53 protein-coding genes (1 of these 53 only partly in view) are annotated in these 57,671 nt (G+C 45.5%); 22 read left to right on the forward strand and 31 right to left on the reverse strand.

Features of this window, described 5'->3' with window-relative positions; translation table 11 throughout:
- The first annotated feature begins 133 nt into the window (after positions 1 to 133).
- Positions 134 to 1,459: an alpha-L-fucosidase gene (locus BLU98_RS12265; RefSeq protein WP_092724470.1), complete on the forward strand. Its 1,326-nt coding sequence runs from the start codon at positions 134 to 136 to the stop codon at positions 1,457 to 1,459.
- 13 nt (positions 1,460 to 1,472) lie between these two features.
- Here the strand turns inward: BLU98_RS12265 and BLU98_RS12270 are convergent, their stop codons facing one another.
- A complete protein-coding gene (locus BLU98_RS12270) occupies positions 1,473 to 1,922 on the reverse strand; it encodes a rhodanese-like domain-containing protein (protein ID WP_092724472.1) in 450 nt (149 codons plus the stop codon).
- Between the two features lie 51 nt (positions 1,923 to 1,973).
- Positions 1,974 to 4,136, reverse strand: a complete 2,163-nt coding sequence (locus BLU98_RS12275; protein WP_092724474.1) for a TonB-dependent receptor family protein — start codon at positions 4,134 to 4,136, stop codon at positions 1,974 to 1,976.
- Positions 4,137 to 4,288: 152 nt separating this feature from the next.
- Between BLU98_RS12275 and rhaT the strand changes: the two genes are divergently transcribed.
- From rhaT to BLU98_RS12300, 5 genes are read left to right on the forward strand one after another with little or no spacing between them, the layout of a single operon-like run.
- Positions 4,289 to 5,374 (forward strand): L-rhamnose/proton symporter RhaT, encoded by a 1,086-nt coding sequence (rhaT, locus tag BLU98_RS12280; RefSeq protein WP_257574955.1) that lies wholly within the window; start codon positions 4,289 to 4,291, stop codon positions 5,372 to 5,374.
- A gap of 6 nt (positions 5,375 to 5,380) precedes the next feature.
- Positions 5,381 to 7,486: a bifunctional aldolase/short-chain dehydrogenase gene (locus tag BLU98_RS12285; protein WP_257574956.1), complete on the forward strand. Its 2,106-nt coding sequence runs from the start codon at positions 5,381 to 5,383 to the stop codon at positions 7,484 to 7,486.
- 60 nt (positions 7,487 to 7,546) lie between these two features.
- Positions 7,547 to 8,821: a sugar isomerase gene (locus tag BLU98_RS12290; RefSeq protein ID WP_092724478.1), complete on the forward strand. Its 1,275-nt coding sequence runs from the start codon at positions 7,547 to 7,549 to the stop codon at positions 8,819 to 8,821.
- The gene (locus BLU98_RS12295) at positions 8,818 to 10,077 is read left to right on the forward strand and encodes an FGGY family carbohydrate kinase (protein ID WP_092724480.1); all 1,260 of its coding nucleotides are present in this window, start codon (positions 8,818 to 8,820) and stop codon (positions 10,075 to 10,077) included. Before BLU98_RS12290 ends, BLU98_RS12295 begins: the two co-directional genes overlap by 4 nt.
- 6 nt (positions 10,078 to 10,083) lie before the next feature.
- The gene (locus BLU98_RS12300; protein ID WP_092724482.1) at positions 10,084 to 12,849 is read left to right on the forward strand and encodes a glycoside hydrolase family 2 protein; all 2,766 of its coding nucleotides are present in this window, start codon (positions 10,084 to 10,086) and stop codon (positions 12,847 to 12,849) included.
- A gap of 6 nt (positions 12,850 to 12,855) precedes the next feature.
- Here BLU98_RS12300 and BLU98_RS12305 read toward each other — a convergent pair whose 3' ends face one another.
- The 9 genes from BLU98_RS12305 to BLU98_RS12345 form a co-directional block, all read right to left on the reverse strand.
- On the reverse strand, positions 12,856 to 13,650 hold the full coding sequence (locus BLU98_RS12305; protein WP_257574957.1) for a DUF4249 domain-containing protein: 795 nt from the start codon (positions 13,648 to 13,650) through the stop codon (positions 12,856 to 12,858).
- 7 nt (positions 13,651 to 13,657) lie between these two features.
- Positions 13,658 to 15,997 carry a TonB-dependent receptor gene (locus BLU98_RS12310; RefSeq protein WP_092724486.1) on the reverse strand — a complete coding sequence of 780 codons (2,340 nt, stop codon included), beginning with the start codon at positions 15,995 to 15,997 and terminating at the stop codon, positions 13,658 to 13,660.
- Positions 15,998 to 16,097: 100 nt separating this feature from the next.
- A complete protein-coding gene (locus tag BLU98_RS12315; RefSeq protein WP_092724587.1) occupies positions 16,098 to 16,511 on the reverse strand; it encodes an EVE domain-containing protein in 414 nt (137 codons plus the stop codon).
- A 19-nt stretch (positions 16,512 to 16,530) separates the two neighbouring features.
- Complete coding sequence (locus tag BLU98_RS12320) at positions 16,531 to 17,250, reverse strand: (Fe-S)-binding protein (RefSeq protein WP_092724488.1); 720 nt, start codon at positions 17,248 to 17,250, stop codon at positions 16,531 to 16,533.
- A gap of 4 nt (positions 17,251 to 17,254) precedes the next feature.
- Positions 17,255 to 17,734, reverse strand: a complete 480-nt coding sequence (ribH, locus tag BLU98_RS12325) for a 6,7-dimethyl-8-ribityllumazine synthase (protein WP_092724490.1) — start codon at positions 17,732 to 17,734, stop codon at positions 17,255 to 17,257.
- The gene (locus BLU98_RS12330) at positions 17,734 to 18,432 is read right to left on the reverse strand and encodes a tetratricopeptide repeat protein (RefSeq protein WP_092724492.1); all 699 of its coding nucleotides are present in this window, start codon (positions 18,430 to 18,432) and stop codon (positions 17,734 to 17,736) included. The genes ribH and BLU98_RS12330 overlap by 1 nt, the downstream gene beginning before the upstream one ends.
- 29 nt (positions 18,433 to 18,461) lie before the next feature.
- A complete protein-coding gene (gene pdhA, locus BLU98_RS12335) occupies positions 18,462 to 19,457 on the reverse strand; it encodes a pyruvate dehydrogenase (acetyl-transferring) E1 component subunit alpha (protein WP_092724494.1) in 996 nt (331 codons plus the stop codon).
- Positions 19,458 to 19,508: 51 nt separating this feature from the next.
- Entirely contained in the window at positions 19,509 to 21,140 is a 1,632-nt protein-coding gene (gene pruA, locus BLU98_RS12340) for an L-glutamate gamma-semialdehyde dehydrogenase (protein WP_092724496.1), read from the reverse strand.
- Between the two features lie 51 nt (positions 21,141 to 21,191).
- A complete protein-coding gene (locus BLU98_RS12345; protein WP_092724498.1) occupies positions 21,192 to 21,644 on the reverse strand; it encodes an LEA/WHy family protein in 453 nt (150 codons plus the stop codon).
- A 472-nt stretch (positions 21,645 to 22,116) separates the two neighbouring features.
- On the opposite strand from BLU98_RS12345, the gene BLU98_RS12350 reads away from it, so the two are divergent.
- Positions 22,117 to 22,530 (forward strand): hypothetical protein, encoded by a 414-nt coding sequence (locus tag BLU98_RS12350; RefSeq protein WP_092724500.1) that lies wholly within the window; start codon positions 22,117 to 22,119, stop codon positions 22,528 to 22,530.
- Here the strand turns inward: BLU98_RS12350 and BLU98_RS12355 are convergent.
- The 3 genes from BLU98_RS12355 to BLU98_RS17875 are packed head-to-tail and all read right to left on the reverse strand — an operon-like array spanning position 22,504 to position 24,111.
- Positions 22,504 to 22,971 (reverse strand): hypothetical protein, encoded by a 468-nt coding sequence (locus BLU98_RS12355; protein ID WP_092724502.1) that lies wholly within the window; start codon positions 22,969 to 22,971, stop codon positions 22,504 to 22,506. The two genes, BLU98_RS12350 and BLU98_RS12355, sit on opposite strands and share 27 nt — an antisense overlap.
- Complete coding sequence (locus BLU98_RS12360) at positions 22,968 to 23,912, reverse strand: IS1595 family transposase (RefSeq protein ID WP_092724505.1); 945 nt, start codon at positions 23,910 to 23,912, stop codon at positions 22,968 to 22,970. Before BLU98_RS12360 ends, BLU98_RS12355 begins: the two co-directional genes overlap by 4 nt.
- 43 nt (positions 23,913 to 23,955) lie before the next feature.
- Complete coding sequence (locus tag BLU98_RS17875; RefSeq protein ID WP_257574959.1) at positions 23,956 to 24,111, reverse strand: hypothetical protein; 156 nt, start codon at positions 24,109 to 24,111, stop codon at positions 23,956 to 23,958.
- A 226-nt stretch (positions 24,112 to 24,337) separates the two neighbouring features.
- Here BLU98_RS17875 and BLU98_RS12365 point away from each other — a divergent pair, with 226 nt between their 5' ends.
- Genes BLU98_RS12365 through BLU98_RS12375 form a run of 3 tightly spaced genes read left to right on the forward strand, consistent with a single transcriptional unit; the run spans position 24,338 to position 25,687 of the window.
- The gene (locus BLU98_RS12365; RefSeq protein WP_092724507.1) at positions 24,338 to 24,739 is read left to right on the forward strand and encodes a hypothetical protein; all 402 of its coding nucleotides are present in this window, start codon (positions 24,338 to 24,340) and stop codon (positions 24,737 to 24,739) included.
- Positions 24,717 to 25,187, forward strand: coding sequence for a helix-turn-helix domain-containing protein (locus tag BLU98_RS12370; protein WP_092724509.1), 471 nt, complete (start codon positions 24,717 to 24,719; stop codon positions 25,185 to 25,187). Before BLU98_RS12365 ends, BLU98_RS12370 begins: the two co-directional genes overlap by 23 nt.
- A 29-nt stretch (positions 25,188 to 25,216) precedes the next feature.
- Positions 25,217 to 25,687 (forward strand): hypothetical protein, encoded by a 471-nt coding sequence (locus BLU98_RS12375; protein ID WP_092724511.1) that lies wholly within the window; start codon positions 25,217 to 25,219, stop codon positions 25,685 to 25,687.
- Between the two features lie 306 nt (positions 25,688 to 25,993).
- Here BLU98_RS12375 and BLU98_RS12380 read toward each other — a convergent pair whose 3' ends face one another.
- Both BLU98_RS12380 and BLU98_RS12385 read right to left on the reverse strand, forming a co-directional pair.
- Positions 25,994 to 27,445 (reverse strand): DNA-methyltransferase, encoded by a 1,452-nt coding sequence (locus BLU98_RS12380; RefSeq protein WP_092724513.1) that lies wholly within the window; start codon positions 27,443 to 27,445, stop codon positions 25,994 to 25,996.
- A gap of 210 nt (positions 27,446 to 27,655) precedes the next feature.
- Entirely contained in the window at positions 27,656 to 27,985 is a 330-nt protein-coding gene (locus BLU98_RS12385; protein ID WP_092724515.1) for a hypothetical protein, read from the reverse strand.
- A gap of 438 nt (positions 27,986 to 28,423) precedes the next feature.
- Between BLU98_RS12385 and BLU98_RS12390 the strand changes: the two genes are divergently transcribed.
- From BLU98_RS12390 to BLU98_RS12400, 3 genes are all read left to right on the forward strand, one after another.
- Positions 28,424 to 29,098, forward strand: coding sequence for a WbqC family protein (locus BLU98_RS12390; protein ID WP_092724517.1), 675 nt, complete (start codon positions 28,424 to 28,426; stop codon positions 29,096 to 29,098).
- A 114-nt stretch (positions 29,099 to 29,212) separates the two neighbouring features.
- Positions 29,213 to 33,652: a PKD domain-containing protein gene (locus BLU98_RS12395; protein ID WP_092724519.1), complete on the forward strand. Its 4,440-nt coding sequence runs from the start codon at positions 29,213 to 29,215 to the stop codon at positions 33,650 to 33,652.
- Between the two features lie 5 nt (positions 33,653 to 33,657).
- Positions 33,658 to 34,686, forward strand: coding sequence for a PorP/SprF family type IX secretion system membrane protein (locus tag BLU98_RS12400; protein WP_092724521.1), 1,029 nt, complete (start codon positions 33,658 to 33,660; stop codon positions 34,684 to 34,686).
- Between the two features lie 3 nt (positions 34,687 to 34,689).
- Here the strand turns inward: BLU98_RS12400 and BLU98_RS12405 are convergent, their stop codons facing one another.
- From BLU98_RS12405 to BLU98_RS12420, 4 genes are all read right to left on the reverse strand, one after another.
- Positions 34,690 to 36,423: a M56 family metallopeptidase gene (locus BLU98_RS12405; protein WP_092724523.1), complete on the reverse strand. Its 1,734-nt coding sequence runs from the start codon at positions 36,421 to 36,423 to the stop codon at positions 34,690 to 34,692.
- Positions 36,424 to 36,428: 5 nt separating this feature from the next.
- Entirely contained in the window at positions 36,429 to 36,812 is a 384-nt protein-coding gene (locus tag BLU98_RS12410) for a BlaI/MecI/CopY family transcriptional regulator (protein WP_092724525.1), read from the reverse strand.
- A 295-nt stretch (positions 36,813 to 37,107) separates the two neighbouring features.
- Positions 37,108 to 39,318 carry a sodium-translocating pyrophosphatase gene (locus BLU98_RS12415; protein WP_092724527.1) on the reverse strand — a complete coding sequence of 737 codons (2,211 nt, stop codon included), beginning with the start codon at positions 39,316 to 39,318 and terminating at the stop codon, positions 37,108 to 37,110.
- Positions 39,319 to 39,380: 62 nt separating this feature from the next.
- The gene (locus tag BLU98_RS12420; RefSeq protein ID WP_092724529.1) at positions 39,381 to 40,619 is read right to left on the reverse strand and encodes a serine hydrolase domain-containing protein; all 1,239 of its coding nucleotides are present in this window, start codon (positions 40,617 to 40,619) and stop codon (positions 39,381 to 39,383) included.
- A 115-nt stretch (positions 40,620 to 40,734) separates the two neighbouring features.
- Between BLU98_RS12420 and serA the strand changes: the two genes are divergently transcribed.
- Positions 40,735 to 41,973: a phosphoglycerate dehydrogenase gene (serA, locus tag BLU98_RS12425; protein ID WP_092724589.1), complete on the forward strand. Its 1,239-nt coding sequence runs from the start codon at positions 40,735 to 40,737 to the stop codon at positions 41,971 to 41,973.
- Positions 41,974 to 42,052: 79 nt separating this feature from the next.
- Here serA and BLU98_RS12430 read toward each other — a convergent pair whose 3' ends face one another.
- The 4 genes from BLU98_RS12430 to BLU98_RS12445 all read right to left on the reverse strand — a co-directional run bounded on the left by BLU98_RS12430 (position 42,053) and on the right by BLU98_RS12445 (position 45,237).
- The gene (locus tag BLU98_RS12430) at positions 42,053 to 43,567 is read right to left on the reverse strand and encodes a bifunctional metallophosphatase/5'-nucleotidase (RefSeq protein ID WP_092724531.1); all 1,515 of its coding nucleotides are present in this window, start codon (positions 43,565 to 43,567) and stop codon (positions 42,053 to 42,055) included.
- Between the two features lie 34 nt (positions 43,568 to 43,601).
- The gene (locus BLU98_RS12435) at positions 43,602 to 44,120 is read right to left on the reverse strand and encodes a HEAT-like fold family protein (RefSeq protein ID WP_092724533.1); all 519 of its coding nucleotides are present in this window, start codon (positions 44,118 to 44,120) and stop codon (positions 43,602 to 43,604) included.
- A complete protein-coding gene (locus BLU98_RS12440) occupies positions 44,117 to 44,824 on the reverse strand; it encodes a copper homeostasis protein CutC (RefSeq protein ID WP_092724535.1) in 708 nt (235 codons plus the stop codon). The genes BLU98_RS12435 and BLU98_RS12440 overlap by 4 nt, the downstream gene beginning before the upstream one ends.
- A gap of 95 nt (positions 44,825 to 44,919) precedes the next feature.
- Positions 44,920 to 45,237: a peptidase associated/transthyretin-like domain-containing protein gene (locus BLU98_RS12445; RefSeq protein WP_092724537.1), complete on the reverse strand. Its 318-nt coding sequence runs from the start codon at positions 45,235 to 45,237 to the stop codon at positions 44,920 to 44,922.
- Between the two features lie 182 nt (positions 45,238 to 45,419).
- Here BLU98_RS12445 and BLU98_RS12450 point away from each other — a divergent pair, with 182 nt between their 5' ends.
- Positions 45,420 to 46,802, forward strand: coding sequence for a glycosyltransferase (locus BLU98_RS12450; RefSeq protein ID WP_092724539.1), 1,383 nt, complete (start codon positions 45,420 to 45,422; stop codon positions 46,800 to 46,802).
- Between the two features lie 35 nt (positions 46,803 to 46,837).
- Positions 46,838 to 47,623, forward strand: a complete 786-nt coding sequence (locus tag BLU98_RS12455; protein ID WP_257574961.1) for a universal stress protein — start codon at positions 46,838 to 46,840, stop codon at positions 47,621 to 47,623.
- A gap of 11 nt (positions 47,624 to 47,634) precedes the next feature.
- Here BLU98_RS12455 and BLU98_RS12460 read toward each other — a convergent pair whose 3' ends face one another.
- From BLU98_RS12460 to BLU98_RS12490, 7 genes are all read right to left on the reverse strand, one after another.
- Complete coding sequence (locus tag BLU98_RS12460; protein WP_092724541.1) at positions 47,635 to 48,654, reverse strand: isoaspartyl peptidase/L-asparaginase family protein; 1,020 nt, start codon at positions 48,652 to 48,654, stop codon at positions 47,635 to 47,637.
- Between the two features lie 14 nt (positions 48,655 to 48,668).
- Positions 48,669 to 48,974, reverse strand: coding sequence for a phosphoribosylpyrophosphate synthetase (locus BLU98_RS12465; protein ID WP_092724543.1), 306 nt, complete (start codon positions 48,972 to 48,974; stop codon positions 48,669 to 48,671).
- 27 nt (positions 48,975 to 49,001) lie between these two features.
- Positions 49,002 to 50,075: a phosphotransferase enzyme family protein gene (locus BLU98_RS12470; protein WP_092724545.1), complete on the reverse strand. Its 1,074-nt coding sequence runs from the start codon at positions 50,073 to 50,075 to the stop codon at positions 49,002 to 49,004.
- A gap of 85 nt (positions 50,076 to 50,160) precedes the next feature.
- Positions 50,161 to 51,180, reverse strand: a complete 1,020-nt coding sequence (locus tag BLU98_RS12475; RefSeq protein ID WP_092724547.1) for a LacI family DNA-binding transcriptional regulator — start codon at positions 51,178 to 51,180, stop codon at positions 50,161 to 50,163.
- Positions 51,181 to 51,248: 68 nt separating this feature from the next.
- A complete protein-coding gene (locus tag BLU98_RS12480) occupies positions 51,249 to 51,704 on the reverse strand; it encodes an RES family NAD+ phosphorylase (RefSeq protein WP_092724549.1) in 456 nt (151 codons plus the stop codon).
- Between the two features lie 14 nt (positions 51,705 to 51,718).
- The gene (locus BLU98_RS12485) at positions 51,719 to 52,231 is read right to left on the reverse strand and encodes an Xre family toxin-antitoxin system antitoxin (RefSeq protein WP_257574962.1); all 513 of its coding nucleotides are present in this window, start codon (positions 52,229 to 52,231) and stop codon (positions 51,719 to 51,721) included.
- Positions 52,232 to 52,273: 42 nt separating this feature from the next.
- On the reverse strand, positions 52,274 to 53,611 hold the full coding sequence (locus BLU98_RS12490) for an MATE family efflux transporter (protein ID WP_092724554.1): 1,338 nt from the start codon (positions 53,609 to 53,611) through the stop codon (positions 52,274 to 52,276).
- A 59-nt stretch (positions 53,612 to 53,670) separates the two neighbouring features.
- Here BLU98_RS12490 and BLU98_RS12495 point away from each other — a divergent pair, with 59 nt between their 5' ends.
- The 6 genes in view from BLU98_RS12495 to rnr are tightly spaced (at most 2 nt apart) and all read left to right on the forward strand, a layout consistent with a single transcriptional unit that may run on beyond the window.
- Positions 53,671 to 54,528, forward strand: coding sequence for a DUF3822 family protein (locus BLU98_RS12495; RefSeq protein WP_092724556.1), 858 nt, complete (start codon positions 53,671 to 53,673; stop codon positions 54,526 to 54,528).
- Positions 54,509 to 55,048 (forward strand): RsmD family RNA methyltransferase, encoded by a 540-nt coding sequence (locus BLU98_RS12500; RefSeq protein ID WP_026773141.1) that lies wholly within the window; start codon positions 54,509 to 54,511, stop codon positions 55,046 to 55,048. Before BLU98_RS12495 ends, BLU98_RS12500 begins: the two co-directional genes overlap by 20 nt.
- 2 nt (positions 55,049 to 55,050) lie before the next feature.
- The gene (bioD, locus tag BLU98_RS12505) at positions 55,051 to 55,707 is read left to right on the forward strand and encodes a dethiobiotin synthase (protein ID WP_092724558.1); all 657 of its coding nucleotides are present in this window, start codon (positions 55,051 to 55,053) and stop codon (positions 55,705 to 55,707) included.
- Positions 55,704 to 56,273 carry a 5-formyltetrahydrofolate cyclo-ligase gene (locus BLU98_RS12510; protein WP_092724560.1) on the forward strand — a complete coding sequence of 190 codons (570 nt, stop codon included), beginning with the start codon at positions 55,704 to 55,706 and terminating at the stop codon, positions 56,271 to 56,273. The genes bioD and BLU98_RS12510 overlap by 4 nt, the downstream gene beginning before the upstream one ends.
- Positions 56,263 to 57,348 carry a tetraacyldisaccharide 4'-kinase gene (gene lpxK, locus BLU98_RS12515; RefSeq protein ID WP_092724562.1) on the forward strand — a complete coding sequence of 362 codons (1,086 nt, stop codon included), beginning with the start codon at positions 56,263 to 56,265 and terminating at the stop codon, positions 57,346 to 57,348. Before BLU98_RS12510 ends, lpxK begins: the two co-directional genes overlap by 11 nt.
- Before the next feature lie 2 nt (positions 57,349 to 57,350).
- Positions 57,351 to 57,671, forward strand: partial view of a ribonuclease R gene (rnr, locus tag BLU98_RS12520; RefSeq protein WP_092724564.1) — the beginning only. Its footprint extends 1,683 nt past the window's final position; the window shows 321 of its 2,004 coding nt (coding positions 1-321); the start codon lies at positions 57,351 to 57,353; the stop codon falls past the right edge of the window.

Here is a 57,671-nt window from a genome sequence, read left to right on the forward strand (position 1 = left end):
CCTTGTTCAGTCTTAGCGCTAAGGAAATGCTGCGTGATGAATGAAAGTAATTAATTTAGCCCCTTTCATAATCAGTGAGTACACATTTTACTAAAAATCAATTGACATTAAATTATCTAATCTACGATCACGCATGAAGCAGCTTATTACAATGGTTTGCCTGTTTGTTTGTATACAGGCAGGGTTTGCTCAAAAAAACATCGACCCTAAAGAAATTCACGACAAGATGCAATGGTTTGGCGATGCCAAGCTGGGCATATTCATTCATGCAGGTATTTATGCAGTCAACGGTATCGACGAATCCTGGAGTTTTCATAATAAAAAGATCAGCTATGCAGATTATATGAAACAACTGCAGGGCTTCACTTTGAAAAAATACGATCCTGCTTTCTGGGCCAGCTTAATACAGGAAAGTGGCGCCCGTTACGCAGTTATTACCACCAAGCACCACGATGGAGTAGCTATGTACGACACCAAGCTGAGTAACCTCAGCATTGTGAAGCAAACGCCTGCTAAAAAAGATATGGTGAAACCTTTCTTCGAAGAATTGCGCAAGCGCAATATCAAATGTGGCGCGTATTATTCACTGATTGACTGGAGTTCTGATAACTATCCCGGCTTCCTGAAAGACAGTTCGAGGTATACGGTATCAAAGGATTATGACCGATGGAACCGTTTCCGCGCTTTTTTCCAGGGACAGATCAAAGAAATATCCGACACATTCCGTCCCGATCTCTGGTGGTTTGATGGAGATTGGGAACACAGTGCCGAAGAGTGGGAGTCACAAAAAGTAAGGACGATCATTTTGTCGGGCAATCCAAAGTCAATCATTAATGGAAGGCTCCAGGGCTATGGCGATTATGAAACACCGGAACAAAATTTTCCCGTTTCGCGTCCGGGCTATAACTGGTGGGAGCTGTGCATGACCAGCAATGATAACTGGGGTTTTCATCACGACAATAACTGGAAAACACCCTATGAGGTGATCACTATTTTTGCAGATGTGATATCGAATGGCGGCAACCTGTTGCTCGATATGGGACCAAAAGAAGATGGCGCCATTCCGGAAGAACAAATTCATTTGCTGAAAGAGTTGGGAGCATGGAATAAAAAACACGAAGAAGCCATTTTTAATACAGTCGGCGGATTGCCACAGGGCCATTTTTACGGGCCCTCTACATTGTCCAAAGACGCTACTACTTTGTACCTGTTCCTGCACGGAAAAGTAAACGGCCAGGTGATGATCAAAGGGCTCAGCAATAAAATAGAAGAAGTAACCGTACTCGGCAATGGCACCAAGCTGCAGTCTAAAGTGGTAGGAAAGATTTCCTGGAGCCCTGTACCCGGCCTGGTTTATATCACAGTACCAGATTCAGTTGCAGATAAATATGTAACCGTATTGAAGGTGAAATTAGATAAGCCAATCAGGTTATATAAAGGGCATGGGGGATTGAATTAAACAATCTGATAGATCAATTGTGATTGCTGTTGCTGGCAGCTGGATAATTTTTATCCAGCCAATCTGCTTTGATATTCTTAGGCAGATCGAGCAGCCGCGCATTTTTGAATCCCATTTCCTTTAATGCAGTAAAGGCGGGCCGGATATTCGGACATTTATCGAACGGACAACAGCCGCAATAAATGATCACTTCCGTGTCTTTTTTTACCCCTTTTAAATAGTCTTTTAATTTTTGAATATTACCCGCTTCATGCGCAGCGCCAATATTCACCGATCCCTTGATCAGGGCGCCGGGGCCCACGCATAAAACAAGCATACCATTGGTCTGGTTGCTGGTGATCTTTTCGGCAAGAAAGGCCGGCGCCATTAACTGGCTGCTGGTCCAGGGTTCGTTGTTTTGTGCTATCGCCATATTCCCCAACAGGAACAGGCCGGTAAGGAGGAGGAAAAACGGGTACTTCATGCTTCTTTTTTACAAAAATAATAGATCAGGCTTTCATTTTTGCTGCATCCATTACAATTTTACCGCTACACCAATATAAAAGCTCCTTCCAATTGCAGGAATGATACCGGGACCTGGATACTCGTCTGTACGGCGGGTAAAATATGCTTTATCGGCCAGGTTATTGATACCTGCTTTTATTGCATAGTTGCAGATCTTATAAGTAGCGCTTAAATCAAGCACAGTATAAGCGGGAATGTATCCTGCAATGGGATCGCTGCTGCGCACTACGTTTGATGCATCTCCATAGGCATCGCCCGTACGGTTAAACTGGAAAGTACCGGAGAAACGGGGACTGCTGTAAATAATACCCAGTCGGTTAATTGTTTTAGCAGAAGCTTCCACGCGCTTGCCATTGAATTCACCGGAAGTATATTTCGCATCGATGAAAGCGAGCGAGTTAAAAATACTTATGCCGTTTTTAGAAACAGGATTCAGGTATTTCAGGAGGTTGAATTCTATATAGCTTTCAATACCCTTGTGCACACTGTTGGCAATATTGGTACGATAGGAATATTGATTTCCCTGGTTATCTGTTTTCAGTACTACACCGATGCGGTTGTTGTAAAGCAGGTAGAAGCCGCTGATATCGAAATTCAGGAAATTCTTAACCGTACCACGGTATCCCAGGTCGGCATTGAATCCCGATGCATCTTTCAGGTTCGGATCTATTTTAGAAGTAACCCCAAATGGCTCCAATTGGCTATAATCGATCGGACGGTAAGCCTGGCTGATGTTTCCATACAGGCTTGTATTGTGTGTGGGTTTGTATTCAAGACCCAATCCGAAAAGCGGAAAATAACGGTTCCGGCTTTGATTGGCCACCATCTTATCCAACCCGTTAACTTTATACCCTTTAGCGGTACTGTGCAGGTATTCAAAACGGAAACCAGGTGTAACGGTAAAGTTATCCGCTACCTTAAAAATATTTTCTACGAAAGGAGCGATGTTGGTAGTGGTAAAATCAAGATTGTATCCCCAGTCACCATTAATGTGCAGGTCAAAATCGCTGGCGGTAGTGCCTTCACCGCCACCTTTCCTATTGAACCATGCATAACTGTAGTGGAGCCCGCCTGCCAGTACAGATTCATTGTTGCCTAAAGCATAACGGTGAGATATCCTGAATTCTGTTGTGGTATTGTGCATGTCTTCAGTGCCCACTTCCCGGGGAACAAAAGCATTGGTAGCAGGATCAATCACATCAAGCGCTTCCGGACCTCCGTCTTCATTCCGCCAAACAAGCGAACGGTTGCTGAACAAATAAGATGATTTGAGGCTGATGGTTGTTTTTTCAGACGGGTTATAATCGAGATAAGCTGTTACAATATTCCAGGGGCTTTTCAACCAGTTGCGCGCGCGGGTAGAAGTCTTGGGATTGGCCTGGAACATGCTGTCAGTAAGACCTCCCGGCATATGTACCTGGTTACGCAATAAGGAATATTCCACGCCTACTTTTACTTTATCGGAAGCGGCGTACTGTACTTTACCAAAGCCGGAGAACTGCCACTGGTCGCTATTGGCCCGGTAGCCTTGCATATTGCGGTATTGAAGGAAGCCATAATAGCTCCATTTCTTATACGTTCCGCCGAATGAATTGAAAGAATTGAATAGGCCATAGCTGCCAACGGTAAGTGAAGTATTGAATTCAGCGGGCTTGTCGGCTGGTGCATTTTTGATAACATAGTTAACCAGGCCCCCGAACTGCGAACCGAACTGCAACGATGCCGCACCGCGCACCATTTCAATACGGTTGACCGCTTCCATGGGGGGCAAGTAATACGCTTCATTATAACCATAAATATCGGAGCTTATATTATAGCCATTCTGGCGTGTATTCATTTCTATGCTTTGCGTGGGGTTGAGACCACGGGTAGCGATACCATTGGCCGTAAAACCACTGCTTTCTGTTTCTACAATATTGAGCCCGGGAATCCTTCCCAGGATCTGGCGGGTATTGTTGATGGCCTTATTGGCATCCAGACTATCAGTAATAATAATTTCATTCTTCTTCCCGGCATAGATAATACCTTCCTTTACATCCATCATATGGCCTACGCCATTGACGGTGCGGTAACCGGTGATGGTTACGTGCTTCAAGGTCCGGGTGCTGTCCTGCTGCGCAAAACCGGTCAAACCACTCAAAATCAATAATGCTGTTGCAATTAATCCTTTCATTGTGTTCTTTTGACTAAAATTTTGCGCAAAGTTGTCTGAATTCAAAAGCCGTCACTATCAAAATCGGGAAAATGAGGTTACGAATCATGGAATTTGTGGGTGCAGGACAGGACATGATGGCCGGTTAAGAGAGGAGAAATAGATTTGCTTATATGATGCTGATTACGCTTGCCGGAGTATTATTCCATTTTTTAGGCGGGTTCGCCTCAGGTAGTTTTTACATGCCTTTTAAAAAGGTAAAAGGCTGGAGTTGGGAAAGCTTCTGGATCGTGGGAGGGATCTTCTCCTGGACCATCGCCCCGCTCGTGGCAGCCTGGCTCACCATCCCCGGATTTGTAGATATCATCAGGCAGGCGCCTAAGTCGGTGATCGGCTCTACTTACCTGATGGGACTACTTTGGGGTATCGGCGGACTCACATACGGTCTGGGTGTTCGTTACCTGGGCGTGGCATTGGGTAGCTCCATCATCCTGGGGCTCTGTTCGGTCTTCGGCTCCCTGGTGCCATCTGTCTATTATTATTTCAACCCGCAACCGGGAAAAGATACCATTGCCGATCTGTTCACACATACCTGGGGACAATGGGTACTGGCAGGATTGGTACTTTGTATCATTGGCATCATCATTTGCGGCAAAGCGGGCAGTATGAAAGATGAGGAAATGGGGCATGCGAAAACAGATGCTTCCGGCAGTGAATTCAACATCACACGCGGATTAACACTGGCCATTATATCGGGTGTGCTCAGCGCCTGCTTCAGCTTTGGTATAGAAGCCGGCAGCAGCATGGCTATTGTGGCCAACCAGTTGTGGAAGACGGCCAATCCCGCTGAAACAGGGGAGTTCCTGTTCAGAAATAATGTGGTATTTGTGGTTATATTGTGGGGCGGACTCACCACTAATTTCATCTGGTGTATGGTACTCAATGCACGCAACAAAAGCTTTGGCGATTATACCAATCGTGCAACGCCTTTGCTGAAAAATTATTTGTTGTGCGCACTTGGCGGTGTCACCTGGTTCCTGCAGTTTTTCTTCTACGGTATGGGAGAAAGCAAAATGGGTAATGGCGCCAGCTCCTGGATATTACACATGTCTTTTATCATACTCATAGCCAATATGTGGGGTATCCTGTCGAAAGAATGGAAAGGTACCCATGGGTCCACCAAACGAACCATTGCGATAGGCATCGCTACCATCATCGCTTCGGTATTGGTAGTAGGGTATGGTAATTCAATCAAATAGATGAAAATGCAATTCAAATACGTAAACTATTTATGGGACGAGCGTGAGGCCGCTGCGCTCGCAGGTGATGAAGTGGCCCTGCTCATTTATCGCTCTAATTTATTGGGTGCAGATCTTCGTTTAACCAACTATGGCGGAGGCAATACATCATGCAAAGCCATGGCGAAAGACCCGCTCACGGGTGAAATGAAAGAAATTATGTGGGTGAAGGGATCTGGTGGCGACCTGGGCACGCTGAAGAAAAGCGGCCTCGCGGCATTGTATGTAGATCGCTTACGCAGCCTGGAAAATGTGTACCGTGGCCGCGCGCACGAAGATGAAATGGTGGAATTATTCAACCACTGCATCTACGACCTCGCTTCCAAAGCGCCATCCATCGATACACCATTGCATGGTTTTCTTCCTTTCAAACACATCGATCACCTGCATCCCGATGCAGCTATTGCCATAGCGGCTGCCAAAGATGGCAAACGCATTACGCAGGAACTGTTTGGCGGAACCATCGGCTGGGTAGATTGGCAACGGCCGGGGTTCGACCTGGGCCTGCAACTGCGTCAATGCCTGGAACAAAATCCTGGTATCCGCGGCATCATGCTGGGCTCGCACGGGCTGTTCACCTGGGGCGATACGGCTTATGAAAGTTATGTGAACACATTGGAAGTAGTGGAACGTTGTGCCGCTTATATCGAAGAAAATATTCAAAAGAATGGATCTGTATTCGGCGGAGAAAAAATAACAGCACTACCCAAAGAGCAGCGCCTGCAACAGGCAGCCTCGCTCGCGCCTTTGCTGCGCGGGTTTTGTTCCAGCCATACAAAAATGGTGGGTCATTTTACAGACGACGACCGCGTATTGCAATTCATCGACTCCAACGACCTCGACCGTTTGGCGCCGATGGGTACCAGCTGCCCCGATCATTTCCTGCGTACCAAGATCAGTCCGCTGGTATTGAACCTGCAACCGGGCGCCAATCTTTCAGATGCCGCTGCATTAAAGCAACAATTGCTGCCACTGTTCAAATCATATCGCAGCATGTATGCAGATTATTATAACAAATGCAAGCACGATAATAGTCCCGCTATGCGCGACCCCAACCCGGTAGTGATATTATATCCGGGCGTGGGTATGTTCACTTTTGCGAAAGACAAACAGACAGCGCGCGTTGCTGCAGAATTTTATATCAACGCCATCAACGTCATGCGTGGCTCGGAAGCCATATCGGGCTACACTTCATTGCCCAGGCAGGAAGCTTTTGATATTGAATACTGGTTACTGGAAGAAGCCAAGTTGCAGCGTATGCCCAAGCCTAAAGCGCTTTCCGGACGTATAGCGTTGGTAACAGGCAGCGCAGGAGGCATCGGCAAAGCCATTGCAAGAAAGTTTGCAGCGGAAGGCGCCTGTGTTTTTATCAATGATGTGAATGAAGAAAGATTGCAGGGTGCGAAAGCAGAATTTGAACAGGCTTTCGGAAAAGATGCCGTGGCAGCAGGATTGCTCAATGTAACAGATGCCGCACAAATACACAATGCCATGCAGCAAGCTGTGCTGGCTTTCGGAGGCGTTGATATCATCGTAAACAATGCCGGCATCAGTATTTCCAAACCATTGGCAGATCATACAGTAGCCGATTGGGACAAACTCTATGATATATTGGTAAAAGGACAATTCCTGGTATCGCAAGTTGCAGTAGACATCCTGCGCAAACAGGCAATGGGCGGCGATATCATCAATATTGTATCGAAGAACGCCGTAGTAGCCGGACCCAATAACGCCGGTTATGGCTCGGCCAAAGCGGCGCAGGCACATCTTTCACGCCTGTTGGCGGCTGAACTGGGTGCAGAAAAAATACGGGTGAACATCGTGAATCCCGATGCGGTGATCGCCGATTCCAATATCTGGGCCGGCGGCTGGGCCGAAGGGCGCGCAAAAGCTTATGGCATCAGCGTAGAAGAATTACCTGCTTATTATGCCAAGCGTACTTTGCTGGGAGAAGCCATCCTGCCCGAAGATATTGCCAATGCTTGCTATGCACTGGTTAGCGGATTGCTGAACAAATCAACAGGCAATGTATTGAATGTGGATGGAGGCGTTGCCGCAGGATTTTTACGCTGATAGGATGGCAGGTGATGAATAAGGTTTGATATTTGATAAAGATTGCTAAACGATAGAACAATGCTTGTCCACAAAGCCGCAATAACGGCACACAATGAAACTCATTATGCGCAACATGCAAAAGCGTTGGCAGCGCTGAAAGACCGTATTGCTGATCCCGAGCGCGTGATCAAGTTGGTGCAGGAATTCCAGGTAGCGATCCCTTCCTGGGCATTGGGTACCGGCGGTACGCGTTTCGGAAGATTTCCGGGTGGCGGCGAGCCGCGCAGTCTCGAAGAAAAAATTGAAGACGTGGCTTTGCTGCACAGGTTGAACCAGGGTAGTGGCGCTATCTCATTGCACATTCCCTGGGATATACCTAGTAACCCGAAAGCGATCAGGGAACTGGCATCTTCACACGGACTTCGCTTCGATGCAGTGAACTCCAATACTTTCCAGGATCAGCCCGGTCAAGCACATTCTTATAAGTTCGGATCACTGCAACACCTGAATGAGCAGGTGCGCAGGCAAGCCATTGAACACAATATGGAAGTGATCCGTCACGGTGAAGCCCTGGGCTCACAAGCGCTCACCGTTTGGTTATCGGATGGTTCCTGCTTTCCGGGTCAGTTGAACTTCAGGAAAGCATTCCAGCGTACATTGGAAAGCTTGCAGGAGATATATGCGGCATTGCCGAAAGACTGGAAAATGTTCGTTGAATACAAAGCATTCGAACCCAATTTTTATTCTATGACGGTAGGCGATTGGGGACAATCCTATCTCTATGCCAGCAAACTCGGTCCGCAAGCCTATACATTGGTTGATCTCGGTCATCATTTACCAAATGCGAACATCGAACAAATCGTTTCGCTGTTACTGATGGAAGGAAAACTGGCAGGTTTCCATTTCAATGATTCCAAATATGGCGATGATGACCTCACCGTAGGTTCTATCAATCCCTATCAACTCTTCCTTATTTTCAACGAGCTGGTGGAAGGCATGGATGCGCGAGGTATGAACCATGCTGCTGATTTGGGATGGATGATCGATGCTTCGCATAATGTTAAAGACCCGCTGGAAGACCTGCTGCAATCGGTAGAAGCCATACGACTGGCTTATGCACAGGCATTGCTGGTAGACCAGGCAGCGCTGCGCCAGGCACAGGAGAATAACGACGTGGCAGCCGCACAAGAAATCTTACAGGAAGTTTACCGCACCGATCTGCGGCCGCTGGTTGCAGAAGCGAGATTACGTTCAGGTGGCGCACTGCGTCCGCTGGACTTGTTCAGGGAGGCCGGTGTACGCAAAGCACTCATTGCACAACGTGGTTACCATGCCCATACAACCGGTCTATGAAACCGCTTCCAGTAATTGCCGTATTTGATATTGGCCGGACCAATAAAAAATTCTTTCTCTTCGACAGGAACTATGAGGTTGTGTATGAACGGGCTGTGCAACTGGAAGAAACAACAGATGCGGATGGTTATCCTTCGGAAGATCTGGATCTACTGGCGAAGTGGATGCAGGAAATATTCGATCAGGCTTTCGATCATCCGGATTTCAATATACAAGCTTTGAATTTTTCGGGCTATGGCGCCAGCATTGTGCATTTGGATGAAACGGGAAAACTTTTGATACCATTGTACAATTACCTCAAGCCATATCCTGCAACACTATTACAGGAATTTTGCAGTACTTATGGAGGCGAGCGAGCCCTGTCACTTGCTACCGGAGCGCCTTTAACTGGTAGCCTGAATACGGGTTTACAACTCTACCGGTTGAAAAAAGAACAGCCGTCTGTTTTTGCCGATGTACATCAAACACTGCACCTGCCGCAATGGTTGAGTTATCTTTTTACCAAAAAATGTTGCAGTGAAATGACCAGCCTGGGTTGTCATACAGCGCTGTGGGATTTTCAGCGGCAGGATTATCACCCATGGGTACAGGAAGAAAATATGACCAGTAAGCTGCCGCCTATTTATCCCAGTCAAGCCGCTATTCAAATCCAATACCGTGAACGCCCGCTGCATGTTGGTGTTGGATTGCACGACAGTTCTGCTGCATTGCTTCCTTATTTGATCAAGGCAGAAGAACCTTTTGTGCTGGTATCAACCGGTACATGGTCAGTAACACTCAATCCTTTCAACGATAGATCGTTGACTGCGGCGGAACTGTCTTCAGATATGCTGTGTTATCTCACGTATGAAGGCCGTCCCGTGAAAGCGGGAAGACTGCTATTGGGCCATAAGCATGAAGAACAAACGGCTGAACTGGAAAAAGATTTTGGTGTGCAGTCAGGCGCATACAAACAAGTTGTTTTTGATTTGCATTGGACACCCAAACAAACAGATAGTTTTGTTGCCGCTTATCACCAACTGGTTTTTGAATTGGTGGAAGAACAAGCGGCCGTGATAAGAAATGTGCATCCGGAAAAAGACCCTATACGCTTATTAGTGGAAGGCGGCTTCGCACAAAATAGTATCTTTATGCACTTGCTGGCTCGTGCTTTTCCGCATGCCGTGGTTGTTGCGTCTGTATTGGCACAGGCTTCTGCCCTGGGAGCCGCACTCGCTCTTCACGGATACTGGCAAATTGATAAAAGATCTATTTGAATTATCATGAAAAATTATTTTTTTCTTTTCTTGCTCTGCCTGGGCGGATATTGTACCGCATCTGCGCAGGAAACCATTATCCAGTATTTGTCTGGCACCGATAAAGATCATACTGTTCAATGGGATTTCTTTTGTACCGGCGGTATGAACAGCGGAAAGTGGGAAAAGATTGCAGTGCCTTCCAACTGGGAGCTGCAAGGTTTTGGTGCATATAATTACGGACACGATAAAGTAAAAGCAGACGAAGAAGGGTTATATAAGCATGCCTTCAAGGTTCCGGCGTTGAAGAAAGGGAAAAGGGTTTTCATTGTATTCGAAGGCTCCATGACCGATACGGAAGTCAAGATCAACGGACATTTGGCCGGCGCTGTTCACCAGGGAAGTTTTTACCAATTTAAATACGATATCACTTCGCTCATCAAACCAGGGGAAAGCAACCTGCTCGAAGTACGCGTGAGTAAAATGTCGGCCAATGCATCTGTGAACAAAGCAGAACGCAACGGCGATTATTGGGTATTCGGCGGTATTTACCGTCCCGTGTACCTGGAAATTGTTCCCGAAACATTCATTGAAAGGGTTGCAATAGATGCAAAAGCCGATGGCTCTTTTAATATGGATGTATATCATGCGCATGCACACGAAGGACAGGTTATTGAAGCACAGATTCAAAAGCTGAGCGGAGAACATGTTGGTAAACTTTTTTCTAAAAAGGTGAAAGGCGATAAGGAAAAAACATCCCTGCATATAAAGATTGACCATCCCTTGCAGTGGAGCCCGGAGTTCCCGAATCTGTACCGGGTGCTGGTAACGATCAAGGATACCAAAAATGTTATTCACCAGGTAAAACAATCGTTCGGTTTCAGAACGGTTGAAGTGAAGCCCAAAGAGGGCATTTATATAAATGGTGCGAAAGTCATGTTCAAAGGGGCCGACCGGCACAGCTTCTGGCCTGAAAGCGGCAGGGCGTTGAGCAGGGATGTACACCTGATGGACATCAGACTGATGAAAGAAATGAACATGAATGCGGTTCGCATGTCGCATTATCCGCCAGACCAGCAATTTCTTTATCTCTGCGACTCGCTGGGTTTGTTCGTGTTGGATGAACTGAATGGTTGGCAAAAATCTTACGACACTGCTACTGCCAAAAGACTGGTAAAGGAGATGGTTGTAAGAGATGTAAACCATCCTTCCGTTGTAGTCTGGGATAATGGAAATGAAGGTGGCTGGAATACGGCGATTGACGATGATTTCAAGTTGTATGATCCGCAAAAACGTATAGTGATCCATCCCTGGCAGCAATTCGGCAGCACAGATACCAAGCATTATCCCGATTACCAGTATATACAGGCTTCTGCAGAAAAAGGAGAAGAGATATTCTTTCCAACTGAATTCCTGCATGGCTTATACGATGGCGGATTGGGTGCAGGGCTCGACGATTACTGGAACCTGATGTTACGCCACCCGCGCAGCGCAGGAGGCTTCCTCTGGGCATTGCTCGATGAAGGAGTGGTGAGAACAGATAAGAACGGTGTTTATGATACAGATGGAAACCATGCACCTGATGGTATACTAGGACCGCATCGTGAAAAGGAGGCCAGCTTTTATACGATCAAAGAAATATGGTCGCCCGTTTATATTGCTCCCCGGTTGAACAAACCCGGTTTTAATGACAAGCTCGATATAGAAAACAGGTATATGTTTACCAACCTCAACCAATGCAGGTTTGAATGGAAACTGCTTTCTTTCCCATCACCCAAAGATGCAACAACCCTCTCTAAAGTAATAGCAGAGGGACAGGCAACCATTTCTTCTTTGAAGCCGGGAAAAAAAGGCGTGCTGGATTTGCATTTGCCTGCTGCAAAAAACAAAGCGGATGCACTTTACTTAACAGCATATGACCCCAATTATCGTGAAATTTTTACCTGGAGCTGGTTATTACGAACACCTCAACAAACGGCCGACCGCTTGTTGAGGCCTGCAGTGAATGCTTCGGCTGTTAAAACAAAAGATGCAGACAGTTCGCTCGTTGTCAGCAGTGATCACATCAATTATTATTTCAACAAAAGAACAGGGCTCCTGCAGCGGGTGATAAAAGGGAATACGGTAATATCACTGTCAGGCGGACCGGTGCTGGCCGGAGTTGATTGCAGGCTGGATGAATTGACACACCGCGATTCTGCCAACAGTCATATTATAGCATGTACCTATTCAGGCGATGCCTCATTGCATGTACGGTGGACCTTCCATCCCGGACAACCGGTGAAACTGGAATACACGTATGTGCAGACCGGTGAAGTGAATTTTTCAGGCATTACATTCAATTACCCTGAAGAAAAAATAACAGGAATGAAATGGCTGGGCAGGGGGCCTTACCGGGTATGGAAAAACAGGATGAAGGGTATGCAGATGGGCGTATGGCATAAAGCATACAACAATGCAGTAACCGGTGAAACCTGGGACTATCCTGAATTCAAAGGGTACCATGCTGCATGGAGTTGGGCAGTCATAGAAAACAAAGAAGCGCCGTTTACTGTTTTTACGGAGAATGAAAATACATTCCTGCAAATGGGCAAACCGAAGCGACCCAAAGACGCGCCGCTGAACAACAATGTTGTGCCGGAATTTCCCAATGGAGAGCTGGGATTTCTGCAAACCATCAGTCCTATTGGCACCAAATTCAAGCCAGCCAATGAAAAGATGGGTCCGCAAAGCGAAAAAAATAAACTAAGCGCCGACCCTGTTCATGGGGTGTTGTGGTTTGATTTCAGGTAACAACCTTTAAGGGATCTTCACCGACTTCACCTGGCTGGTATGCGCACTGAAATAACCCAATGCGCCGTTAGACAGGTTGCTGGGTGGATTGGCAGGCGTAATATTATTGGTGTTCAGATCGGCCAATGCACGCATATACGTAAAAACGGCTTTGTCGATACACCTCATTTCAACAGTAACAGTATCGCCTGATGCAATATCACGATGGTTGTCTTCTGCCTGGTAGATCAGTGGCCTGTAATAAACGCCGCCATTGTTGATGTAATCGTTCCAGGTGTAGATGTTCTGTACCAGCGCCCTGTTCACGTATTCTACAAACTGGTAATTGTTACCCAGCGTGTCAGGATCCCTGAACCATGGGCGAACCACTTTGAGCACTTTATTACCGAAAGCCAACTGGTCGGCCGTCAGCGTATCGAAATTTACCGGGTAGGGCATGGTAGAGCCGGCGGTATAGCTAACCTGGTTGATGATGGCCTGTAAGGAGTAAGTCCTGCCCGGAACACCAACAGCATTGGGATGCGTATAAACACCCGGGGTTGTTTCGAGCAATTGATAGCTGTTGCCGGCATTGTCCCGGATCTTTACAACCGCACCCGAAACAGGAGGGAAGCTGTTATTGTCGCTGAACCTGACCGACCGGGTAATGATGACACTGGCAGGCCCCTGGTTGTTCACGATCCCTTCAATCACAACCTGCGAAGGCGCGTTGTTTAAATTAACATCGATCACTTTTTTACAGGAAGCAAAAAGGAGCGACAGTATCAACAGGCGGTATGTATATTTTGTAAGGGTTGACATGCGATCATCAGAATTTAAAATTCCAGGTAATACTCGGAATGAATTTGAACAAAGCCGTTCGTAAAGCCTGTGTTTTTTCCGGGTGATCGGGATCATCCTGGAAAGTAATGGTATAGGCATTCTCACGACCATACAGGTTGTATATACCGAAGGTCCAACTGCTTTGATAACGCCTGCTCTTGTTTTTCTTGTTTTCAACAGTAGCAGCTATATCCAGGCGGTGATAGGGCGGCATGCGATATCCGTTGCGTTCGGTGTATACGAAAACGGTTTGTCCGTTTACATGGTATTTGCCGGAAGGAAAAGTAACGGCGTTGCCGGTGTTGTATACCCAGGTGCCAGAGAGTGCCCACCGGTCAGATAATTTATAAATACCAACCAACGAAATATCATGGGTAATATCCTGCCTGGCCGGGAAATATTGTCCGTTGTTGATCTGGTCGAAGCGGCGTTCCGTTTTGGAGAGGGTATAGCCCACCCAGCCACTCAGCCTGCCATATTTTTTTCGGAGCAACCATTCAATACCATAAGCCCTGCCCACACCGTACAATAACTGGTTTTCAACATTGTCATTGGCCCTGAGTAAGGCCCCGCTTTTATAGTCGATCTGGTGCTGCATCCATTTGTAATAAGTTTCAACCGTCAGTTCGTATTGATCGTTCGCTGAGGTTTGATAATAACCAATGGCAAACTGATCGGCTGTTTCGGGTTGAACATTGTTGGTGCTGGGCAACCAGAGGTCTGTAGGACTGCTGGTAGTGGTATTGCTTAAAAAATGCAGGTTCTGCACATTGCGCGTATAAGAAGCTTTGATGGAACGCCGTTCATTCAACTGGTAACTGGCCGATATGCGGGGCTCGAGGTTCCAATAGCTGACAACGGTAGCTCCGGGACCGTAACGCATCGTGTCGGTAGTGTTGCCTGCCGTATCATAAGTATAAAAATTACCGGGGCCCAGCACGGTCAGGTTCGATAACCGCAACCCGTAAATCAGGTTGAGCCGCTCGCTGGCTTTGATCTCGTGAGAAAAATAAACGGCCGATTCGAGTGATTTTTTGTTTTGTACTTTATTGCCTGTAAATGCAGAATCATCTGAAGTAACCCGGCCAGGAGAATTGGTGTGGAAGATGGCGTTGGCCCCGAATTTCAATTTGTTGTTATTGTTGAGGAAAAGGTCAAAATCCTGTTTGAAGTTGAGGTCTTCTATTTTAGAATTGATGGTGAGCAATTGCTTGCCCGATTTGATCTTGATCACATAATTGTAATTGCTGTAGATGAGCGATGTATTGGAAAAGAGGTTCCTGCTGAAAATATGGTTCCATCGCAAAGTGCCGGTGGTATTACCCCAATCGCTTTTGAATGTTTCGGCAAAGCCCAACACATCCCTGCCGAAATAGCCCGAGAGGTAGAGACGGTCGCGCTTGCCCAGCATATAATTCGCCTTGAGGTTGAGGTCGTAGAAATAGAGCTTGTTGTTGTTAACAGTCGTATCCCTGGAGAGCTTCAGGAACTGATCGGCATACGTGCGCCTGGCGCTGATAATAAAAGAGCCTTTGTCTTTTACGATAGGCCCTTCTATGTTGATGCGGGAAGAGATCAGCCCGAGGCCACCGCTTACATTGTAGTCCTTACTGTTCCCGTCTTTCATTTTGATGTCTACTACAGACGACAACCGCCCACCGTATTGGGCAGGCATGCTGCCTTTGTAAACGCTCACGTCTTTAATCGCGTCGGAATTGAAGGTAGAAAAGAAGCCGAGCAGGTGAGAAGCATTGTACACCGGCGCTTCATCGAGCAGGATCAGGTTTTGATCGGCGCTTCCACCGCGCACAAAAAAACCGCTGCTGCCTTCACCGGCCGATTTAATGCCGGGAAGCAGTTGAATACTTTTGAGCACATCTCTTTCACCCAATAATACCGGCAAGAGGTTAATCTCAGAGAGGTTCAGTTTTTCAACACCCATAACCGGTTTGGCTATGTGCTCGTTCTTTCTTTTGGAAGAGACCACTACTTCATTCAACACCGTGCTCACGGGCATTAATTCTATATCGTTGCGCAGATCGGCGCGTAGTGTTGTTTTTTGTGAAAAGAGCTGGTAACCCTGGAAGCTCACATTCAGCGAATACGTTCCCGGCTTAACGCTGATGGCATAAAAACCGTAAGCATTGGTAGTAGTGCCGGTATTCAGTTCTTCTATTTTTACTGCTGCGCCGATGAGTACTTCCCCGGTACTTTTGTCTTTGATAATGCCACTGACAGTGAATCGCTCCTGTGCATTAGCAACATTCCATGAAAAAGTGAAGAAGAAACAAAACAGGGTAAGTATTCTTTTGGTTACAGCAGTCATAGGGCTAAATTATTGTGTTACCCGCGTAGCAATGAACAGCTCGTCAAGTTTGAACATAATTTAACAAACGGGGAAAGCGTACCTGTAACCTTCGGAGCTATTATGGTTTTTCTCCGGCCATTTCCATTACGATGGCCCATTCGGCATCAGTAACAGGTTGAACCGATAAACGCCCCAAACGCACGAGCGCCATATTGGCCAAACGTTTGTCGGCCTTGATTTGTACGAGGGTTACCGGTTTTTTCAGTTTTTTGTGCGGTTTGAAGTCTACCGCTACCCATGCTTCTTCTGTAGTGGTGGGATCCTGGTAGGCTTCTTTTATTACTTTGGCAATACCTACGATCTCGGTGCCTTCGTTACTGTGGTACCAAAAGACCAGGTCGCCTTTCTTCATCGTGCGCAGGTGATTGCGCGCTGCATAGTTGCGTACGCCATCCCAAAATGTTTGTCCGTCTTTGACAAACTGCTCCCAACTGTATTTGAAGGGCTCCGATTTGATTAACCAGTAATTCATACCATGAAAATAAATAAAATTACCATCCACTAGCCAGCACATCAGCCAGGTGTAATACTTGTAAACCTGCGTTTTTGTGTTTGTTGCAACCATCGATGTGCATGAGACAACTCATGTCGGTGCTAATGAGGTATTCTGCGCCGGTAGCAGCGGCATTGGTGATCTTCTGGTCGCCCATGGCTATGCTGATGGGTTCGAACTTAACAGCGAAAGTGCCCCCGAAACCGCAGCAGGTTTCCACATCATTCATCTCCACCAGTTCCAGCCCTTTTACTTTGCTCAGCAATTGCCGGGGCTCCTGCTTGAGCTTGCATTCGCGCAGTGCCGCGCAACTGTCGTGGTAAGTGGCTTTGCCATGAAAGCTGGCGCCCAGGTCATCTACCTGCAACACATTCACCAGGAAATCGGATAATTCAAAAGCGCGGTTGCCGATCTTTTTTGCGCGCGAAGACTGGGATGTATTTTCAAACAGTTTTTCGTAATAGTTCCGCACGAACCCAATACAACTGGCGCTGGGCGCTACAATATAATCGGCACTTTCAAAATCTTTCAGGAATTTGCTGCATACTTCTTTGGCTTCACCCCAAAAGCCGGCGTTGAAAGCAGGCTGGCCGCAACAGGTCTGGTTATCGTTGTAACGCACTTTGCATCCCGCTTTCTCCAATACCTTCACCATATTAAAAGCTACCTGTGGGTAAAGCTGGTCAATAAAACAGGGTACAAAGATTTGAACGTTCATGCGTTTATTTTAGTTTGCGGTTAAGGGCAATCATCTTCAATGCGGTAACCGCCGCTTCTTCGCCTTTGTGGCCGTGCTTTCCACCGATGCGTTCCTTAGCTTGTTCTTCATTATCTACGGTGAGTATACCAAAGATAACAGGCGCGTCGAGCATGAGGTTTAGTTCCAGCACACCATCGGTCACTGCCTTGCATACATAATCGAAATGCGGCGTATCGCCCCTGATCACTGCGCCGAGTGTGATGTAAGCGTCGGGAGGTGTTGCCGCATACGCGTAATGGTTCTTAACAGCGAAAGGAATTTCAAAAGCGCCGGGCACGGTAAGGGTTTTACAATCGATGCCTTGTGCTTTGAGAATTTTCTTTGCACCGGCCTCCAGTTTATTTACGATGGGGGCGTTCCATTCTGTTTTAACAATAACAACAAAGGCATCCTTGATGGAGGGGATGCCTTTGTTCAATGTGGTATTTCCTGGTGTAGCCATTATTTTACACTGAAATCGTTTTTATCAATACTCAGGCGATAAATGTATTTATCGGCCTGGAAACCTTTATCGGTACGGGGAAATTTATCTTTCAATTCTTTGTACAGTTCCAGCGCTTCTTTTGTTTTGCCGGTGGTTTCAGACAGGAGCGCTGCGCGAAACAGGTATTCTGCTGAATTGCTTTCATCGGTCTCAAAAGTGGAAGCTGCTTTTTTGTATGACTCGATGGCTTCGTCTTTCTTGTTCAGTTCTGCATAAGCATCACCCAGGCAGCCATAAGCCATGAGCTGGATCTGTTTGGCATCGGTAGAAAAATCTTTCAGGTACTTTACAGCGTTATTGAAATCGCCCAAACGCAGGTAGCTTACGCCGGCATAATAATGTGCCAGGTTAGCCGCTTTGGTACCACTGAAATTATTGATCACATATAATGCGCCTTTGTATTGGCCATCGCCGTTCAGCGCCAGGTTCAGCGAGTCTTTGGCGAAATAGTCCTGTGCTTTGAACAGCGCTTCAGATGCTTTCTCTTCTTTGGGCTTAACGATGTATTGTTGGTAAACATACCAGCCGCCGCCAATGATAACGATGGCTGCTACTGCAATCATCACCGGCTTTTGGATGCGTTGCCAGGTGCTTTGCAGGTGTGCCAGTGATTCGTGGTGTTCAGAACTCAATTCGTGTTCGTGCTTATCGCTCATGGAAAAATTGATTTGTAATTAAGATAGAGTTAGTCAACAATAAATTCATACTGCTGGTCAATGTACACGTCTTTCAGTACTTCGCTTTCATCGGGCCAGGGGCTTTCTTCGGCGAATTTAACAGAGGCATCCACCACTGCACCGATGCGGGTATCGATCGCATTCAGTTCTTCTTCAGAAGCGTATTTATTAGACAGGATGGTGGTTTTCACTTTCGTAATGGGGTCCTGATCTTTGTATTCATCTACTTCTTCCTTGGAACGGTATTTCTGCGGATCGGAAATAGAATGCCCTTTATAACGGTAGGTTTTCAGTTCCAGCAGGGTAGGACCATCTCCCTGGCGAGCCCTTTTCACGGCACGGGCAACGGCTTCGTGCACGTTTTCAGGAGTCATACCATCTACCATATCAGCAGGCATTTCGTAAGCGTCGGCCAGTTTATAAATATCTATTACGTTGCTGGTACGTTCTACAGAAGTACCCATGGCATAGTTGTTATTCTCGCAAATGAAGATCACCGGCAGTTTCCACAGCATGGCCAGGTTAAAGGTCTCGTGCAGGATACCCTGGCGGGCAGCGCCATCGCCAAAGAAGCAAAGCGCTACATTATTGGTGCCTTTGTATTTTTCAGCAAAAGCCAGTCCAGCGCCTGTTCCGATCTGTGCACCTACAATACCGTGGCCGCCAAAGAAACGATGCTCCAGGCTGAAGAAGTGCATACTGCCGCCCTTTCCTTTGGCGCAGCCTGTGGCTTTACCGTAGAGCTCTGCCATACAGGCATTGGGCGCTACGCCTTTGGCCAAGGCCAGACCGTGGTCGCGGTAAGCGGTAATGAACGGATCGTCCTGCTGCGTAGCGGTCATGCAACCGGCGGCAATGGCTTCCTGCCCTACATAGGCATGGAAAAAGCCGCGGATCTTACCGGCCATTTTATACATTTCTTCCGCTTTCAGTTCAAACTGGCGGATCAGTTGCATCAGCTCATACCAGTACAGGTAGGTTTCTTTGGAGAATTTTGTAGCCACTATACGAAATTTTGAGGGGCAAATATAAGGAAGTTAGGGGTTCAATCATCTTTAGCTTTCCTGCATAAAGGGATAGCCGTAACTCACCGGCGGATTAAAAGTTTCTTTAATGGTTCTGGCGCTCAGCCAACGGTAGAGGTTCAGCATGCTGCCGGCCTTGTCGTTCGTACCGGAGGCGCGCGCGCCGCCAAAAGGCTGCTGGCCTACCACGGCGCCGGTAGGCTTATCGTTGATGTAGAAATTACCGGCGGCATGGCGCAGCTTGTTGGTGGCCAGTTCCACGGCAGCCCTGTCCTGCGAAAGGATCGAGCCGGTGAGTGCATAGGGCGAAGTACTGTCCACCAGGTCGAGGGCCGCTTCGAATTCGTCGGCATCGTAAGTATAGATGGTCAGTACGGGCCCGAATATCTCTTCACACAAAGAAGCATATTTGGGGTCGGTGGTTTCAATAACAGTAGGTTCTATAAAATAACCGTGTTTTTTATCGTATTTACCGCCCACCAGTATCTTGGCCTTCTTGTCTTTCTTAGCATTATCAATATACCGGGCGATATTGTTGAAAGCTTTCTCATCGATCACCGCATTGATGAAGTTGCTGAAATCTTCTACCGATCCCATTTTCATGCTTTGAATGGCGGCCACCAGTTTGGTCTTCACCTGTTCAGCGATGTTGCTGGGCAAATAAGCGCGGGAAGCAGCAGAACATTTCTGCCCCTGGAATTCAAAAGCGCCCCTGGCCAGTGCTGTTACCACTGCATCTACATCGGCGCTCTTATGTGCGATCACAAAATCCTTACCGCCGGTTTCGCCAACGATGCGCGGATACGTGCGGTATTTGGGGATGTTTTCGCCGATGGTCTTCCACATGGAATTGAAAACACCGGTAGAGCCCGTGAAATGAACACCGGCAAAGTCGCGGTGACTGAAACATACTTTACCCAAAGTAGGACCGTCTACATAGATCAGGTTGATCACGCCGTCGGGCAGGCCGGCTTCTTTGAGGATGCGCATAAAGATCTGCGCAGAATAGATTTGTGTATTGGCAGGCTTCCATACTACCACGTTGCCGCACATGGCTGCAGAAGTGGGGAGGTTACCACCGATGGCGGTGAAGTTGAAAGGTGTTACCGCGAGTACGAATCCTTCCAGTGGGCGCCATTCGAGGCGGTTGTGCATACCCGGACCGGAAATAGGTTGTTGCTTATATATCTCGCTCAGGAAATGTACGTTGAAACGTAAGAAGTCGATCAGCTCACAGGCGCTGTCGATCTCGGCCTGGTAAGCGTTCTTGCTCTGCCCGAGCATGGTGCAGGCATTCATCTGGTAGCGGTACTTGGTAGCCAAAAGATCGGCTGCTTTTAAAAAGATATGCGCCCTGTTTTCCCAGCTCATGGCAGCCCAGTCTTCCTTGGCTTTCAGCGCGGCGTCGATGGCTTGCTTCACATGTTTTTCTTCACCCAAGTGAAAATGGCCCAGGGTATGGGCTATCTCATGCGGCGGGTGGATGGCTATTTTCTTTCCTGTTTTTATTGCTTTACCGCCGATATACATGGGGATATCCAGTTCTTTTTTCTTCAGGTCGGCAAGGGCCTTTTTCAAAGCGTTCTTTTCATTGCTGCCCGGAGCATACGACAGTACGGGCTCATTGACAGGCATGGGGTAAGAGAAATAACCAAGACTCATGTTAGGTATTTTATAGTTTTAGCGACGGCAAAGTTACGAATTCGGACAGGCTCAAAAAAGCTCGATTTTATGCCGGGCTTCGTAGTTGAAAGGGATGGTGGTATAGATACCTGCTTTGCCTACACGGGTAGTTCCTTTTACATTCACCAGTACTTCTTTGTTGAAAAGAAAAGTAAGGGCGTTTTTGAAAACAGTCTTCATGTCTACCATGATCCTGGAAGGAAGGGTGAATTCTGAAAGACGGCTGATATGCATTAACGTGTCGAGCTGGTATTTTCCCAGGTAACGGTTATCAATATAAACGTCGCAATCTACTTTTTGCAGGTTAACGCCAAAATGATTGGGGTTGTAGTACACCAGGTCCATCGTAAGGGCTGTCTGGTCATAACCCACGCTCTCCACTTTCACATTTTTGATATCCCGATAATCAAAAGCCTGGGGTTTTGCGCAAGCGAATAAGCAACTGATGGCTACCAGGAAAACAAAGGGGCGTAACTTTTTCAAAACACCGGTTTTGCAGCAAACTTATGGCAAGTCACTCAAAATGAAATCTTAAGTTACTACCTGTCATCCTCCGTGAACAACAGCTACGATATCACTCCAGTGACCTTTATTTTTCAACCCCTCGAAGCAGATGGCTCTGTATTCCTGCACTTCCACATAAATGACCGTCTTAACTGTTTTTTCAAAAAGACCGGATTGTTAATGCCACTGGTAACCCATCACTAAAAAGTTTCGTAACCCTGTCAACTGTGAAGAGAATGTGGAATAGAGTAGGATGTGCCTCTTTTACCTTTATTCGCTAAAACCATTGGAATTGGTTTGTGGGAAGTGGTATGTCGTAGCCCCAAACTTGGGAACTATATACTACTTGACACAAACCTTCCCATCTAATTAATTTCCAGTCATTTATTTTCTCTACATGGTGCATAAATTAGGTTTATGCACCATGTATATTTCAATATCGACATACAAAATGGAAAATCCCACCAAAACCGCGAAAAGCGACCAATTTTCAATAGCGGAAAACTCTAATGTGTGTTTGACAAACATGGAGGTATTAGCTATTGGTGCGAGAGAAATTGAAAAAGCCAACACGCACACTTATATGTCTGATTTGGGAGTTTTCAATGTTATTTTTCGTCTGATGAAGTCAAAGGGGATCATTACATTGAATGATACTGTTCAGGCTTTTCAAGACCTTAAAAAGACTGCGAAAACTGAGGAATGGGCAAATTCAGGATACTACGATGTACCTGTTGAAAGGATATGCCGGATTTTTGAAGAGATGAGTCGCAATGGTATGATCACTATGTATGAAAATGGTAAACTATCGCCATCTCTTTCAGGATTTTATTTTAACCTAACGTACTTTGAAATTGAAGTATAGGTGTATCTCACCATTGATTTTGTCATCTGCATTATCAGTAATTATTTCAAAATAATAGCTGTCAAATGTCTCTGGGTATATTTCTCCAAAATCAAGTATGGCATTATTTTTCAGTTCAATGACTATTTCTTTAAATTTTTCATCTTTTGGATCAGTGATTTTGGTAGTTCTTTTTAGAGTTATCTCAGGATGCCTGTATGTGTAGAACATAGCATAAGTAATATTTGAGTTAATGAACTCACAATCGTGAATTATAATCGCTTTAGTTCCCTTTGGGAGGCTTCCAAAATGAGTTCTCTTTTTATCAGATAGAACCACACGCTGCATCGTGTCAGGCTGTATTTTAGTATTCAAAGCCCTCTTCATTAACTCATCAAAACTCAGATTTAACGAATCCTCATTTTCAGAACCGTTATTGGGTGGCTTTTTATCTTTACTCATGTCGCTAAATTATTGCTTTTCTGTATTAGGTCGCCATATTTAAGCCTGGTTCCTTCAATGCTGCGTATGGTAAAGATCAAGCGTTCGCTGTCCTTGATCTTCCGGGTATTGTACCTGTAAGCACATTCTTCGCAATACCGCTGGAGGTGCTTGGGGCTGACTTGGTGGTAGGTGCCGTATAGTGTACGCTTAAGGATGGAAAAGAAGCCCTCAACGGTATTAGTAGTATATGGACCGCTGACATATTCCCCAATAGAGTGGTTGATGATGATATGCTCTCTATACTCTTCCTGCAAAGTAATGTAAGTAGCGGCAGCATCACTGACCACGACTGATTCTTTAGTGATATGATCATAGATAACAGGACGCAGTGTTTCACTACGTACGTCTGATACCACTTTCATAACAGCAACCCCGCTGTTTTCAATCAAACCTAGCACCGGAGTCTTTTTAACTTCCCTCTCTCCATTAAAGAGTTCCATCCTTTTTTTCTTGCTCTTGTTCTTTTCCTTGCCCCCACAAAATGTTTCATCAACCTGGACAACTCCCGATAATACCGCATGCTCCTTGGGCTTGATCGTTTCCCTGATCCTGTGGAGCATGAACCATGCTGTTTTCTGGGTAATGGACAGATCCCGGCTGAGCTGCAAGGAACTAATGCCCTTTTTGTGGGCAGTAACCAGGTACATAGCCGCAAACCAAGTGCTTAAGGGTATCTTGGAGTTTTCAAAAATGGTTCCTACGGTCACAGAGAAGTTCTTCCTGCAATCCGGGTTACTGCACCTGTACTTCTTGCCACCGTGAAGTACATAAGGCTTCCTGGAACCGCAATGGGGACAAACCGGACTGCCATTCCATCGCTGCTGTATCAGGTACTCCCTGCAAACATACTCGTCTGAAAACCGGGATAATAACTCCTTAAGGTTAGAAAAGGGTAGCATATAAAACGTATTACAATGTATTACATAATAGACAAAAAAATAATCAGCCTTCCTTCCTCACTTTGATGTGTTTTTCGAGCTCCAGGCGCACATAATCACTGAGCTTCCGGCTGTCTTTATCAGCCAGCTTTTGCAGTTCAACTTTTGTGTCCTCACTAACTCTAACGATGATCGTAACTGATTTCTTGCTTTTGTCCATAGGATAAAGATAAACGTATTACTTTGTAATACAAATATTTTCTTCTTGTTTTTTAAAAAATATTGTTTCTGTTCTGTTATTGAGATCCATCAGCAAAAGCAATAAAAAAAGAAGTAATAAGTTATTGCTATTTTTAATTTTTTCTTAACTATGTAGCCAATTGGTTTAGATAATCACGATAGAAAATAAAAACTTGACTATAATTAACCTATAGCTTAATTTTGTTGTGAAAAGAAAATTTAATGTCATTCTTAAATCGGAGGATTATGAATCCTCACTGAAAAGAAGAATTTGTATTGACATAGATACGGCAGATCAAATTAGACCCTATTTGTTAGATGAGAATCCTGATGAGGCAGAATTAATCTTTGAAAAAATATTGACTTTACCAAAATTATATTCTGACCATTATAAAAAGGAATATGAGAAAAATGGAATAGTCGTCTCTGCTTTTAGATTTTTTAATAAACGAAATACAAGGATTTACTGTCAGGAGTTCAGCAATGAAGACGGAGAATTTTTAATCATTTGTTCAGAGATTTTCTTTAAGAAAAGTCAAAAAAATAATAAAGCAAATAAGCCGATAATAGAAAAAATAGCGAATTATGAATACGAATATAAACCCTAATAACGAAAGAAAAAGCAACCCTTTTTTTCGACCTAGAAGTTTAGAAAAGGAAATACAACATGAAGCAAATATGCTTATGTCGAATTTCTTAAATCAGATTGAAACATTTCAAGATGAACAAAGTCTTTCAAGGAAAGAATTAGCGGTAAAAATCGGCACGTCAAGTAGTTACTTAACTCAACTTTTTAGAAATAAAAAACCGTTGAATTTTATAACCTTGGCTAAGATTCAAAGAGCTTTAGGAATAAAATTTTTGATCAATGCAAAATCTATCGACAAAAGCGAAAATATAGTTGATTATAATATGGCGGGTAATATTACTGCAATTGAAAATGTGGAATCAATACCTTTAGCGATTGTTGTCGATATGCGAGACAAAATGAATGCATATAACGCTTGCGAAAATTTAAAGTACACGCCAATTGATTTTAAAGTACATGCCAATTGATTAAAAGGAACAAAAATCTTCAATGATTTATGAATGTAGAACCAATGCAAACCCTTTCTATTAAAACAATAAAAGACGTTTTTTACTTTGCTAATGAAAAATTGTACGTAAACGATCCGAATAAGAACATAAAAATTGAGATTAATCAACGTATTGGCGTGAATTCTGAAAATAATCTCATCAATTTGACAATCATCGTTGAACTTCATTATGCAAACGAATCTGATATTTTAGCCAAAATTGAAGTTGATAATGTATTTCATTTGACGAACCTAAAAGATGTTTTCGATCCATACAGCAAGGATTTTCTGCCAGTTAAAATTATTGTTACAATGGTAGGATTGTCAATATCACATGCAAGGGCTTTTTTCAGTAAAAACCTATCAGGAACAATCTTCAATTCAGTAATTTTGCCTATTACTGACCCGCTTGATGCAGCAAAACATTTTTTTCCTCACCTTTCTTATGATAAAGAAGATAGCTTCTCAATTTGGCTTTAAGTAACTTGTCATTACTTTTTATTTCTTACTATGAGCTTCCTGATTTTTGTTATGAAGACATAAAATTATTGCGACTCATTTGCTTGTCTGCTGTGCCTTGGGATGGCATTGAAGGTGAAGCAGTTCGTTGAATTGACAAAATAGAAAAGCCGTCACAAGACGGCTTTTCTATTTTTGGTAGTGTAGCGCAGATTAGGGTTAAAAGTTAAAACATTTTTGATGTTTTTTTGATTTTTATAGGATTTGGATTTGATGATACTCGGCTATGCGAACTTTTTGGGAGCCGACACCTACAGACCCACTTTGTTAAAATAATTTCGGTTGCATGTTGTTTTTTTTAAGTTCAGCTTCTTTTAAAACATCTGCAGTTGTGGAAATATTTAACGTCTTACCATCCAAGATGTCTTGAATGCAGACCACTTCAATTTTTGGATAAATGTGATCAAACAATTCGTTTTTATAAGTGCCGTACTTTTTCGCTTCTTTTGTTAAATTCGGCATCGGATATAATGTTATTAAAATACCCATTGCGGATTTTTCCCTTTCTATTGTCCCGTTTAAATCACGTATGACAGATGGGGTGAGTGTGTGATTTGATTTTACACTAAACAAGATTTGTTCAGTAGCATATTTATTGTTTTCGTATCCGATTACTGTATATGCAATACCATCAATTCCACCATCACCACCCTTCTTTTCATTAATAATCGCCTTGTTTTTTGAATACGTAAGTATTGCCCATTTTTCAAATTCTTTCCTAGTTCTATCATCCTTTTTATGTGCTAATGCTTCTGCACTTGCAAAATCTTTTGGGGCACCGTTTAATTTAATATTATCTAATGCAGATTTTCCAAAATGTTCCTCCAATCTTTTAAGTATTAACGAGATGCTTTGATAAGTGATGTCAATACCTATCCATCCTCTATTTAATCGTTCGGCAACCGCAACAGAAGTACCACAGCCACAATAAGCGTCTAAAATTACATCACCTTCATTACTGCTTGCCTTAATAATCCTTTCTAAAAGAGCTTCTGGTTTTTGAGTTGGGTAACCTAAATACTCCTTTCCACGAGGGGCTATTGCCATTTGCCACCAATCCTCGGGGACTTTGCCTCTTTCATGTATTTTATGGTCGGCTTCAACAAATCCAGACCCAATTAATCCCTTTTTATAATTTTCTTTAGTTTTCTTACTATGTTCAACCCTTACCTCATCTCTATTGAATATCCAGGTGTTACTTTTATTATACCAAAAAATAACATCGTGTTTTCTCATAAACTGTCTCATGCCGGGTGATCCGGGGCCAGTATAACACCAAATAATTTCATTTCTAAAATCCCCACCTCTTGTACAGAATATTCCATCTAAAACCAATTTTAGATAATGGCTGGCGGTTGGGTCACAGTGTAAATAAAAACTTCCAGTTGGTTTAAGAACACGATAAATTTCAGCAATACGCAATGTCATACTTACAAGATAAGCAAGCAAACTGCCTCGCCCCAAAACCCCTTCAATACCTTGTATTAATGCAATACTCTGTTTTGTAAAAACATTATTGTAATTATCCAATATCTCCTTATATCCCTGGTCAGCATGAATATCCCATTCCCAAGTATCAACGAAAGCTTGTGCTTGGGCTTTATCTTCTTTGCCGATATTGTTGTAAATCTGATTATAATTTCTTTTGGAATTGAACGGCGGGTCTATGTAACAGAGATCAATGCTTTCGTCTTTAATATACTTGCGTAAAACCTCCAAATTATCGCCATAGTAAAGGTGATTTGGGGTACTCTTACCTAAGCCACTGTTGGCTGTTGGCTGTTGGCTGTTGGCTGTTGGCTGTTGGCTGTTGGCTGTTGGCTGTTGGCTGTTGGCTGTTGGCTGTTGGCTGTTGGCTGTTTCATATAATGAAAACTACGTAAGGTATACAATTATTGCAATATAGTAATAACTAACCTAATATTTTCTTTAGTGAAGAACAATATGTTCAGCTTTTTTAAAATGCATTTGTAGCTTGAAAGGTTTATGTTGTACGGGATCTACATAAGGTGGTTTCATCGGTATTACACTGAATTTCACATCCTTTGTATTGATTTTTATACCAAGGTTCTTAAAAGGGTACCGAAGGCTCATTTCAAATAAAACTCCGTCTGCACCCGAGCCTTTAAGAAGTATTCTGTCCACTCTTTCTGAGCATTCAAAAGATGTAATAAGAATTACAGCATTGCCTGTAATGAAGTATAAGGGAACAGCCCTTCCATATTCTGCTCCATAAGATGTGATAATTGATTTTTTCATGCCAATAGATTTGATACTAAGTACGGGAAATTCTATGGCAATTAATAAGGCAGAATATCGAAATTTTTAGCCGCTGGCTGGGGCTAAAGAGCAACCAAACGAGAGAATAGAATAAATTGCCAGCCAAAGATTTTAGGGAAGTGGAAACGGGCTGACATTTTGCCGAGGAAGCAGAGTAGGAGATAAAGATGCCTTATTGCTAAGACCCTTGGAAATGGCTTATGTCAAGTGGTATATAATTACCCCAAACTTTTGCTATTTCAGTACTAAAGAAGTTAGAAAAATGGGGTAAATAACATGTTTTTTCTGAAACTCAATTTTTTAGTAAACAAATAATCTATTCAAATAATTTAAAATCAATTAATTGTAGTTATTTAATTAGAGTTAATAGCGCAGCTATTTTAGTCGTAAAAGGTATCTATTATAGGTTATAACACTATGAATGTAAATATAGGAAATAATGGGCTAATAGTCATTGAAAATCAATATTTTCCAACAATTAATTGGATAAATATTTTGTTTCTCAATAAAGATATAAAAATTGATCTATGCGAAACCTACCAAAAAATGAGTTTTCGCAACAGGTGCGTGGTTGCAGGCAGCAATGGTTTGGTGCATTTATCGGTACCCCTGCAGAAAGGAAGGTCGCAGCGCCAGCCGATGAAGGATGTGAAGATCAGTTACGCTACCGACTGGCAACTACAGCATTGGCGAACGATCGAATCCTGTTATGGACGTTCCCCTTTCTTTGAATTTTACCGCGATTGGCTGGAAGCTTTTTACAAAAAACAGCCGGTTTTTTTGGCAGACATGAACCTGGAAATACTGGAATGGGTGCGCAAACAAACGGGACTGGAAAAGTCATGGGAAGTCCTCGACCGCGAAACAGACCATCCCATCGATCCGCGAGCCATTGACCTGAGGGGGTATTTCATGCCTAAAAATTTCCAGTCGCCCGAGAGATGCCCTCACCCCATTGTGTACACCCAGGTGTTTGAAGACCGCATCGGGTTCCAGCCCAACTTGTCGGTCCTGGACCTGTTGTGTTGTACCGGACCCCAAGCCCGCTTGCTGCTCCAAAACAGCGATTTTTCCCCCGGAGCAAAGATTTAAAGTAGCCGAATAGATTTTCCTCTTAATTTTAGTACCCGTCCCACATATCCTACTGTGTAAGAACTGTATCTGCCCTGCTTAGTTTTGTTAATGAACTGAACCATTGAGCCGCCGATGACCAAACACCGACTGCTGCTTTTATTCGTTTGCCTGGCTTTAAAAGCCTATACGCAGGACTATTCCAATAAAGGCAAGGATTTTTGGTTGGGATACGGCTATCATGTAAGCATGGCTGGTTCCAATGGGGTACCTGTAATCACCGGCGGCACACAGGATATGGTACTATATTTTACTTCTGACAAAGACGCCAATGTAACAGTTGAGGTTCCTGCAGTAGGCTATAAGCAAACCTATTTTGTACCCAAAAACCAGATAACGGTTTCTTATACGCTTCCCAAAACAGGCAGCCAGGATTGCCGGATAGCGGATGCCGGGCTTTATAATACAGGCATTCATATCACCAGCGATGCACCCATAGTGGCCTATGCACACATTTATAATGCGAGCGTTTCGGGGGCATCTATATTGTTTCCCACCAATACCCTGGGCAAGGATTACTATTCGGTGAATTATACACAATCGTCCAATCAGTCTTATGCCAATTCTTTCTTCTTCGTTGTGGCAACGGAAGACAATACAACGGTTGAAATAACGCCTACGGCCGCCAATAAAAATGGGAAGCCTGCCGGTCTGCCATTTACCGTTACCTTGAAACAGGGACAGATCTACAATGTCATGGGAACAACCAGCGGCAACCAGGGTACCGACCTTACCGGTTCGAGGATACGGTCCATCAGCAGTAATGGGAGCGGCGGATGTAAAAAGATCGCGGTATTTTCCGGTTCTGGTAAGATCAGTATTGGAGGATCGGGAACGGGTACGGCCGACAACCTCTTTGCGCAAGCATTTCCCGCGGTGGCCTGGGGTAAGCGTTACCTGACTGCCCCAACCGGCTCACAACCCAATAATTTCTTCCGGGTTTGTGTAACCGATCCAACTACTGTTGTTAAACTGAATGGTGTGCCCTTACCCTCATCCACCCTGATCAACGGTTTTTATTATCAATTCAAGAACAGCAACCTGCCTGGTTATAATCCGGCAGCGCCCAATCTCATCGAATCAGATAAACCCGTACTGGTAGCGCAATATTGTACCACACAAGGACAGGAGGGTAATCCCAATACCTTTCCTTATGGTGATCCTGAAATGATCTACCTCAGCCCGGTAGAACAAACCATCAACAAGATCACTTTGTATTCGGCCACCCTCTACAAGATCTTGCAGAGTTATATCAACGTCATCATCAAAAAAGAAGGCGTCAACAGTTTTACACTTGATGGAACTTCCATGGCATCGAGTTTCCAGCCGCATCCGCAGGATCCAAACTATGCCTACGCCATCATGTCTGTAGGTTCAGGGCCGCATGCTTTGTATGCTGATACAGGCTTCAATGCCATTGCTTATGGTTTTGGATCGGCGGAAAGTTATGGGTATAATGCAGGAACCAATATCCGCGATTTTACACAAGTGGCTTCGTTCCGCAATCCTTATGGCGTGGTGGATTCAGCCGTCACTTGTGTCAATACCGCCTTCCAGTTTTCAGTGCCTTTCAATTTTCAACCAGGCAGTATTTTGTGGGATTTCTCTGCGGCGCCCAATATCAGTCCGAATGTGCCCATTGGTCCTGCCAATGCACCTGCTTACGACAGTGCGGTGGCTGCGAGCGGACAAACACTTTACTACTATAGTACCAAACAGAATTATACATTCAGTAAGGCCAATACAGTTGCTTTGCGTGATACGATTAAAGTATACACCACATCCAACTCACCCGATGGATGCGGCAGCACCAGCCAGTTGTTTGCCATTCCCGTTAGTGTGAATCCGTTGCTGGTGGCCCAATTTACCACCACTCAAAGCGGCTGCGTAACAGACTCGGTTTATATTACCGACCAAAGCACCACCGCGAATGGCGCTGTTACCCGCTGGCTATGGAGTTTTGGAGATGGTACTACTGCGGATAATTCAACTGCTTTACTGACTCCCAAAAAATACAGTACGCCGGCCAGTTATACCATCAAACTGAAAGCTGTCTCCGGCATCGGATGCAGTTCAACGGAAACGGTCAATACCGTGAACCTTTCTTCCAAACCCGTTGCCGGTTTTACCTATCCAGCCGTTACCTGTGTGAATGATAACATTACATATACTGATGCCTCTACAGTACAAACAGGAACCATTACACAATGGACCTGGGACCTCGACAATGCGGCAGGGCCTTTGACGGCAAGCACAGGAGCACAACAAACGACCAATTACCAGGCATTCGGAAAGAAAAATGTTACCCTGCAAGTAACTACCAGCACTGGCTGTAAAAGCGATCTGTTCATACCTGCAACACCTGTCACCATTCACGCGTATCCTGTACCCGGTTTTGTGATGCCTGAAATATGTTTGAACGATGCACTGGCACAATTCACCGATACGTCAAAAGTAGCAGATGGTACTGCTGCCGGCTTTACTTATAAATGGCAATTCAATGCAGGAACACCTCCGGTAATACCCGGACCAAACATAGCTACCAGTACGGCACAAAATCCATCGGTACGATACAATAATTATGGTTATTATAAAGTGAATCTCACGGTTACTTCCAATGGATGTACTGCTGCTATTACTCAAAAATTCACAGTGAATGGTAGTAACCCCACCGCAGATTTTTCAGTGAGCAACAGCAATGCATTGTGCAGCAACCGGCAGGTGGAGATCACCAATAATTCTTTTGTTGATTTCGGTAACCTGAGCTTTATAGAGATCTATTGGGATCAGAATGATCTTTCACAGAAAACAGTGGATTCAACACCGGTTCGATATAAAAAATACACGCATCTGTATCCTAATTTCCAGTCGCCTGCTTCGAAGAGTTTTACCATTGTACTCAAAGCTTATTCAGGCGCTACTTCTTCTACCTGCAGGAGCCAGGCTTCGCAAACGATTACACTGAATGCAAGCCCGAAAGTAAGTCTCACTACATTGCCTGGTATTTGTTATGATGCATCTCCAAGGCTCATCACACAGGCTTCATACAACAACAGCGTATCGAATGCAGCGGGGAGTCCTGCTTTCAGCGGTAATGGCATTACCAATATTGCGAGCGGACTGTTCGATCCCAAAAAGGCAGGCGTGGGTACTTATCCCATACAATACCTGGCAGTGTCTGACAAAGGTTGTCGCGACTTGGCCACACAGAACATAACCGTATGGCCTTCGCCTTTAGCTAAATGGAATGTAGGCAGTTTGCAGTGCGAGAAGAACGCGGTTTCTTTTGTTGACAGTTCATTGGCCAATTATTCCAATATACGCCAATGGAAATGGGATTTTGGTAACGGCAGCACAGCGAACAGGTCTGACAATACTATTTTTGGCGTAACCTATACTGTTGCGCAGACTTATACCGTATCGTTACAGGTGTCAACAGACAGCGGTTGTGTGAGTACCACCAACACACAATCGGTGAAAGTAAACCCATTGCCCAAACCTGCGTTTGCATTGCCGAAAATATGTTTGCCGGATGGCAACGGACAATTCACCGATCAATCTACCATTACCGATGGCTCGCAGGCATTGTTCAGTTATTTGTGGAATTTCGGAGATCCCTTCAACAATACGGCAGCGGTGGTAAAGAACCCATCACATCATTACAGCGCAGTGGGACCTTACCCTGTGCAACTGAAACTAACATCCAAAGACGGATGCATCGATTCATTGACGCAGATGCTGACTACGATCTACCCGCAACCGAAAGCCGCATTTATTGCCAGCCCTTCAGAAGCCTGTATGGGTGATACGATCCGTTTCACTGATAAGGGTAATGGCATCACAAGTAATGCCGTATCCTGGAACTGGACGCTTTCGGGTGGGGATGTTTCTGCATTACAAAACCCGCTGAAACGTTTTACCGATTCGGGAACATTCAACATCAGTTATTATTTCTTCAACCAGCAAGGATGTGTGAGCGACACGGTTATCCAGCAGGTAGTCGTAGATCCTTATCCGAAATTAAAACTGCCTTCGAAGATCAATGTATTGGAAGGAGGCACGGCTACGCTCAGGCCGGTATATGTATACGGAACCAACCTGCAATATTTATGGACACCGGCTACTTATCTTACGTCCAATACAGATTCGACGCCGAAGTCAACACCCAAGTCGGACATTACGTACAAGTTGGTGTTAACCGGCAAGGGAGGCTGTTCGGTATCAGATACCAGTTTCATTAAAGTGTTGTTGAGCATCGATGTGCCCAATGCGTTTTCGCCCAATGGCGATGGCATCAATGATACCTGGAAGATCCGTTACCTGGAAAGCTATCCCGGCGCTACGGTAGAAGTGTATGACCGTTACGGGCAACTCGTTTTCAGATCGCAGGGATATGATAAGGAATGGGATGGTACTTACAATGGACAGCCTTTGCCGGTGACTACTTATTATTATATCATCAATCCTAAAAACGGAAGAAAAATTGTTACCGGATCGGTAACCATCATTAAATAACGCGCATGAACGGGAAAAAGCTATTTGTATTGATGAGTATGGTTTGTTGCATGGCTGCTGCCAGGGCCCAGCAAAGGCCTTATTATACGCAGTACATCATGAACAATTACATCATCAATCCTGCCGTCGCGGGTATTGAAAATTATTGGGATGTAAAAGCGAGTCACCGCATGCAATGGGTGGGATTGCAGGATGCGCCGGTGACTACTTATCTCACCATACAGGGGCCGCTTACGAAAAGCGATTACGACAGGGAGACTGCCACCAGCTTTCATGCCAGTGGAGAGAATCCGCGCGGCCCTGCTTACTGGCGCGATTACGTCGCTGCCGAGCCGCATCATGGAATAGGATTTACCTTGCTCAATGATAAAACGGGACCGCTGAACCGCTTTGCCGCTTATGGCACTTACGCTTACCATATAGGTCTTTCTCCGCACACGAATATTGCCGGCGGTGTTTCTGTAGGCTTTACCAATATGAGTCTGGACGCGAGCAAACTGAATTTCGGTACTACTACGGTTGATCCGGCAGTAGCCGGCAGCGGCCAGATCAACCGCATCAAACCAGATATCAGTGCAGGACTGTGGTTGTATTCGAGAGATTATTTCCTGGGCATCGCGGTACAACAGATCGTTCCGCAGCAGATCGCTTTTTCCGATAATCGTGTTTACCTGGACCAGGGGAAGTTATTGCCGCATTTGTTTTTCAGTGCCGGTTATCGCATGCAGTTTTCAGACGATATCAGTTTCCTGCCTTCGGCATTGGTTCGTTATGTAACGCCTTTGCCACTTGGGTTTGATATCAATTTCAAATTGCAGTACCAGGACCTGATCTGGCTGGGCGGCTCTTTCCGTTATAAAGATGGTTATGCGGCCATGACGGGCATCAACCTCAACCACAGCATCAATATCGGTTATTCTTACGACCTGCAAACTTCGCAACTGAATACGGTGAGCAAGGGAACCCACGAAATAATGATCGGATTTTTATTGGGTAACCACTACGGCGATTGGTGTCCGCGGCATTTATGGTGATCTTCAGAGATCTTCCATGATGATGGCTGTTGAGCTTTTATTATCGGCGGCCTTATCCTTAAGGATCACTTGCTTTTCTTTCCTGTTCTTATCGGATGCAAATATGATTTCGGGGATCTTTATTTGCTGTAAAGTAACAGACACCAGTTTATCGAGGTTCAGTTTCTCCAGTTCTTTGAGGGCCAGTGCCATTTCATGTTGCATTTTGGCTGCTTCAGGTGACTGACTGAATTTTTCCTCCTGCTGAGACAGTTGAATGCATAAATCTTTGCGCGCTTTCTCGATGTCTTCCTTCATTTTCCGGAAAGTACGGTCAAGTTCTTCTTTCTTTGGAATATTACGGATGGATGCGAAGATCGCAGCGGTATCCACAACATTGTTGATCTGCTTTGTCCATGAAGCAGCTTTGGCCATTTCCCTGGATGCGGCTCCCTGTTGTATATTACTCAGTTGAAGCTGCTGATTGAGTTGCTGTGCAGCGGTTTCCAATGCAGCTGAAACCACCGGTGCAACGGCTACCACTTCTTTTGAAGAAGATTGTATTTCCAGGGCAGCCGCTTCCATGTCTTTCCTTATTTTCTTTTTCAATGGCTCGGAAAGAAAGAATACCGGGTTGAAAAGCGGGTTGTTTACCTGTATGGCCACCGGCTCAGCCGCAATGGGTTGCAAGGGGGCTTGCGGTGCTTTAACAAACGCCTTGCTGCCGGTTGAAGATTGTGTAAAGCCTTTATTCGGATTGAACCAGGCAATGGATGCGAGCAGGAGGGTTACCATACCAAAAGCCAGCAATTGCCTGCGATAATTGAAGCGGTTTTCCTGCGGGTCGATCATGCGTTTGATGCGGCCCAACAAATCGTGTTTGGGATTAGCGGCAGCCATCGCAAAAGCGGCGGGTACCGTTTGCAAACGTGCTATTTGTAATAATGCCTCTGCATAAGAAGCGGCATTGTACTGGAACTGAAGCACCCAATCGTCGCAGCTGTTCTCTCTTTCTTTGCGTATCTGTTTGCTCAATAATTGGGTGAAAGGGTTGAAGAAAAGACTGATCTCCACAATCGATAAAATGATATTGAGCAGGTAATCGTAACGTTTGATATGCGCCATTTCGTGCAGGATCACTGCTTCGAGTTGTTCTGCGCTGAGGTGGTTGATACTCGCAACCGGAATCAATATCAGCGGTTTGAGAAAACCAATGGTAAGCGGGGTATGAATAGTTTCCGACAGGAATACCTGAACTTTTCTTTTGATGCCCAATTGTAATGCGAGGTCGGACGTGAAGATGCGCCACTGTGCGGGCATTTTACTGAGACCTGTGTTGCGGATCAGTTGCGTTTTGCGATAACCGATGACCCAACGAATGCATAAGAAACACATGAGCACCAGGTAGGCAACCGATAAATAGGGGAGCCATTGCTCGGCTTTGATCAATGCAGCAATAAAAAGGGAAGGTATACTACTGTCTTTGTTCAGCATTACCTGTTGCCAGCGGTCTGTATTCGACGGCACCTGTGCGGCCATATTGTTACAGAGGGTTGTATAAAACTGCAAAGTAACCAGGAACCATACCAGTATCAACAACTGCGAGGCCACAGCCAGCTTGTACCGGTTGGCAGCATTGAGTCTGAGCACGCTGTTCAGCAACACAAATACCAACCACACCAATGCAGCCTGCCATAAACTGTTGGCAATAGCATAACCCAATGCCTGCAGAAAAGGAGATTGAAAGAGGTGTTGCATAAGCACTATTGTTTTTTAAGATTGTCCAGCATTTTCTGAATTTCTTCGAGTTCTTCTTTACTGGGCGCGTGATTGCCCAAGGCCTGCATTACCAGTTGGGTAGAAGAACCGCCAAACAAGGAATGGATCATTTTCCCCACAAATTGCTGTTGTGTATTCTCACGCGATATATTGGCGCGATAGATATGCGTCTTACTGCTGTCGTCGCGCTTTACAATGCCTTTTTCGAACATGATCTGCATGAGTTTGAGCGTGGTGGTATAGCCCGAGTCTTTGTGTTCGGCCAGTACTTCATGCACTTCTCTTACGGTGGCGGCGCCCTTATCCCATAATACCCTCAATATTTCCAGCTCGCTTTCGGTGGGCTTGATATTCTTTGAAACAGCCATTTGTACGATTTTATTCGTAAGCAATATACGACCTCATTCGTAAAAAAGGGTATAAAATTTCGTTAAACGGCTAAATACCGGTATCAAGATCTGATTATATTGGGATGGGGCTAAAATTTTAAAATGCTGTCAACTGATAATTTGAACTGCGGCCTCCTCCTTGGTCTTGTCTTAAAATACCTTTTTAAATAGTATTCGCCGCAGTTTTAGCTTTTGTGTGATATTGCTGAAATGGCCTGACGCAAAAAAGCCGCAACATTGGTATGCTACGGCTTTTCTGTTGAACGGGAATATTTTATTTGAGTGCTACAGTGTTGTTATGCTGTGTAACTGCTTTTGGTGTAGTTACTTGTTTAACAGCAGTAGTAGCAGGCTGCTCTGCATCGGATTTATGCAATTGCGCCAGGGTAGGAGCAATTACCAATGATACGATCGACATCAGTTTGATGAGGATGTTCATAGAAGGCCCGGAGGTATCTTTGAAAGGATCACCCACAGTATCTCCGGTAACAGATGCTTTATGCGGCTCTGATTTTTTATAGTGTGTTTCGCCGTTGATCTCTACGCCTTTCTCGAAAGATTTTTTAGCGTTGTCCCATGCACCACCGGCATTGTTCTGGAACATACCCATCAACACACCGCTTACAGTAGCGCCTGCCAGGAAACCGCCCAATGGCTCGGGGCCCAACAGGAAACCAATGATCAAAGGAGATATGATGGCGATAGCGCCGGGCAACATCATTTTTTTGATGGATGCCTCGGTAGAAATGGCCACACATTTATCGTATTCAGGCTTGCCTGTTCCTTCCATGATTCCTTTGATGGTGCGGAACTGCCGGCGTACTTCTTCCACCATGGCCATAGCGGCTTGTCCAACTGCGCGGATGGCTAATGAAGAGAAGATGAAGGGTATCATGGCTCCCACAAAAAGAGAGGCCAGCACTTTCGCCTTATAAATATCAATACCCTTGATGCCCGCTACACCTACGAAAGCGGCAAACAGGGCCAGGGCAGTCAATGCAGCTGAAGCAATGGCAAAACCTTTACCGGTGGCCGCGGTAGTATTACCAACTGCATCGAGCACATCAGTCTTTTCACGCACATCTTTGGGCAGCTCGCTCATTTCGGCGATACCACCGGCATTATCGGCAATCGGACCAAAAGCGTCGATGGCCAGTTGCATGGCGGTAGTAGCCATCATACCGGCAGCGGCAATGGCCACACCGTATAAACCGGCGCATTCATAAGAGCCCCAAATACCACCTGCCAGCACCAAAATGGGTAAGCAGGTAGACTCCATACCTACAGCCAGACCTCCAATCACATTGGTAGCGTGACCGGTTGAAGACTGGCGGATGATAGATGTTACCGGGCGTTTGCCCATGGCAGTATAATATTCAGTAATGATACTCATTAAAGTACCCACAGCCAGACCTACTACGATGGCACCCAGTACCCCGTCGCGGGTAAAAGCGTGTCCGCGTAAAGTCATGTTTTCAGGCAGGATATAATAAACAAGACCCGCACAGGCAATGGCAGTGAGGACGATCGATCCCCAGTTACCCATGTTCAGGGCTTTCTGTACGCTGGAAGTATTGATGCCCGCTGTATCGCTGATGCGTACAAAGAATGTTCCGATAATAGAGAACAAAATACCCACACCTGCAATCAGCATAGGCAGCAGGATGGGAGCGTATCCGCTAAAATTATCGGTTGATATGGTTTCCTGTCCCAGTACCATGGTAGCCAGCACAGTAGCTACATAAGATCCGAACAGGTCGGCGCCCATACCAGCCACATCACCCACATTATCGCCTACATTATCGGCAATGGTAGCGGGGTTGCGGGGGTCGTCTTCGGGGATGCCTGCTTCTACTTTACCAACCAGGTCGGCGCCCACATCGGCCGCCTTGGTATAGATACCGCCGCCTACGCGTGCAAACAGGGCAATGGATTCTGCACCCAATGAAAAGCCGGTAAGCACTTCAATGGTACGCAACATATCTTCAGAATTGGCCGCAGCGCCGGGAGCAAAAGTTTGTTTCAGGATGAGGTATACAGCGCCCAGTCCTAATACAGCCAAACCGGCAACGCCCAACCCCATCACCGCACCGCCTGTAAACGATACATTCAGCGCTTTGGATAAACTGGTGCGGGCAGCCTGGGCTGTGCGCACATTGGCCTTGGTAGCGGCTTTCATGCCTATATAACCGGCCACGGCGCTACAAACGGCGCCCAGTACAAAGGCCAGGGCAATAGACCAGTGTGAATGGGGATTGCTGCTGGCCATCACGCCCAGCAGTATGGCTACAATGATGACGAAATAAGTCAGGATTTTCCACTCCGCTTTCAGGAAGGCCATGGCCCCTTCGGCAATATAAGTGCTGATCTCTTTCATGCGGTCATTACCCGCATCCTGCTTTGAAACCCAATTGAATTTAAAGAAAGTGTAGAGAAGGCCCACAACTCCCATCGCCGGAACGGCATAAAACAAGGCATTGTCCATAATAGGTTTTAGTCTGGTTTGGTAGTGTTTATTGAAAAGTCAGCAAAAATAGGGGTTAACCGCTATTGTTCCAATACTGTAGTATCGGCATGGCCTGTGAATACGGAGCTCATTTTGCCCGCCCGCCAGATGGCCGGGTTGAATTTATTGCCCAGGATGATCACGGTGGCGCTGTCGTGCACCAGGCGTTTGAACACGGCGTTGTTCCCGTGCCACCATCCATTATGGTAAACGATGGTAGGTTCGGATGGGTTTACCAACAGGTGCCAGCCCAGCCCATAATTCTTTATGCCCCTGTGTTCATTGCTGTAAGGCTGGTAGGCTTTCTCCAGTGTAGGGAGGCTTACCAGCGTGCCCTGGTACAGCGACTGGTCCCACGCGAGAAGATCCCGCACCGTGCTGTACACATTTTTATCGCCATAAACACAATCCAGTTTTTCGAGCGGGTAAGGGCGTCGGCCAGGTGTATAAGATGGGGTATAGTTACCGGTGTCTTTGATATTAAATACATAGGTATTCTTCATCCCCAATGGCGTAAATACACTGTCTTGCATGTATTGAGGGAAGGGGATAGAAGTAATCTTTTCCACGATCAGGGCCAGCATGGCATAATTGGTATTGCAGTAGCTATAACGCCTGTTGGGTAAGGCTTCTATAGGCGGCCGGTTATTGATCATGTATTGCAATACGATTTCATTGGTAGCGAAACCGGTTAGCTGTGGCGCTATTTTAAAACTGCGGTAACGCGTGACCCATTTGCCGCGCCTGTTTTTAACGCGATAAGGCTCCGTGCGCACATCGGTCATGAAATGATCGTACTTGGGCAGTCCGCTCCGGTGGGAGAGCAGGTCTTTAATCGTAATGCCGCTGTATGGGAAGTTCGGAAGGTATTTCTCTACATAATCATCGAGTGACAGCTTGCCCTGTTCCATCAACCGCAGTATCACGGTGGCGGTAAAGGTTTTAGAGACCGATGCCAGGTGGAAGGGCGTATTGGGGGTGATGCTGTCGCCTGTTTTGAAATTGATGAGGCCATGGTAATCTTCGAACACCACTTCTCCGTTCTTGGCCAGCAGGATACTGCCATTGAAGCCGGTGCGCAGCAGGAGTGAGCGGTACAGGGGCTCTATGGCATTGGCATAATATTCTTTTTCCTTATTGGTGAGCGGTTTGAAATGATTGGTGGGAACAACAGTATGAACATGCCCGGTATCTCCTCCAACTGCAGGTTCTTTAGCAGCAGGAGAGCCACAGGCCATCATCAACGTGGAAAGAAGTGCAATGACCATCGTACGCAACATTAGATTCTAAAATTTACACTAAAGCCGCAAATATAGCCTCCGCCGAGGCTCCGGCCAACTTCCGTGGAAAATTATCCGTATGGTAGTCACAGAAATAACATTTATTTTCGCGAACATGAACAAGCAAGCAAGCACCAGTTATCCCAAAGAAAAAATTAATATTCTCTTCCTGGAAAACATTAGCGACAAAGCGGTAGCACAGTTCAAACAAAATGGTTATGTGAATGTACGCAAACTCACCGGCGCTCTGAGCGAAGAAGACCTGATCAGAGAGATCAAAGACGTTCACCTGATTGGCATCCGCTCCAAAACACGCATTACATCCAAAGTATTGGAAGCGGCCAAGAAATTACAGGCCATCGGCTGTTTTTGCATTGGCGTGAACCAGGTTGACCTCAAAGCGGCTACGAAGGCCGGCGTGGTGGTATTCAATGCACCCTATAGCAATACCAGGAGCGTGGCGGAACTGGTTATCGGTGCCAGCATCCTGCTTATCCGCCGTATACCCGATAAGAACAAGGCGGCACACGAAGGCATCTGGATGAAAGATGCAAAAGGCAGTTATGAATTACGCGGTAAAACGCTGGGTATTGTAGGTTATGGTAATATCGGTTCGCAACTGAGTGTGCTGGCGGAAGCGCTGGGTATGAAAGTGCGTTTTTACGATACCGAAACAAAGCTGCCATTAGGTAATGCAGAGGCTGCCAAGAGCCTGAAAGAACTGGTGGCTAATTCAGATATCATTTCATTGCATGTTCCCGATACAACACTGACACGCAACCTGATCAATAAAAACGTCATCAAGAATTTCAAAAAAGGTTCCATACTCATCAACTATGCAAGGGGAGAAGTGGTAGACCTGAAAGCGCTCAGCGTAGCCATCCAGGAAGGAGATATCAAAGGCGCTGCCATTGATGTGTATCCCTGGGAACCCGAAAAGAATGGTGATCGTTTTGAATCGCCCATGCAGGGATTGCCCAATGTGATCCTCACACCGCATATCGGTGGTTCTACTGAAGAAGCGCAGGAGAATATTGGTGAAGATGTGAGCCTGAAATTATTCCAATACCTCGAAAGGGGCATCACCAACGGATCGCATACAGTGCCCGCCATCGGATTGCCCCCGGTGGAAGGATCGCATCGGATCCTGCATATCCATAACAACGTGCCGGGTGTGTTGAGCGCTATCAATACTGCACTGTCTAAGAATAACATCAACATAGTGGGACAATACCTCAAGACCAATGATGAAATTGGCTATGTGGTATTGGACATCGATAAGAAATTATCCAGGCAGGCGCTTGAATTGCTGCGCGGTGTAAAAGAGACCATCAAAGTACGGATGCTATATTAAATGGCTGATTTATGATTTGACCATTTCTGATTTGATTTGCAGATTTTGATATTTATACATTAAATCAGAAATGGTCAAATCATAAATCAGAAATGTTTAGATGTTGTAATGCATCAATGACTACGCGGCGGATATCTGATAAAAGGTTATCCGCCGTGTTGTATTTGGTAATGTTGATGATATCAGGATTACCTTCCTTGAAATATTCAAGTCCTTTTTCTGCGCCAGTGGTTAAAAATTCTAGTGTGCGGATGGTATAGGTTTTTTCCGGGTGAATGGTTTTTTTGTTGATCTGCCAGTTGTTATCCTGGTAAAACAGGTTTTTACTCATTTGCAGGAAGCCGCCCAGGTCCAGGCGATCATTGTTGCTTTGCAATATCTTCAATAACAGGCTTCCTTTCATTTGTACATCGCATACCACGCCGCCAAAAGGTAATATCCGTACAATATCCATTTCATTGATGGGGCCCTGCACCATATCATCGATGCGGATGGAACCACTGTTTAAAATAGCGGCATCTGCATGCGGTTGAGACAATAACATACTTTCCGTAATGAGGGTACCCAGGTTGGTTTGGTGATAACGGATGGCCGATTCCAGTCCATTCAGCGGTGTGGTAACAACAGCCAACTGGTGTGTGGGATTGATGCCATTTTTGATATACGAGTTGTATATCCTGTCTTCCCATTTTTTTACCTGCGCTATTGCAGCGGTATCGGCTGTGATGCTGCTGTCGAGCGCTATCAGCGTGCTTTGTATCTGCAGGTTGCCATTGCCGTCTTTATAAATCAGGTGTTTGTAAATTGTTTTGGCGTTGGCATCCGCTTTGGCTACAAAGCGGTCTTCTACGGGTACGTACATGTGCTGGTGTTCATGTCCGCCCAGGATACCCCTTATGGCAGGCAGTTGCCTGAGCAGGGTACTATCGGCCTTATAAGATAAATGGGTAAGTCCGAGTATGCAATTCACCTGCTCATCCGTTAAGGCCGCGATCTCGCGCGATACGGCTGCATCGGACGATTCATACTGAACAAAATGCTGCTGGTTGGCATCAATGGTAAGTGCGAAGAACCCGATGCGAAGGTTGCTGAGTGGCGACCATACGATGTGTTGCACAAAAGGCACTTGCAAACCACGTAGGTTTTTATAAAAAGGAGATAGCTTATTCAGGCTGTCTTTGTACTGCACATTGGAACTGATCCAAAGGAATTGTGATTCGTTGATCCTTTTTTGCAAAGCCGCATAGGGAATATCGAATTCATGGTTACCGAATGTAACCATGTCAATACCCACGGTATTCATCAGGTCTACCATTTGAGCGCCGTTCACACGTTCGCCGTTTAGCTTGGCGGTGCCCATCACAGAGGGACTTAAAAAATCGCCAGCTAATACAGCGAGGGTGGGGTATTTTTTCCTGGCATCGGCGATCACAGATGCTACGCGGGGCATGCCGCCTTTACGGCCGCCTTCGAGCGGACCGATCTCATACACATCGTTGAGTTGAATGATACAGGCTGTATCTGTTGATACCTGCGCTTGACCTTTGATGATGGGAAATGATAGGATTAGTACACTGATCAGCAATCGTTTCATGCGGTTGATTTCTATTTTAAATGTACTGAATTTGTTACGGCCGTTGCAATGCCGTTAAAATCTTTTTTCCCCGCACGCGAAAAGCGGCTGTTTCTGTTTCCCATCTTTCTTCAATAATAGTTTTCAACTCTTGCCTGATCTCCGGGTATATTTTGGAAAGCCTAAAAAGGGTAGTGAGGGAAAATGCTTTGATGGCTACCGGAGTGGCAGGTGTTTCAATGAATGTGAAACAGCTATTCATGATCTCGCCATGAAAAGCTTCGGGTAATTCAATCTCCTGCAAAATGCGTACGGCATTCCTGGTAACGGCGGGATGCGCCTGCTTGTTCTGCAATTGCTGTACGAGCAGGCCAATATAAGGTTTGATCATTTCAGGCTTCATACGGGCTGCCCAGCTAACGCTCCATGCAGCGCGTTGTGAAAGACGGTAATGGTCTTCCGTGAAGCACAACATCAGTTGTTTGAAATTTTGTTTGGAAGCGCAGGCGTATTGCGCAATGCGTAAAGCATGTTCTTTGGAATGCTCTTTCAGTATTTCTTCCCTGATGTTCACAAAGCAGCCAGCATTTTTTTGATCTCTGTAGTATCTACGATCGTGTTCTGCAAATTTTCCTGCATGCTTTTAGTTTGAAATTGCATGCCGGAAGGAGTCAACATCCTTGCGGATGAATGTAATTCCATTGCACCGGTAAAATCGGCCAGGGCTTTGATGTTGCTGCTGCGCACACCACTGCCGGGCATGATGATGATGCGGTCATCTGCTTTTTCTACCAACTGTTTGATCAACTCGCGGCCATCCCAGGCATTGGGTACCTGTCCGCTCGTTAAGATGCGATTGCATCCGCATGCAATGATGTCTTCCAAAGCCTGCAAAGGATGAGCAGCACGATCGAATGCCCGGTGAAAAGTAACTTCCATCGGGTAAGCCAGGTCAACCAGTTTTTTTGTCCGCTCTTTATCGATGCTTCCATCTGCATGCAACAAACCAATGACCACTCCGTCAAAGCCCAACTCTTTACAGAGTTGTACATCTTTGCAGATCACTTCGTATTCCGCATCGTTGTATAAAAAATCACCGCCACGCGGACGAATGATCGGAAAAACAGGAATGGAAATTTTTTCTCTTACTGTTTTCAAAGTGCCATAAGAGGGTGTAGTACCTCCATCGTATGGGTTCTCGCATAATTCAAGGCGGTGTGCGCCGGCTGCAGCGGCCAGTAAAGCAGATTGAATATTAAAGACAGCGATTTCAAGCATGAAGGAGTTGTTAGATGTCAGTTGTTAGTTGTTAGAGATTGCCAAGATAAACAAGTTCTTCTAACAACTAACAACTGGCAACTAACATCTCACTGCTACTGGCTCAATTTTATTTCACCAACATCAACAGTACCTCCATCGGTTACTTGAATTCCGTCTTTTGACGTATTTTTGAAGGGAGGTTTGGCTTCGATAATGAGTTTGTAAAGCCCGGGCTTTACATCGGCAATTTCGAATGCACCTTGACTTACATTAGCCTTGAGCGTATCTGTAGCAGATAAAACCCAGGCTCTTACACCCGCTTCGGGTGGGGCGACCGTTCCTTTAACGGTTCCGCCAAAGAATGGCTTAAAAGCAAATAATCCGGCTGTGATCACAGCGATGGCCAACAGGCTCAGTTTTTTGTTTTTCATGGCGTGGTAAATTTTTGGATGACAAAGGGATATATAGCCCAACTATCATGCCGCCGGAGGAAGCAATTTGATAAAAAAAATAAAAAAATAATGCTCGTATATTCTGATTGTGGTATATGTTTTGAAGCGCTACCCGCGAAATGTTAGACCTGAAAAGGCATTCACGCATAAAAATGGAAATTATGGTTACAGTAGTCATTCCTGCTTTGAATGAGGCAAATACAATCCGGCAGGTAATTCAATTTTGTAAACAAGAGCGGCATGTAGATGAAGTGATTGTGATAGACGATACTTCAGAAGATGATACTGCTGAAATTGCAAAAGAAGCTGGCGCTATTGTGTTGAAAAGTGCGGCCAGGGGGAAAGGCATCTCCATGAAAGAAGGTGTTGATGCCGCGAAACATGAGATCATTGTGTTCCTGGATGGCGACATTGATCCTTATCCCATTGATACCATTGATGCATTGACCGCTCCGCTGATTGCAGATGAAGCCGATTTTGTAAAGGGTGGTTTTAGTCGCAATGCAGGCAGGGTTACCGAGTTGGTAGCAAAGCCCTTGCTGGCTATTTTTTTTCCGGCCCTGTCGTCTTTTGCCCAGCCACTGAGCGGTATGATCGCAGGAAAAAAACAGTTCTTTAAAAAACTGGAGTTCTTCAATGATTATGGAGTGGATATTGGCATATTACTCGATATGTACCTGATGAAAGCGAGGATACAGGAAGTAAACATCGGTTACATCGAGAACAAGAGTAAGTCATGGGAAGGACTTGGCAAGATGAGTAAGGAAGTGGCCAAGGCCATCATCAGCAAAGCCAGGGAAGAAGACAGTTCCGCAACGGCTACAAGCCAGGATGTGGCTACGATTGAAGAGATCAACAATGCAATGCATGAGGCATTACAGGAAAATCTTGCTGAGCACAAACGCCTGGCTGTATTCGATGTGGATGATACGGTGCTGACCGACCGTTTCATTGATGTTTGTGCGCGGGAATATGGTTTCACAGCGAAACTTGAGGACCTCCGGCAGCATGAAAAAGATCCTTTAATCCTCACAAAACGTATAGGCTTGCTGTTGAAAGGAATAAGCATGGACGCTTTATTGAATACAATTCATGGCATAAAAATGGTTGAAGATTTCAAGGAAACTGTCCGGGGGTTGAAAGAGAAGGGGTACCTGGTTGGGCTCATTAGTCACGGCTACACCCTTGTTACCAATTATATAATAAAGAATGTGGATGCGGATTTCGCCGTTGCCAACCAGTTGGAATTCTTCGAGGGAAAAGCAACAGGAGAGGTGAATATGCCATCGAGTTATTTCGCTTCTCCGGACAGTATATGCGGACATGCATTTTGTAAAACCAATGCGTTGCAGTATGTGTGTGAGAAATTTAATGTGCAGTTCCGTAATTGCATCGCGGTGGGAGATAGTGTGGATGATCTATGCATGATCGGGCACGCCGGAATGGGAGTGGCTTTCTGTGCGAAGGAAAAGCTGCTGGAAAAAGTAGCGGCGAAAGTCATCCGGGAAAAGAGTTTCAGGTCATTATTCGAGTTCGTAAAATAACAAACAACTATTTCATCACCCTTAAAAACTACCTTATGACAAACAGTCTGTATAACATACTCGTGCCGGTAGATTTTACCAGTAAGAACGAGTGGGCTATTGCCAAGGCCATTGAACTTTCCAATTCATTGCACTGCAATGTTCATTTGGTGCATGTGCTGAATGGCGACGAACCAAAGCTGGCCGGTGAGCGTCTGTTGACGATGAAGGAGCATTACAAGGACCATCTATGCGGAGAAGGTAGTATGGAGATCAGTATGCTTCATGGAAATCCGTATCAGCAATTATCGGATTACATCACGCATTTCCAGATGGATCTGGTGATCGTAGGGTTGTCGCGATTCAATTTTTTTGAACGGGTGTTGTCTTCTGTTTCCATCAGCCGCTTATCCCGCAAGGCGAATGTGCCGGTATTGGCGGTAAGGGCGAGTGGATTGGTACACCACTTCAAGAAAATCATATTACCGTTGAATGACCATATTCCTTTGAGTCGTATCAAGCTGGCCGCTTTGCTGGGAAGACATTTTAAATCTACCATCTACCTGGTATCGCTCCGGAAAAAGAGCACAGGCGAATACAACCTGCCGGTACTGAACGAAACACTGAATGTGATCCAGAGCATCACTACCATACCAGTGCAATCGATCATACTGGAAGGAAAAAACCTGGCTACCAGCACGCTTAATTTTGCCGGCAGGATCAATGCCGACCTGATCATGATCAATCCGATCAAGGATTTCTGCATGCCGGGATTCTGGAACAGGCTTACCAGGAAATTAATGTCTTATCATTCAAGGATGCCGGTACTGACGATGGATTAAGCCACACAGTATTATAAAATATACTTGCCGTCTACCAGGAAATTCTTGTCATCTGCATAACATACGGCGAAATTGAATCCTTTCTGGATACAATAGCCGCCGTATTCACCGCGCTTGTTGATGGCAATGAATCCAACCTGTATCTCTTTGGCTTTGGCTCCTTTGATCCTGATGATGCGTTCTACTGCTTTCTTGCAGGCGTTTTCGGGAGACAATCCCTGGCGCATCAATTCAACTACGAGGTGGGTGCCGCAAATACGTATCACGTCTTCACCCTGGCCGGTGGCCGTGGCGGCGCCTACTTCGTTATCAACATACAATCCTGCACCAATGATGGGAGAGTCGCCCAGGCGGCCTCGCATTTTAAAAGCCATGCCGCTGGTGGTACAACTGCCGCTGAGGTTGCCTTGTGCGTCCATGGCTACCATGCCAATGGTATCGTGGTTCCAGTCGCCATTCTCCAAACGAGTGGGTACTACGGCTGCAGTGGATTTTTTTGAATTCTCAATGTTGATGACGGGCTTGTATTCGCTTTTCTTCAACCAGTTTTCATAAGATTTTTTAGCATCATCGGAAAGCTTATCAAGTTCCAACGGAAAACCTTCGGCAACAGCAAATTGTTGTGCGCCTTCGCCTACCAGCATTACATGCGGTGTTTTTTCCATTACACGCCTTGCTACGGAGATGGGATGTTTGATACGCTCGAGAAAAGCAACACTGCCGCAGTTGGCGTGTTCATCCATGATACACGCATCGAGGGTCACATGACCGTCGCGGTCGGGGTTGGCACCCAACCCTACGCAGCAATTCAAAGATGATTCCGTTACCATTACGCCTTGTTCTACGGCATCAAGCGCACGGCCTCCATTGCGCAATACTTTCCAGGCGGCTTTATTGGCTTCGATACCTGCATCCCAGGTAGAGATCACGATGGGCTTACGCGAAGCGGTGGGCATACTACGGAAGGATGAAAATGAAAAAGCAGAGAGCCCGAGTGAACCCAATTGCAAAAAACGTCTTCTATGTAACATGATAAAGGGATGTATTAGTGATGCACTTTTAATTTTTGGATCATGCTGTCGCTGATGGGATCTGCATAAACGCCATAAGCGCTTACCAGCACACCTTTCATTGTAGCGTCTTTCGATTCGATGAGATAAAGAATACTGGAATCATCCGGATTGGTAAAACCTTCAAACCGGTAAAACTCAACAATTTCAAATTGAGAAGGGTTGAGGCTGGCGCCTGTGTTTTTGCATTTCAACGCATCGAATTCCAGGTTGAAATCGGTAGTGTATCCTCTTTTTTTAGCATCATTCAATGCTTCCACGAGGGTGTCGTAAGCAGGCATGTGCAGATTTTGCGGAAAGGTACGGAATTATCCCTGCGTTTGCAGGTAGGATTTCGATATTACAAAATCACTGAACAATTTTTCTTTCAATAATAGTTGCTGCAACAAAGTTACCTGGTTGACGGCGCGATTGAAATTATGACCTTCGTAGCGGGCGCCGTAATAAACATCGTTGTTCAGGTGATCTATGAGGAAGCGGATGGCCTGCATATAGATCATGTATTTACCTGCAAATACGAAATGATCGATTTCTGTTGTCGTCATTTCATCCTGCATTTCACCCAGGTAGCCGCTGGCGATGGCATAAAAGAATTCATCACGAATGATGATCTTTTCCAGATCAGCCTCTTCTTCACTGGCGGGCGAAAGGTAGGTGCGCATCATATCGCCCACATCGCTGATGAAATAACCGGGCATCACGGTGTCCAGGTCAATCACGCAAAGCCCTTTGCCTTCTGTATTAAACAATACATTGCTGATCTTGGTATCGTGGTGCGTTACACGCAGTTTGAACAATTTTTGTGAAGTATATGTTTCATAAGCTTTCACGATCCCGTGCTGTGACTGGAGGAAATCGATGAGTTCCCGGCTCTGCCTGATCCTTTGAGGGTTGCCCTGTTCAATGGCTTGCTCCAGTTGTTTGTAACGTAAAGTGAGGTTGTGAAAATCACGGATGGTCATGTGCAGGGATGATGTATCGAAATCTCTCAACAACCTGGTGAACCTTCCGAATTGTTGTGCAGCTTCAAATGCCAGCTGAGGCGTTGAAACAGTATCATAGGTTTGCGAAGCGGGGACAAAGGGAAGCAACCGGTAACAATCGTTTTCATACAGTACGTAACCGGCTCCGGTTGTCAAGGTCTTAACCGGTTTTACGAAGAGATAGCCCGGGTGGTAGGCATCAAAATAATCGGCCAGCGCGCCGATATTCTCACTGATGTGCACAGGGTTGCTGAATACCTGGCCGTTGATCTTTTGTAAGATGTATTCTTGTGTGTCATCCACCACCTTCCAGGTACGGTTGATCAAACCGGTTCCGAAAGGGAGCACCCTGCAATGGGTATCGGCAAGGCCATATTGTGCTAAAATGGTTGCAAGCATAGTTGTGGGTCAGCTTGATAAAACTGCCGCTTCAAAAATAAAAGGGATTGGTGCAAGAAAACTCATTCAAACGTTTGCGTTATTTTCAGGGCTCTATCAATTCCAGGCGACTTTCAAGTTCTGTTTGAAAGAATTGCCCCTTTTGTTTGAGCTCTTCTCCGCGGGTAAGCAGTTGCAGCATGATTTCCATGGCTTTTTCACCTTGTTCGCGTGGAAACTGTTCTACAGATGCCAGCGGTGGTGTATCGAGATAATGGGTGATAGGCAGGTTGGCGCAACTGACAAAAGAAAGATCCTGGTTGATCTTTTTATTATGCCTGCGGGCATAACGGATGGCATCCAGGGCCACGTAATCGTTGAAAGTGATAATAGCCGTTGGCGGATTCTTCAATGCCAGCAACTGTTTCATGGCATCTTCCGTTCCGCCGGTAGAAAGATCGGTGGATACCACCAGTCCCATATCTATCTTGATCTTCTTGGCATGCAGCGCTGCGGTATATCCTTCCATGCGTTCTTTGGTAGCCAGCAAGGAGGAAGGCCCGTTGATGAGTGCAATGCGTTTGTGTCCTTTTTTGATTAAGAATTGCACGGCCTGTGAAATACCCGGACGCAGGTTGCAACTCACATAGTGCGCAGTTTTCTGTGGAGGAATGCGATCGAAGAATACAACAGGAATATTGTATTTATCCAACTGGTTGAAATGTTCAAAGTCTTTGCTGTCCTTCGCCAGGGAAATGATCAATCCGTCTACCCGGTGGTCTTTCATGGTAGCGGTGATCCGCTTCTCCAGCTCGGGCAGGTCGTGCGACTGACCCATTAGCACATTATAACTGTGTTTCAGAGCAGTTTGTTCGATGCCGGTGATAGCCATGGAGAAAAACTCTTCCGACAAATTAGGCAGGATGACACCGATGGTGAATGTCTTGCCCTGCTTAAAGAAAATAGCGGTTTTGTTGGGCTCGTAATTGAGTTCCTGCGCCAGTTGATGCACCTGTGTACGGGTACGCAGGCCGATACTCGGGTGGTCATGCAAGGCTCGTGAGACCGTTGATACGGAAACATTGAGTCTGCGGGCAATTTCTTTAAGCGTGGCTGGTTTGGTCATGGCAATGATTTGAAACGCAGGCGTAAAGTTAACACAATATGAACATTGCTGCATTTTTCAGCCGCTCTTTACAGCCGTTTGTCTATCTCCAACCGGTACACATCTTTTACTTTCACCAGGTCGTAATAACGCGGATACCTGGGATTCAATATATAATTGTAAGCAGTGGGCATTACAGCCGAACGTACTTTGATGCCAATATATTCATTCGATTCAAGTATCCGGTCGCCCAGTGTCTTCAGTGCAATATTGCCAGGCAGGCGCCAGCTTTTGGGGAGTCTTTTGTCGGGATAAGCGAGTATGGGAGCCTTGTCATCTATTTCAATCCTGGTAACATACATATCCGGTGGCAGTTCCGTTTCCTGCACATGAACCAGTACTTCCAGCAGGGCAAGCGCTTCGTGCTCGCTGGTATATAAAGCAAATACACCTTCATTGTTCCACCGGCCGCCTTCATAAAAGGCGCCGGTGCCTGAAAGATCGGTTGTTCTTTTTTTGCTTTTTACAATACGGTAAACAAACATAAACGACCACCGGATTAAGTGTAAATGCCTTCTTCCAACCTACCCAGGATACGGTTAACCGTTCTGATGCCGGTAGGGGTATTCAGGTACTGGAATGGCGTAAAACCATCTAATGACCTGTTCTTTTTTTGTAACCAGTGGTTGAATTTCTCACGGCTTTCAAAGAGCGATAAACCTCTTGCCACTGTGCTGGCGAGTTCTATGGAGAGGGAAGAGGTTAAGGCATCTAACACATCTGTGGTTCTTTTTCTGCTCAGTGTTTTATAGGAGACATTTAAAAGAGGCGCCATTTCTTTCATGGGTACATCCATCACTTCAGCCAGGTTCATGACAGCGCGTTTGGGAATGCCTTTATCTGTTGCTTTTACAAAGTCGTTCATTGACAAGGGGGCAGATAATGAGCTGCCTCCCAGGATATCCCATGCGATAAGATTAGCCGAACTCCTTTTTTTCACTGCCTGCTCCAGTTGATCGAGTAATTTCCGGGAGCTGCGTTTTTTTGGGGTAAGAACAACACTCGTATCCATAGTGGACATTTTTCCCAAATTTAGTGGAATTTTGTCTTTTTATCAAATTTTCCTTGTTTTCCAACGACCGCTATGCATATACCAGAATGAAGGGATCAACAGCGTGGACCAGTAAATCACTTCACTGGCCCATCCCCAGGTGATGGGAAGATTGAGTTTCTCGAGCACTATGTAGTTATAGGTGCAGTACAAAATGATTGCAGCAGTTTCTGTTGCCAGGTTCATTTTCGAATTGCCGGTGCCGGTAACCGCATTCAGCCAGATCACAGAAACAGACATCAGCACCAACGCAAATGATACAATCCGCAAAACAGGAATAGCCGCCTGGATAAAATCTTCGCCCTGTCCGTAAATAGACAAACAGGCATGCGGGAACAGGTTTAAGAATACACAAACAATCAGCGCGAATCCCACGCTCCATTTAATCAATTTATGGATCAATTCTATTACCCGGTGGTGTATATCCTGGCCAATGATATTACTAACCATAGTATTGGTAGTGGCAGCAAAAGCCCAGGTGAAACATCCAAAGAATCCAAAAATGTTCCGCATAGTATTCGATACGGCCAGGGCCTGGTCGCCATGATGCTCTATCAGAATATAAAAGAATTCCCAACTGGTAATACTGATGGTATGCTGCAATATCAGCGGCGAAGATTGTTTCAGGATCAGTTTTGTATTAGCCGCATCAAACCCCCAACTGCGAAAAAGTTGTAATTGCCGGCTGATCCCTTTTGCATGGATAACGATGAAGATAACGACCAGTCCGGCTATCTCTGCAACAACCGAAGCATAAGCCGCCCCATTGAATCCAAGAGCGGGTAATCCCATCTTTCCGTAGATCAAACAATAATCCAAAAAAATATTCACTACAGCTTCCGTAGCCGTTCCAAGGATCAGGTACTTGCTTTGATTGGTTCCCACCAACAGGGCATTACGCATTTGGTATACATAAAGAAAGGGGAGGCCAATGATGCGTATATTCAGGAACTGTACCGCCATTTTTACCCCTTCTTCATCATGCAGCGACCAGTGCAACACCCTCGGAGCCACCAGCCAGGTAAGCAGGATGCCAATGGCCGCAAATACCAGGGAAATGCGTACACCTTGCCAGAACAGGTTACCAATGGCATCTATGCGGTTTTCGCCGGCGCGCCTGGAAATGAGCGCCTGTAAGCCATTATTCAGTCCATGGCCCACAACAGCAAAAATGAGATAATACACACCCGTGATTCCGGCAAGGGCCAGGGATTTTTGTCCCAGTCCGCCCAGGAAAATATTGTTGGTAATAAAATTGATCTGCGGTACCACTATAGAAGCAGATATCGGCAGGGCAATGCTCAGTATCTGGCGGTTAGTGATCTTAACCTGTAAATTCATATAAAGGCAAAGCTAACTCTTAACTTTTTTATATCATTGCATAGCAATTACACGTACAGATGGCCAGAAAGATCGTTGGTTTTTATTGTGAAGACAGTGCGGCAACTGACAAACAGTTGGTGGTAGAAATTGGCCGGCACCAATTTGCCTGCATGATTAAAAACACAGAGACGGACGAAGTGGAAGCTTTTGAATTGTTCCAGCTCGATGAAACACCGCAGGAATGGAATGATGTGTTTTATGAGATCAGGCAATACTCAACCATATTACAGCAGTTTTGCAGCAGCATCCGCCTGTTTTATAATTTCGAGGAGGCCATGCTCATGCCCGGAGAACAAAAGAATATCGTAGCGGCCGAGGATCATCTTTCTTTATTGTATGGAGAATCGGAATGGCATGAACTCAAATACGACAAAATAGGTACAAAAGATCAGCTCCTGAATGCGTACCGCATACAGCGAAGCATCCATGAACTGGCAGGACGCTATTTTCCTTCACATGAAGTGCATCATGTATATGCTCCGTTACTGGAAGATATTTTGTTGAGACACCGGCAGGACGGCAAGTTCATGAAACTGCAATTCTACAGTCACCACCTGGTACTGGTGTTGATCAACGATCAGCAATTGCAACTGGTGCAATCATTCGAATACCAGACGGCAGAGGATGTATTGTATCACATGCTGAATACAGCACAGCAATTTGCATTGTCTCCTTCATCAATACCCGTGGAAGTGAGCGGCTTTTTCGATCGCGATGGAGAACTGCACCAACGACTTGCACAACTTTTTCAAACCGTGCAACTCGACGAAATAGTGGCTGGCGACATCTTACAAAAAATAGCAGAAGCAGGTTACCCGTCTCATTACTTCACCCCGTTCTTTAAACTGGCCGATTATGAGGATCATATCAGGTAAATGGGGGGGGAGGAGGATCAATCCGCCTGCCAATATGCCGCATACCCGTCCCACTACCGATATTGCCAAGGAAGGCCTCTTCAACATATTGCAGAACCGCATGAATTTCGAAGGAGCCAAAACCCTCGACCTGTTTGGCGGAACAGGCAGCATCAGTTATGAACTGGCTTCGCGCGGCGCAGCCGATCTTACCATCATAGAGAAAGACAATGCGATGCATGCTTTCATCCGTAAGAACGTAGACACGCTGGGGGTAGCCAATTGTCGGGTATTAAAGATGGATGTATTTTCCTACCTGGATTCAGTGACTGATGGCTTTGATTTTATTTTCGCCGGACCGCCCTATGCACTCGGCACCATTGATGAGCTGCCGAAGATCATCGTTGCCAAAAAGATGATCAATGCAGGCGGTTTTTTTGTGCTGGAACATACACCCCGTAATGCCTACGAGCGTTTCGAAGGATTCAGTTTCGTGCGAAATTATGGAACCACCTTGTTTTCTTTTTTTGTTTGCTCATAGTTATGAACCCGATTTTCATTACAGGCATCGGTACCGATGTAGGAAAGACCATCGCAGCGGCTGTAGTAACAGAAGCGCTGGACGCTGATTATTGGAAACCTGTTCAGGCGGGTTATGCAACCGGGACAGACACGCTCACCGTTGGCAGCCTGGTCAGTAATCCGCAAACAACGATACACCCCGAAGTGTACAAACTGTCTACACCAGCGTCCCCGCATATTGCAGCACGCAACGAAGGGCTGACGATTGACCTGGCAACCATTCAATCAGCCGCCATCAACATAGAAAATGGTATTCAGGATAAACCTTTGGTAATAGAAGGAGCTGGCGGTTTATTGGTGCCATTGAATGAACATGAAACGGTGGCAGATATGATCCTGGCGCTGCGCGCAAAAGTAATACTGGTAAGCAGAAACTACCTGGGAAGTATCAACCATTCCCTGATGACGGCGAACTGTTGCAGAACTTACGGCATTCCCGTATTGGGATGGATATTCAACGACGATTATATGCAGTACGAGCAGGAGATCGTTGACTGGACAGGTTATCCTTCTTTAGGCGCCATACACCGCCTGGAGGAAATTAGCAGTTCAGCCATTCAAACATTAGCTTTGCAAATGAAGCCCGCATTGATGAAAGCCATCAACCGAACAACATGACCAAACAGGAACTCAGGAAAATATACAAAGCCAAACGTATAGCCGAGGATCCGAAAAAAAGGCTCCGGCTGGATGACCTGATGTTGCTGCAATTCCAGGATTTCGATTATGGGGGCATTCACAGTTTACTTACTTACTGGCCCATGGCCGAAAAAGGAGAACCCAATACGCACCTGTTCAACAGTTACCTGCGGCACTTGTTACCAGGGCTCCGGATCACGTATCCGGTAAGCGATATGCATACGCACCAGATGCAGGCGATGCTCATTGATGAAGATACGGTGTATCGTACCAATGAATGGGGTATTACAGAACCACAAAAGGGAACGATCATAGACCCGTCTGAAATAGACATGGTGCTGGTACCCATGCTTATCTGCGATGCAGAAGGATATCGCGTAGGATATGGCAAAGGCTTTTACGACCGGTACCTGGCACAATGCAGGAGCGATGTTGTTAAAATGGGATTGTCTTATTTTGAACCGGTAGCGTACATCTCAGACAGAGATCAATTTGATGTACCTTTGTCTTTCTGTATCACACCGCAACACATCTATGAATTTTAACACGATCTTTCTCAAATCATTCCGTGTTTTGCTTTTGCCGGTAGCGCTTGTATATGGTTGCATCGTGTACATACGCAACCGCCTCTTCGATAAAAATTTCCTCAAATCTGCCGACTTCAATTTTCCACTGGTATGTGTGGGTAACCTGGCGGTAGGAGGAACTGGTAAATCGCCCATGGTAGAATACCTCGTACGATTATTAAAACCCCAGTTCAAAGTAGGTACGCTGAGCAGGGGCTATAAAAGAAAGACCAGGGGCTATGCACTGGCCAATGCCAATACCACCGCCCTGGAAATAGGCGATGAACCCATGCAGTTCCACATCAAGTTCCCGGATATACCTGTTGCGGTTGGCGAAGAGCGGCTGGTGGCCATACCGCAATTATTACAGGATGCACCCTGGTTAGAAGCCATCATTCTCGACGACGCTTTCCAGCACCGTTCTGTAAAAGCAGGATTCAATATTTTATTAACGGATTACAGTAACCTGTATACACATGACTTTTTCCTTCCCACGGGCGACCTGCGCGATGAACGGTCTTCGGCCAAAAGAGCGCAGGTGATCGTGGTAACCAAATGCCCGGCCGACCTGAGCTTGGAGAAAAAGCAGAAGATCATACGCAGCCTGCATCCTGCAGAAAACCAGCGTGTGTTCTTTACCACCATTGCGTATGGTACTCCTTATCATATCTGCGACAGGAATGATGAATGGCCACTTACACAACAGGATGAGGTGTTGCTGGTGTGCGGTATTGCCAATCCCAAACCACTGAAAGATCACCTGCTGGAGTATACGCATACCTATTACCAGCAGGACTATTCAGACCACCATATTTTTTCCATCGATGACCTCAACGATATCAAAAGAAAATTCAGGGACATCCACGCAAGGGATAAACTGATCCTCACAACAGAAAAAGACGCCGTGCGCTTGTCGAAGTTCACGGAAGACCTGGCCGGCTTGCCCATGTATGTATTACCCATTCAACCCCGTTTCCTGTTTGAAGAAGGTGAACAATTTAATGCGGCGGTTACTGATTTTATCAGGAACTTTAGTCACCAGCAGATAGTATGAATATGAAGAAGAAATCAAAACAGAAGCAAAGAACGAAAACCGTATCGGTTCAACAGATCAAAGGGCGACTGGAAGTAACAAGATCGGGTATGGGTTATGTGATAGTAGAAAATGGCAGCGGGGATGTATTGGTGCGACCCGGTGATTTCAATACAGCCCTGAATGGAGATGTAGTAAGGGTAAAAGTTGTAAAAGAAAATACCCGCACCGGCAAAAAAGAAGGACGGATACTGGAAGTGGTGGAGCGCAAACAAACAGAGTTCATCGGGCACCTGCAACTCTCTACCAATTATGCTTTTTTTATTCCTGATACCGACAAGCCC

It is taken from the genome of Hydrobacter penzbergensis (assembly GCF_900106985.1).
GTDB lineage: Bacteria > Bacteroidota > Bacteroidia > Chitinophagales > Chitinophagaceae > Sediminibacterium > Sediminibacterium magnilacihabitans.

Bases quoted from the DNA above. Each gene is read 5' to 3' on its own strand.
- BLU98_RS12370 (WP_092724509.1), top strand. From the start codon at position 24,717: ATGAATACGAATATAAACCCTAATAACGAAAGAAAAAGCAACCCTTTT.
- BLU98_RS12295 (WP_092724480.1), top strand. From the start codon at position 8,818: ATGAAACCGCTTCCAGTAATTGCCGTATTTGATATTGGCCGGACCAAT.
- BLU98_RS12510 (WP_092724560.1), top strand. From the start codon at position 55,704: ATGACCAAACAGGAACTCAGGAAAATATACAAAGCCAAACGTATAGCC.
- BLU98_RS12330 (WP_092724492.1), bottom strand. From the start codon at position 18,432: ATGAGCGATAAGCACGAACACGAATTGAGTTCTGAACACCACGAATCA.
- rhaT (WP_257574955.1), top strand. From the start codon at position 4,289: ATGATGCTGATTACGCTTGCCGGAGTATTATTCCATTTTTTAGGCGGG.
- BLU98_RS12375 (WP_092724511.1), top strand. From the start codon at position 25,217: ATGAATGTAGAACCAATGCAAACCCTTTCTATTAAAACAATAAAAGAC.
- BLU98_RS12400 (WP_092724521.1), top strand. From the start codon at position 33,658: ATGAACGGGAAAAAGCTATTTGTATTGATGAGTATGGTTTGTTGCATG.
- BLU98_RS12405 (WP_092724523.1), bottom strand. From the start codon at position 36,423: ATGCAACACCTCTTTCAATCTCCTTTTCTGCAGGCATTGGGTTATGCT.
- BLU98_RS12430 (WP_092724531.1), bottom strand. From the start codon at position 43,567: ATGAAACGATTGCTGATCAGTGTACTAATCCTATCATTTCCCATCATC.
- BLU98_RS12495 (WP_092724556.1), top strand. From the start codon at position 53,671: ATGGCCAGAAAGATCGTTGGTTTTTATTGTGAAGACAGTGCGGCAACT.
- BLU98_RS12285 (WP_257574956.1), top strand. From the start codon at position 5,381: ATGCAATTCAAATACGTAAACTATTTATGGGACGAGCGTGAGGCCGCT.
- BLU98_RS12305 (WP_257574957.1), bottom strand. From the start codon at position 13,650: ATGTCAACCCTTACAAAATATACATACCGCCTGTTGATACTGTCGCTC.
- BLU98_RS12460 (WP_092724541.1), bottom strand. From the start codon at position 48,654: ATGTTACATAGAAGACGTTTTTTGCAATTGGGTTCACTCGGGCTCTCT.
- BLU98_RS12385 (WP_092724515.1), bottom strand. From the start codon at position 27,985: ATGAAAAAATCAATTATCACATCTTATGGAGCAGAATATGGAAGGGCT.
- BLU98_RS12490 (WP_092724554.1), bottom strand. From the start codon at position 53,611: ATGAATTTACAGGTTAAGATCACTAACCGCCAGATACTGAGCATTGCC.
- BLU98_RS12320 (WP_092724488.1), bottom strand. From the start codon at position 17,250: ATGAACGTTCAAATCTTTGTACCCTGTTTTATTGACCAGCTTTACCCA.
- BLU98_RS12420 (WP_092724529.1), bottom strand. From the start codon at position 40,619: ATGTTGCGTACGATGGTCATTGCACTTCTTTCCACGTTGATGATGGCC.
- BLU98_RS12445 (WP_092724537.1), bottom strand. From the start codon at position 45,237: ATGAAAAACAAAAAACTGAGCCTGTTGGCCATCGCTGTGATCACAGCC.
- BLU98_RS12470 (WP_092724545.1), bottom strand. From the start codon at position 50,075: ATGCTTGCAACCATTTTAGCACAATATGGCCTTGCCGATACCCATTGC.
- serA (WP_092724589.1), top strand. From the start codon at position 40,735: ATGAACAAGCAAGCAAGCACCAGTTATCCCAAAGAAAAAATTAATATT.
- BLU98_RS12355 (WP_092724502.1), bottom strand. From the start codon at position 22,971: ATGAGTAAAGATAAAAAGCCACCCAATAACGGTTCTGAAAATGAGGAT.
- BLU98_RS12440 (WP_092724535.1), bottom strand. From the start codon at position 44,824: ATGCTTGAAATCGCTGTCTTTAATATTCAATCTGCTTTACTGGCCGCT.
- BLU98_RS12465 (WP_092724543.1), bottom strand. From the start codon at position 48,974: ATGCCTGCTTACGACACCCTCGTGGAAGCATTGAATGATGCTAAAAAA.
- BLU98_RS12310 (WP_092724486.1), bottom strand. From the start codon at position 15,997: ATGACTGCTGTAACCAAAAGAATACTTACCCTGTTTTGTTTCTTCTTC.
- BLU98_RS12395 (WP_092724519.1), top strand. From the start codon at position 29,213: ATGACCAAACACCGACTGCTGCTTTTATTCGTTTGCCTGGCTTTAAAA.
- bioD (WP_092724558.1), top strand. From the start codon at position 55,051: ATGAACCCGATTTTCATTACAGGCATCGGTACCGATGTAGGAAAGACC.
- BLU98_RS12475 (WP_092724547.1), bottom strand. From the start codon at position 51,180: ATGACCAAACCAGCCACGCTTAAAGAAATTGCCCGCAGACTCAATGTT.
- BLU98_RS12290 (WP_092724478.1), top strand. From the start codon at position 7,547: ATGCTTGTCCACAAAGCCGCAATAACGGCACACAATGAAACTCATTAT.
- ribH (WP_092724490.1), bottom strand. From the start codon at position 17,734: ATGGCTACACCAGGAAATACCACATTGAACAAAGGCATCCCCTCCATC.
- BLU98_RS12315 (WP_092724587.1), bottom strand. From the start codon at position 16,511: ATGAATTACTGGTTAATCAAATCGGAGCCCTTCAAATACAGTTGGGAG.
- BLU98_RS12350 (WP_092724500.1), top strand. From the start codon at position 22,117: ATGGAAAATCCCACCAAAACCGCGAAAAGCGACCAATTTTCAATAGCG.
- lpxK (WP_092724562.1), top strand. From the start codon at position 56,263: ATGAATTTTAACACGATCTTTCTCAAATCATTCCGTGTTTTGCTTTTG.
- BLU98_RS12270 (WP_092724472.1), bottom strand. From the start codon at position 1,922: ATGAAGTACCCGTTTTTCCTCCTCCTTACCGGCCTGTTCCTGTTGGGG.
- BLU98_RS17875 (WP_257574959.1), bottom strand. From the start codon at position 24,111: ATGGACAAAAGCAAGAAATCAGTTACGATCATCGTTAGAGTTAGTGAG.
- BLU98_RS12455 (WP_257574961.1), top strand. From the start codon at position 46,838: ATGACAAACAGTCTGTATAACATACTCGTGCCGGTAGATTTTACCAGT.
- BLU98_RS12480 (WP_092724549.1), bottom strand. From the start codon at position 51,704: ATGTTTGTTTACCGTATTGTAAAAAGCAAAAAAAGAACAACCGATCTT.
- BLU98_RS12485 (WP_257574962.1), bottom strand. From the start codon at position 52,231: ATGGATACGAGTGTTGTTCTTACCCCAAAAAAACGCAGCTCCCGGAAA.
- BLU98_RS12390 (WP_092724517.1), top strand. From the start codon at position 28,424: ATGAATGTAAATATAGGAAATAATGGGCTAATAGTCATTGAAAATCAA.
- BLU98_RS12360 (WP_092724505.1), bottom strand. From the start codon at position 23,912: ATGCTACCCTTTTCTAACCTTAAGGAGTTATTATCCCGGTTTTCAGAC.
- BLU98_RS12265 (WP_092724470.1), top strand. From the start codon at position 134: ATGAAGCAGCTTATTACAATGGTTTGCCTGTTTGTTTGTATACAGGCA.
- BLU98_RS12415 (WP_092724527.1), bottom strand. From the start codon at position 39,318: ATGGACAATGCCTTGTTTTATGCCGTTCCGGCGATGGGAGTTGTGGGC.
- BLU98_RS12450 (WP_092724539.1), top strand. From the start codon at position 45,420: ATGGTTACAGTAGTCATTCCTGCTTTGAATGAGGCAAATACAATCCGG.
- BLU98_RS12500 (WP_026773141.1), top strand. From the start codon at position 54,509: ATGAGGATCATATCAGGTAAATGGGGGGGGAGGAGGATCAATCCGCCT.
- pruA (WP_092724496.1), bottom strand. From the start codon at position 21,140: ATGAGTCTTGGTTATTTCTCTTACCCCATGCCTGTCAATGAGCCCGTA.
- BLU98_RS12275 (WP_092724474.1), bottom strand. From the start codon at position 4,136: ATGAAAGGATTAATTGCAACAGCATTATTGATTTTGAGTGGTTTGACC.
- BLU98_RS12300 (WP_092724482.1), top strand. From the start codon at position 10,084: ATGAAAAATTATTTTTTTCTTTTCTTGCTCTGCCTGGGCGGATATTGT.
- BLU98_RS12410 (WP_092724525.1), bottom strand. From the start codon at position 36,812: ATGGCTGTTTCAAAGAATATCAAGCCCACCGAAAGCGAGCTGGAAATA.